Annotated in this window: 57 protein-coding genes and 1 tRNA gene (2 of these 58 running past the window's edge); 26 read left to right on the forward strand and 32 right to left on the reverse strand. The window is 69.7% G+C overall.

Features of this window, described 5'->3' with window-relative positions; genetic code table 11:
• On the reverse strand, positions 1–769 hold the 5' portion of the coding sequence (locus ACIRDU_RS21045; protein ID WP_403581588.1) for an MFS transporter. 773 nt of this gene lie to the left of the window's left edge; only the first 769 of its 1,542 coding nucleotides appear in the window; its start codon is at positions 767–769; its stop codon lies off the left edge, out of view.
• A gap of 123 nt (positions 770–892) precedes the next feature.
• A complete protein-coding gene (locus ACIRDU_RS21050; RefSeq protein ID WP_403581590.1) occupies positions 893–1,537 on the reverse strand; it encodes a TetR/AcrR family transcriptional regulator in 645 nt (214 codons plus the stop codon).
• A gap of 346 nt (positions 1,538–1,883) precedes the next feature.
• Between ACIRDU_RS21050 and ACIRDU_RS21055 the strand changes: the two genes are divergently transcribed.
• The 3 genes from ACIRDU_RS21055 to ACIRDU_RS21065 all read left to right on the forward strand — a co-directional run bounded on the left by ACIRDU_RS21055 (position 1,884) and on the right by ACIRDU_RS21065 (position 5,282).
• A complete protein-coding gene (locus tag ACIRDU_RS21055; RefSeq protein WP_403581759.1) occupies positions 1,884–3,161 on the forward strand; it encodes a M6 family metalloprotease domain-containing protein in 1,278 nt (425 codons plus the stop codon).
• 125 nt (positions 3,162–3,286) lie between these two features.
• Positions 3,287–5,047 (forward strand): IclR family transcriptional regulator C-terminal domain-containing protein, encoded by a 1,761-nt coding sequence (locus ACIRDU_RS21060; RefSeq protein ID WP_403581592.1) that lies wholly within the window; start codon positions 3,287–3,289, stop codon positions 5,045–5,047.
• 159 nt (positions 5,048–5,206) lie between these two features.
• A tRNA-Arg gene (locus tag ACIRDU_RS21065) sits at positions 5,207–5,282 on the forward strand.
• A 76-nt stretch (positions 5,283–5,358) separates the two neighbouring features.
• Here ACIRDU_RS21065 and ACIRDU_RS21070 read toward each other — a convergent pair.
• The 10 genes from ACIRDU_RS21070 to ACIRDU_RS21115 all read right to left on the reverse strand — a co-directional run bounded on the left by ACIRDU_RS21070 (position 5,359) and on the right by ACIRDU_RS21115 (position 11,486).
• Positions 5,359–6,510, reverse strand: a complete 1,152-nt coding sequence (locus tag ACIRDU_RS21070) for a tyrosine-type recombinase/integrase (RefSeq protein WP_403581594.1) — start codon at positions 6,508–6,510, stop codon at positions 5,359–5,361.
• Positions 6,510–6,692, reverse strand: a complete 183-nt coding sequence (locus ACIRDU_RS21075) for a helix-turn-helix domain-containing protein (protein WP_351415756.1) — start codon at positions 6,690–6,692, stop codon at positions 6,510–6,512. The genes ACIRDU_RS21070 and ACIRDU_RS21075 overlap by 1 nt, the downstream gene beginning before the upstream one ends.
• Entirely contained in the window at positions 6,685–7,986 is a 1,302-nt protein-coding gene (locus ACIRDU_RS21080; RefSeq protein WP_097223035.1) for a replication initiator, read from the reverse strand. The genes ACIRDU_RS21075 and ACIRDU_RS21080 overlap by 8 nt, the downstream gene beginning before the upstream one ends.
• A 137-nt stretch (positions 7,987–8,123) precedes the next feature.
• Positions 8,124–8,372, reverse strand: coding sequence for a SpdD protein (locus tag ACIRDU_RS21085; protein WP_403581595.1), 249 nt, complete (start codon positions 8,370–8,372; stop codon positions 8,124–8,126).
• Between the two features lie 24 nt (positions 8,373–8,396).
• Positions 8,397–8,591, reverse strand: coding sequence for a hypothetical protein (locus tag ACIRDU_RS21090; protein ID WP_097217161.1), 195 nt, complete (start codon positions 8,589–8,591; stop codon positions 8,397–8,399).
• Between the two features lie 15 nt (positions 8,592–8,606).
• Positions 8,607–8,798, reverse strand: coding sequence for a mobile element transfer protein (locus ACIRDU_RS21095; RefSeq protein WP_102910782.1), 192 nt, complete (start codon positions 8,796–8,798; stop codon positions 8,607–8,609).
• A gap of 2 nt (positions 8,799–8,800) precedes the next feature.
• A complete protein-coding gene (locus ACIRDU_RS21100; RefSeq protein ID WP_102910783.1) occupies positions 8,801–8,986 on the reverse strand; it encodes a hypothetical protein in 186 nt (61 codons plus the stop codon).
• Positions 8,987–9,002: 16 nt separating this feature from the next.
• Positions 9,003–9,665, reverse strand: coding sequence for a DUF2637 domain-containing protein (locus ACIRDU_RS21105; RefSeq protein WP_403581598.1), 663 nt, complete (start codon positions 9,663–9,665; stop codon positions 9,003–9,005).
• Positions 9,666–9,753: 88 nt separating this feature from the next.
• Positions 9,754–11,130 carry an FtsK/SpoIIIE domain-containing protein gene (locus tag ACIRDU_RS21110; RefSeq protein WP_403581599.1) on the reverse strand — a complete coding sequence of 459 codons (1,377 nt, stop codon included), beginning with the start codon at positions 11,128–11,130 and terminating at the stop codon, positions 9,754–9,756.
• A complete protein-coding gene (locus ACIRDU_RS21115; RefSeq protein WP_403581601.1) occupies positions 11,130–11,486 on the reverse strand; it encodes a hypothetical protein in 357 nt (118 codons plus the stop codon). Before ACIRDU_RS21115 ends, ACIRDU_RS21110 begins: the two co-directional genes overlap by 1 nt.
• 192 nt (positions 11,487–11,678) lie before the next feature.
• Here ACIRDU_RS21115 and ACIRDU_RS21120 point away from each other — a divergent pair, with 192 nt between their 5' ends.
• Positions 11,679–12,047 (forward strand): hypothetical protein, encoded by a 369-nt coding sequence (locus ACIRDU_RS21120; protein ID WP_403581602.1) that lies wholly within the window; start codon positions 11,679–11,681, stop codon positions 12,045–12,047.
• Positions 12,048–12,073: 26 nt separating this feature from the next.
• Here the strand turns inward: ACIRDU_RS21120 and ACIRDU_RS21125 are convergent, their stop codons facing one another.
• Positions 12,074–12,862 carry a GntR family transcriptional regulator gene (locus ACIRDU_RS21125; RefSeq protein WP_020274970.1) on the reverse strand — a complete coding sequence of 263 codons (789 nt, stop codon included), beginning with the start codon at positions 12,860–12,862 and terminating at the stop codon, positions 12,074–12,076.
• Positions 12,863–12,969: 107 nt separating this feature from the next.
• Between ACIRDU_RS21125 and ACIRDU_RS21130 the strand changes: the two genes are divergently transcribed.
• Genes ACIRDU_RS21130 through ACIRDU_RS21140 form a run of 3 tightly spaced genes read left to right on the forward strand, consistent with a single transcriptional unit; the run spans position 12,970 to position 14,229 of the window.
• Complete coding sequence (locus ACIRDU_RS21130) at positions 12,970–13,377, forward strand: NUDIX hydrolase (protein WP_030851880.1); 408 nt, start codon at positions 12,970–12,972, stop codon at positions 13,375–13,377.
• A 46-nt stretch (positions 13,378–13,423) separates the two neighbouring features.
• Positions 13,424–13,849: an ATP-binding protein gene (locus tag ACIRDU_RS21135; RefSeq protein WP_030851878.1), complete on the forward strand. Its 426-nt coding sequence runs from the start codon at positions 13,424–13,426 to the stop codon at positions 13,847–13,849.
• On the forward strand, positions 13,843–14,229 hold the full coding sequence (locus ACIRDU_RS21140; RefSeq protein WP_403581605.1) for a hypothetical protein: 387 nt from the start codon (positions 13,843–13,845) through the stop codon (positions 14,227–14,229). The genes ACIRDU_RS21135 and ACIRDU_RS21140 overlap by 7 nt, the downstream gene beginning before the upstream one ends.
• A gap of 341 nt (positions 14,230–14,570) precedes the next feature.
• Here the strand turns inward: ACIRDU_RS21140 and ACIRDU_RS21145 are convergent, their stop codons facing one another.
• From ACIRDU_RS21145 to ACIRDU_RS21155, 3 genes are all read right to left on the reverse strand, one after another.
• Positions 14,571–16,592: a hypothetical protein gene (locus ACIRDU_RS21145; protein ID WP_403581606.1), complete on the reverse strand. Its 2,022-nt coding sequence runs from the start codon at positions 16,590–16,592 to the stop codon at positions 14,571–14,573.
• 486 nt (positions 16,593–17,078) lie between these two features.
• The gene (locus ACIRDU_RS21150; RefSeq protein WP_403581607.1) at positions 17,079–17,801 is read right to left on the reverse strand and encodes a hypothetical protein; all 723 of its coding nucleotides are present in this window, start codon (positions 17,799–17,801) and stop codon (positions 17,079–17,081) included.
• A gap of 907 nt (positions 17,802–18,708) precedes the next feature.
• The gene (locus ACIRDU_RS21155; RefSeq protein ID WP_403581609.1) at positions 18,709–20,712 is read right to left on the reverse strand and encodes a YncE family protein; all 2,004 of its coding nucleotides are present in this window, start codon (positions 20,710–20,712) and stop codon (positions 18,709–18,711) included.
• Positions 20,713–21,635: 923 nt separating this feature from the next.
• Between ACIRDU_RS21155 and ACIRDU_RS21160 the strand changes: the two genes are divergently transcribed.
• Complete coding sequence (locus ACIRDU_RS21160; protein WP_403581611.1) at positions 21,636–22,091, forward strand: hypothetical protein; 456 nt, start codon at positions 21,636–21,638, stop codon at positions 22,089–22,091.
• Between the two features lie 400 nt (positions 22,092–22,491).
• On the opposite strand, the gene ACIRDU_RS21165 is transcribed toward ACIRDU_RS21160, so the two are convergent.
• Positions 22,492–22,956: a GNAT family N-acetyltransferase gene (locus ACIRDU_RS21165; RefSeq protein ID WP_403581612.1), complete on the reverse strand. Its 465-nt coding sequence runs from the start codon at positions 22,954–22,956 to the stop codon at positions 22,492–22,494.
• Between the two features lie 345 nt (positions 22,957–23,301).
• Here ACIRDU_RS21165 and ACIRDU_RS21170 point away from each other — a divergent pair, with 345 nt between their 5' ends.
• Positions 23,302–23,907, forward strand: a complete 606-nt coding sequence (locus tag ACIRDU_RS21170) for a hypothetical protein (RefSeq protein ID WP_403581614.1) — start codon at positions 23,302–23,304, stop codon at positions 23,905–23,907.
• Between the two features lie 252 nt (positions 23,908–24,159).
• Here the strand turns inward: ACIRDU_RS21170 and ACIRDU_RS21175 are convergent, their stop codons facing one another.
• Positions 24,160–24,627 (reverse strand): DUF5994 family protein, encoded by a 468-nt coding sequence (locus ACIRDU_RS21175; RefSeq protein ID WP_403581616.1) that lies wholly within the window; start codon positions 24,625–24,627, stop codon positions 24,160–24,162.
• A 174-nt stretch (positions 24,628–24,801) separates the two neighbouring features.
• Here ACIRDU_RS21175 and ACIRDU_RS21180 point away from each other — a divergent pair, with 174 nt between their 5' ends.
• From ACIRDU_RS21180 to ACIRDU_RS21190, 3 genes are all read left to right on the forward strand, one after another.
• On the forward strand, positions 24,802–25,053 hold the full coding sequence (locus tag ACIRDU_RS21180; RefSeq protein WP_403581618.1) for a hypothetical protein: 252 nt from the start codon (positions 24,802–24,804) through the stop codon (positions 25,051–25,053).
• Positions 25,054–25,411: 358 nt separating this feature from the next.
• The gene (locus ACIRDU_RS21185; protein WP_403581620.1) at positions 25,412–26,116 is read left to right on the forward strand and encodes a DUF5994 family protein; all 705 of its coding nucleotides are present in this window, start codon (positions 25,412–25,414) and stop codon (positions 26,114–26,116) included.
• 10 nt (positions 26,117–26,126) lie between these two features.
• The gene (locus ACIRDU_RS21190) at positions 26,127–26,399 is read left to right on the forward strand and encodes a hypothetical protein (RefSeq protein ID WP_403581622.1); all 273 of its coding nucleotides are present in this window, start codon (positions 26,127–26,129) and stop codon (positions 26,397–26,399) included.
• 207 nt (positions 26,400–26,606) lie between these two features.
• Here ACIRDU_RS21190 and ACIRDU_RS21195 read toward each other — a convergent pair whose 3' ends face one another.
• The 3 genes from ACIRDU_RS21195 to ACIRDU_RS21205 all read right to left on the reverse strand — a co-directional run bounded on the left by ACIRDU_RS21195 (position 26,607) and on the right by ACIRDU_RS21205 (position 27,740).
• Positions 26,607–26,777 (reverse strand): hypothetical protein, encoded by a 171-nt coding sequence (locus ACIRDU_RS21195; RefSeq protein WP_403581624.1) that lies wholly within the window; start codon positions 26,775–26,777, stop codon positions 26,607–26,609.
• Positions 26,778–27,045: 268 nt separating this feature from the next.
• Complete coding sequence (locus ACIRDU_RS21200; protein ID WP_403581626.1) at positions 27,046–27,270, reverse strand: hypothetical protein; 225 nt, start codon at positions 27,268–27,270, stop codon at positions 27,046–27,048.
• A 38-nt stretch (positions 27,271–27,308) separates the two neighbouring features.
• Entirely contained in the window at positions 27,309–27,740 is a 432-nt protein-coding gene (locus ACIRDU_RS21205) for an Asp23/Gls24 family envelope stress response protein (RefSeq protein WP_403581627.1), read from the reverse strand.
• Positions 27,741–28,417: 677 nt separating this feature from the next.
• Between ACIRDU_RS21205 and ACIRDU_RS21210 the strand changes: the two genes are divergently transcribed.
• Positions 28,418–28,693, forward strand: coding sequence for a hypothetical protein (locus ACIRDU_RS21210; protein ID WP_403581629.1), 276 nt, complete (start codon positions 28,418–28,420; stop codon positions 28,691–28,693).
• Positions 28,694–28,914: 221 nt separating this feature from the next.
• Entirely contained in the window at positions 28,915–32,046 is a 3,132-nt protein-coding gene (locus ACIRDU_RS21215; protein ID WP_403581630.1) for an ATP-binding protein, read from the forward strand.
• Here the strand turns inward: ACIRDU_RS21215 and ACIRDU_RS21220 are convergent.
• The 4 genes from ACIRDU_RS21220 to ACIRDU_RS21235 all read right to left on the reverse strand — a co-directional run bounded on the left by ACIRDU_RS21220 (position 32,027) and on the right by ACIRDU_RS21235 (position 35,663).
• Positions 32,027–32,845, reverse strand: a complete 819-nt coding sequence (locus ACIRDU_RS21220; RefSeq protein ID WP_403581632.1) for an ABC transporter permease — start codon at positions 32,843–32,845, stop codon at positions 32,027–32,029. The two genes, ACIRDU_RS21215 and ACIRDU_RS21220, sit on opposite strands and share 20 nt — an antisense overlap.
• Positions 32,842–33,810: an ATP-binding cassette domain-containing protein gene (locus ACIRDU_RS21225; RefSeq protein WP_403581634.1), complete on the reverse strand. Its 969-nt coding sequence runs from the start codon at positions 33,808–33,810 to the stop codon at positions 32,842–32,844. The genes ACIRDU_RS21220 and ACIRDU_RS21225 overlap by 4 nt, the downstream gene beginning before the upstream one ends.
• A 304-nt stretch (positions 33,811–34,114) precedes the next feature.
• Positions 34,115–34,447 carry a hypothetical protein gene (locus ACIRDU_RS21230; protein WP_403581635.1) on the reverse strand — a complete coding sequence of 111 codons (333 nt, stop codon included), beginning with the start codon at positions 34,445–34,447 and terminating at the stop codon, positions 34,115–34,117.
• A gap of 199 nt (positions 34,448–34,646) precedes the next feature.
• A complete protein-coding gene (locus ACIRDU_RS21235; protein ID WP_403581636.1) occupies positions 34,647–35,663 on the reverse strand; it encodes a DNA-directed RNA polymerase subunit alpha in 1,017 nt (338 codons plus the stop codon).
• Between the two features lie 376 nt (positions 35,664–36,039).
• Here ACIRDU_RS21235 and ACIRDU_RS21240 point away from each other — a divergent pair, with 376 nt between their 5' ends.
• The 4 genes from ACIRDU_RS21240 (at position 36,040) to ACIRDU_RS21255 (ending at position 38,996) form a co-directional block, all read left to right on the forward strand.
• Positions 36,040–36,525, forward strand: coding sequence for a hypothetical protein (locus ACIRDU_RS21240; protein ID WP_403581637.1), 486 nt, complete (start codon positions 36,040–36,042; stop codon positions 36,523–36,525).
• Positions 36,526–36,839: 314 nt separating this feature from the next.
• Complete coding sequence (locus tag ACIRDU_RS21245) at positions 36,840–37,640, forward strand: SAM-dependent methyltransferase (RefSeq protein ID WP_403581639.1); 801 nt, start codon at positions 36,840–36,842, stop codon at positions 37,638–37,640.
• A gap of 151 nt (positions 37,641–37,791) precedes the next feature.
• Complete coding sequence (locus ACIRDU_RS21250; protein WP_403581641.1) at positions 37,792–38,475, forward strand: hypothetical protein; 684 nt, start codon at positions 37,792–37,794, stop codon at positions 38,473–38,475.
• 44 nt (positions 38,476–38,519) lie between these two features.
• Entirely contained in the window at positions 38,520–38,996 is a 477-nt protein-coding gene (locus ACIRDU_RS21255; RefSeq protein WP_403581642.1) for a MarR family winged helix-turn-helix transcriptional regulator, read from the forward strand.
• A gap of 6 nt (positions 38,997–39,002) precedes the next feature.
• Here ACIRDU_RS21255 and ACIRDU_RS21260 read toward each other — a convergent pair whose 3' ends face one another.
• On the reverse strand, positions 39,003–40,181 hold the full coding sequence (locus tag ACIRDU_RS21260; RefSeq protein ID WP_403581643.1) for an MFS transporter: 1,179 nt from the start codon (positions 40,179–40,181) through the stop codon (positions 39,003–39,005).
• Between the two features lie 76 nt (positions 40,182–40,257).
• Here ACIRDU_RS21260 and ACIRDU_RS21265 point away from each other — a divergent pair, with 76 nt between their 5' ends.
• The 3 genes from ACIRDU_RS21265 (at position 40,258) to ACIRDU_RS21275 (ending at position 42,718) form a co-directional block, all read left to right on the forward strand.
• Positions 40,258–41,250, forward strand: coding sequence for an ArsR/SmtB family transcription factor (locus ACIRDU_RS21265; RefSeq protein ID WP_403581645.1), 993 nt, complete (start codon positions 40,258–40,260; stop codon positions 41,248–41,250).
• 9 nt (positions 41,251–41,259) lie between these two features.
• On the forward strand, positions 41,260–41,763 hold the full coding sequence (locus tag ACIRDU_RS21270; RefSeq protein WP_403581647.1) for a glutathione peroxidase: 504 nt from the start codon (positions 41,260–41,262) through the stop codon (positions 41,761–41,763).
• A 76-nt stretch (positions 41,764–41,839) separates the two neighbouring features.
• A complete protein-coding gene (locus tag ACIRDU_RS21275; RefSeq protein WP_403581649.1) occupies positions 41,840–42,718 on the forward strand; it encodes a MerR family transcriptional regulator in 879 nt (292 codons plus the stop codon).
• 108 nt (positions 42,719–42,826) lie between these two features.
• Here the strand turns inward: ACIRDU_RS21275 and ACIRDU_RS21280 are convergent, their stop codons facing one another.
• The 3 genes from ACIRDU_RS21280 to ACIRDU_RS21290 all read right to left on the reverse strand — a co-directional run bounded on the left by ACIRDU_RS21280 (position 42,827) and on the right by ACIRDU_RS21290 (position 45,082).
• The gene (locus ACIRDU_RS21280) at positions 42,827–43,018 is read right to left on the reverse strand and encodes a DUF397 domain-containing protein (RefSeq protein WP_102912542.1); all 192 of its coding nucleotides are present in this window, start codon (positions 43,016–43,018) and stop codon (positions 42,827–42,829) included.
• 197 nt (positions 43,019–43,215) lie between these two features.
• Positions 43,216–44,073: a helix-turn-helix transcriptional regulator gene (locus tag ACIRDU_RS21285; RefSeq protein WP_283972006.1), complete on the reverse strand. Its 858-nt coding sequence runs from the start codon at positions 44,071–44,073 to the stop codon at positions 43,216–43,218.
• A gap of 253 nt (positions 44,074–44,326) precedes the next feature.
• Entirely contained in the window at positions 44,327–45,082 is a 756-nt protein-coding gene (locus ACIRDU_RS21290; protein ID WP_403581652.1) for a GPP34 family phosphoprotein, read from the reverse strand.
• Positions 45,083–45,317: 235 nt separating this feature from the next.
• On the opposite strand from ACIRDU_RS21290, the gene ACIRDU_RS21295 reads away from it, so the two are divergent.
• The 3 genes from ACIRDU_RS21295 to ACIRDU_RS21305 all read left to right on the forward strand — a co-directional run bounded on the left by ACIRDU_RS21295 (position 45,318) and on the right by ACIRDU_RS21305 (position 51,107).
• Positions 45,318–47,837, forward strand: a complete 2,520-nt coding sequence (locus ACIRDU_RS21295) for a D-alanyl-D-alanine carboxypeptidase (RefSeq protein ID WP_403581654.1) — start codon at positions 45,318–45,320, stop codon at positions 47,835–47,837.
• A 163-nt stretch (positions 47,838–48,000) separates the two neighbouring features.
• Positions 48,001–49,896, forward strand: coding sequence for an MFS transporter (locus tag ACIRDU_RS21300; RefSeq protein WP_403581655.1), 1,896 nt, complete (start codon positions 48,001–48,003; stop codon positions 49,894–49,896).
• Between the two features lie 95 nt (positions 49,897–49,991).
• Positions 49,992–51,107, forward strand: a complete 1,116-nt coding sequence (locus ACIRDU_RS21305) for an ADP-ribosylglycohydrolase family protein (protein ID WP_403581657.1) — start codon at positions 49,992–49,994, stop codon at positions 51,105–51,107.
• 66 nt (positions 51,108–51,173) lie between these two features.
• Here the strand turns inward: ACIRDU_RS21305 and ACIRDU_RS21310 are convergent, their stop codons facing one another.
• Positions 51,174–52,742, reverse strand: coding sequence for a sodium:solute symporter family protein (locus ACIRDU_RS21310; RefSeq protein ID WP_403581659.1), 1,569 nt, complete (start codon positions 52,740–52,742; stop codon positions 51,174–51,176).
• A 126-nt stretch (positions 52,743–52,868) separates the two neighbouring features.
• Positions 52,869–53,654 (reverse strand): SDR family oxidoreductase, encoded by a 786-nt coding sequence (locus ACIRDU_RS21315; RefSeq protein ID WP_403581660.1) that lies wholly within the window; start codon positions 53,652–53,654, stop codon positions 52,869–52,871.
• A gap of 84 nt (positions 53,655–53,738) precedes the next feature.
• Between ACIRDU_RS21315 and ACIRDU_RS21320 the strand changes: the two genes are divergently transcribed.
• Together ACIRDU_RS21320 and ACIRDU_RS21325 are read left to right on the forward strand one after the other, a co-directional pair.
• On the forward strand, positions 53,739–54,578 hold the full coding sequence (locus ACIRDU_RS21320) for a hypothetical protein (RefSeq protein WP_403581662.1): 840 nt from the start codon (positions 53,739–53,741) through the stop codon (positions 54,576–54,578).
• Positions 54,579–54,614: 36 nt separating this feature from the next.
• Entirely contained in the window at positions 54,615–55,046 is a 432-nt protein-coding gene (locus tag ACIRDU_RS21325) for a glutaredoxin domain-containing protein (RefSeq protein ID WP_403581664.1), read from the forward strand.
• Here ACIRDU_RS21325 and ACIRDU_RS21330 read toward each other — a convergent pair.
• Positions 55,036–55,206 carry the final stretch of an amidohydrolase family protein gene (locus ACIRDU_RS21330; RefSeq protein ID WP_403581666.1) on the reverse strand. Its footprint extends 726 nt past the window's final position, so the window shows 171 of its 897 coding nt (coding positions 727–897); its start codon lies beyond the right edge, outside the window; it ends in the stop codon at positions 55,036–55,038. The two genes, ACIRDU_RS21325 and ACIRDU_RS21330, sit on opposite strands and share 11 nt — an antisense overlap.

Here is a 55,206-nt window from a genome sequence, read left to right on the forward strand (position 1 = left end):
CGAAGGACGCCAGCAGCACGACCGACGCGACGAACATGCCGACGGTCACGGAGTCGCTCCAGCCCTCGGACTCGGCGCGGGTGAAGCCGTAGACGAGGGCGACCAGACCGAGGGTGGACAGGATCACGCCGGGGATGTCGAGCGGGGAGCGGTTGCGGCCGCCCTCCGGCTCACGGATGACGAAGTACGCACCGGCCGCGGCGACGATGGCGAACGGGATGTTCACGAAGAACGTCCAGCGCCAGTCCAGGTACTCGGTGAGGAAGCCGCCCAGGATCAGACCGACGGCACCGCCGCCACCGGCGATCGCGCCGTAGATGCCGAACGCCTTGGCGCGCTCCTTGGCGTCGGTGAACATCACCGCGAGCAGGGAGAGCGCGGCGGGCGCGAGCAGGGCGCCGAAGACACCCTGGAGGGCGCGGGCGCCGAACATCATCGCCTCGTTGGTGGCCGCACCGCCGAGCGCGGAAGCCGCGGCGAAACCGGCCAGGCCGACGACGAAGGCCTTCTTGCGGCCCCACAGGTCGGCTATCCGGCCGCCGAACAGCAGCAGGCCGCCGAAGGCGAGGGCGTAGGCCGTGACGACCCACTGCCGGTTGCCGTCGGAGATGCCGAGGTCCTGCTGGGCGGAGGGCAGGGCGATGTTCACGATGGTGGCGTCCAGGACGACCATCAGCTGGGCGAGCGCGATGAAGACGAGCGCTTTCCAGCGGCCGGCGTCCGGTTCTCTGGCCGGTGAGCCGAGGGTCTTCGAGGCTGTTTCAGACATGGGGATACCCACTTCGGGACTTCGTGACGGAAAAAGGTGACGAAAGGTGACGGCTCGCCTGCGGGGACGGCCGTAGGGACTGTCGTCCGTGTTCAGACGGACGGGTGGGGCTTAACTGATCGGTCAGGGCCGGCGCAAATCCTCCAGAGTCACGGCCGTGCCCGGGAGAGCCGAGCGAGCGGGAGCCCGCAGCCCGTCCAGGAACAGCTGAAGATGGCGGTGGACGAAGCGGTCGGCCTGGAAGCAGTCCGTGCCGGCCGGGGGCCGGCTGAGCTGGGCCACGGCGATCATGACGTCTCCGACATCGACGTCGGAACGGAGCTGCCCGGCCGTCGTAGCGCGGTCCATGACCTCCGCGATCAGCCGCTCGACCCGTTCGCGCGCGGCCTCCAGATCCGGGTGGTGCTGGTCGAACGTGCTGGAGACCATCGGGCACAGCGCGCTGATGCGCTCGTCGGCGGCGGCGTGCACGAAGCGCTCCAGCGCCTCGAACGCGTCACCGGTCTCGGTGAGAGCGGCCTCGGCCGCGGCGGCCGTGCGGTCCATGACGGAGCAGACGACCTCGCGGACGAGCGCGTCCCGGTCCGGGAAGTTGCGGTACACCGTGGCGTTGCCGACGCCGGCCCGGCGGGCGATCTCGTCGAGCGGCACCTCGGGGCCGTGTTCGACGAACATCTCCCGGGCGGCGGTGACGATCCGCTCCCGGTTGCGCAGGGCGTCGGCGCGGGGCCGGGGCACCTTGCGCGCTTCGGGGCTGGCGGTCTGCACGGCGTACTCCTGGTGTGTGAGGCGATCCGGGGAGCAGGTCCCCGTTTCGGTCGGACACATGGCTAAACGGGGAGTGGGTCCCCGGTATTTCCCGCTCTCAGGAAAATGTTTGTGACCTGGCTCACATTTCCTCGGGCCGCTACCCACGGGAAACCCACGATCGGTCTCCTCCAACGCGCGTCCCCCCACCCCGCGACGCAGGGTGATCGCAAGGGTGCAGCCGGAGACCGGAGGCTGCCGTGGCGCGGGAGGTCCCTTGCAGGTCCCTTGCAGGCAGCCGCAGCCCCGGCGGCGCCCCTGCCCGCGTGGCACGGCGCCGCCCGGCCACCGGATACCCAGGCGCCGTCTGGCCGCCCTGGCCTGTGTGACCGCCCTGACCTTCACGGTCAGCACCTCGGCCGGCACGGGCCGTCTCACCCCGGGCGCCAGTACGGCGGGAGCGGGCCCGGTCACCCTCTCCCACACCCCCGCGCACGGCCCCTGCATGATCCGCGGCGCCCGCGAGGTCCAGATGTCCGAGGGCATCCCGACCGCCACCGGCTACACCCGCTCCACCGGCACCGTCCACGCCCTCACCCTGATGATCGACTTCTCCGACGTCCCCGGCGAGGGCGAGGCCCGGGACCGCTTCCGCGAGTTCTTCCCGCAGACCCGTGAGTGGTTCCGCACCAGCTCCTACGGCCGCCTCGACTACCGCCCCGAGACCCCGATCCCGGGGTGGCTGCGCATGCCGAAGTCCTTCCGGGAGTACGGCATAGAGCGCGGCGCCCCGTTCGAGCCCGGCTACCGCACGCTGGTCCAGGACCTCGTGGCCGCGGCCGACCCGAAGGTGGACTTCCGCGCGTACGACCTGCTGAACGTCCTGGTCACGCCGAACGCCGGCCCCTCCGCCCTGGACACGGTCCTGTCCGTCACCTTCGCCGGCAACCCGGACGCCCCCACCGCCGACGGCATACCCGTGGCCAACGCCTCCTTCGTCTACTCCCGCCAGGACGACGGCTCCGGCTCCTACAGCCGCACCGGCTACCGCGTCCTCCCCCACGAGAACGGCCACGTCTTCGGCCTGCCCGACCTGTACACCGCGGAGGGCGGGGGCGCGGTCGGCCACTGGGACATCATGAGCGAGGACTGGGGCGCCAACAACGACTTCCTCGGCTGGCACAAATGGAAGCTGGGCTGGCTGGACGCCGCCCAGGTCCACTGCGTGACGTCCCCCGGCACCACGGAGTACACCCTGACGCCCCTGGCCGAGCCCGGCGGCCCCAAGCTGATCTTCGTCCCCCTGGACAGCAGATCCGGTTACGCCGTCGAACTGCGCACCCGCGCCGGCAACGACGAGACCGTGTGCCGCCCGGGCGTCCTGATCTACAAGGTCGACGCGGAGGTGGACACGGGCATGGGCCCGGTCACCGTCCACGACTCCCGTCGCGACAGCGGCGGCTGCACGCGCACACCGAACGTCCACGCGGAGCTGTCGGACGCACCGCTCACACCCGGGGAGACGTTCCAGGACGCGGGGAGGGGGATCACGATCGAGGTGGCGGGGGCGGGAGGGGGAGCGGCAGAGGCGCGGGCGGGTGCGGGGGCGGAGGGGTGGCATCGGGTGCGGGTGACGAGGGAGTAGGGGGCAGGGGCCAGACGGCGGGGAGCAGTACGTGCGATGCGCGGAGCCCCTCCCCGCTCCGGGCCACGGATTCCGGATTACGGTGGGCCTGCCGCGACCGTCGCGAGCGCCGTACCGGAGAGCCGATGCCAGCGAAGCCCATGCCCGAGACCCCGGAGGGGTCCGCCCCGCCGGCCGACGAGAAGGGGCCGCCGGTCGAGGAGACGACCGCGCTGGCCGCTCGGAGGGGCGTCCAGGCCGCTCGCACGGCCGGCTCGACCGCTCGTACGACGACCGCTGCTGCTGCTTCTGCTGCGAGAGGGGTCCCCGCCGAGGCGGTCACTCCCCTCATCCGCGGCATCACGGTGTTGCGGGAGCTGACGGAGGCGGACGGCACGCTGAGCCTGAGCGGCCTGGAACGGGCCACCGGCCTGGCCCGCTCCACGGTCGACCGCATCACGGCCACACTCGCCCGCATGGGCTACGTCCGCTTCGACGGCCGGGACGTGCACCTGTCCCCTCGCCTGATGGAGCTGGGCAACGCCTACATGTCGGCCCTGCGCCTGCCCGCGCTCCTCTCCCCGCACGCGGACGCCCTCGCCGACGAACTGGACGAGTCGGTCTCCCTGGCGGTCGCCGACCGCGACGGCATCCGCTTCATCCACCAGGCGACCCGCCGCCGTGCGATGTCCCTCAGCTTCCGCATCGGCGACCTGCTCCCCGCCGAACGCACCGCACCCGGCCCGCTGTTCGCGACGGAGTGGACGGCCACGGACTGGCAACGCTGGCGGGACCGCAGGGCGGCGGACCCGAGGGACCTGTCCTTCACGGCCGTACCACCGCGCACGCACGGAGCGGGCGCGAGGGACGCCGAGACGTTCGCGAGCCGCACGGCAGAGGCGTCGGCGAACGGCTGGTCCCTGGACGACCAGTTGATCGAACCGGGCCTGGTGGCGATCGCGGTACCGGTCCGCACCCCTGGCCCGGACCGGCGGATCGCGAGTGTGGCGAGCGTGGTCAGCCACACGAGCCGGCACACCGCACACGACCTGCGGACGACGCTGCTGCCGAGGCTGCGGTCCGCGGTGCAGGACATGGAACACGAACTCCGCCGCACCCCACCCCCCGAACTCGGCCCGCCCCCCTCGGACTTGGCGCTCTGGACGGGCGCGTCCAAGCAGCAGTTGGGCCGCGAATTCATCGAATCCCTGGCCCGAGGCCTGACGGTCCTCACGGCCTTCGGCGAGGGCAGGCCGGAGCTGACCCTCACGGAGGTGGCCCGGGCGACGGGCCTGGCCCGGGCGACGGCCCGCCGCGCCCTGATCACCTACGAGCACCTGGACCTGGTGGCCCCGGCCGGCCGCACCTTCACCCTGACCCCCCGGGTCCTCTCCCTCGGCTTCCCACCCCTGTCCCGCACGTCCCTCCCCGCGATCGCCCAGCCCCACCTCGCCGACCTGACGTCCCGCATCCACGAGTCGACGTCGCTGGCGGTGTTGTCGGACTCCGGCGAGGAGATCCAGTACACGGCCCGGGTGGCCACGGCCCGGGTGATGAGCGTCAACATCACGGTGGGCACGCGTCTGCCGGCATACGCGACGGCACTGGGCCGGGTCCTGCTGGCGGACGCGCCGGGGGACACCCTCGATGAGGTCCTGACCTCGGTACGCGCCCAGGGCTACGCCCTGGTGGACGAGGAACTGGAAGAGGGCCTCCGCTCGATCGCGGTCCCGATCCGCGACCGGTCGGGCCGGGTGGTGGCGGCTCTGAACACAGCGATGCACGCCAGCCGCCACACCCCGGGGGAGTGCGTGACGGACCTCCTCCCGGAACTGACCGCGACGGCCACCCGCATCCAGACCGACCTCCACACGGCAGCCCGCTTCACCCACGTTCCCGTGACCTGACCCCACACCGGTCCGACCCGCGGCCCTGACGTGCCCCACGCCGCCTACCGCCCCATATCCCTGACGTGACCCCCACACCCGCCCGACCCGCATCCGGTACGCTGACGCCTGTGGTCCTCCCAGACCACGGGCACGCCGCTGCTTGCGTCCGCTGCCACTGCCTTCGTAGCTCAGGGGATAGAGCACCGCTCTCCTAAAGCGGGTGTCGCAGGTTCGAATCCTGCCGGGGGCACCAGCTCAGAAGGGCCTCACCTCCGAAATTTCGGAGGTGAGGCCCTTCTGACATCCACATCTGACATCAACGCGGGCGGTCACGCGCGGATGGGGCGTCTCCTGAGCAGGCGATCCATGTGGCTCATGGCTTCGCGCTGCGTGTCCTGGACGACGTGGGTGTAGACGTCCATGGTGATGCTGATCTGAGAGTGCCCGAGGATCTCCATCACAACGCGGGGCGCGACTCCGGCCGCCGTGAGGAGGGTGGCCGTGCCGTGCCGGGCATCGTGCAGCCGGATGACGCGAAGGCCGGCGGACCGGGTGACGCGCGTGAACGAGCGGTAGACGTTGCGCGGCTCGACCGGACGGCCGGTCCGGGTGGTGAAGACATAGGCCGACTCCTGCCACCTCTCCCCCGCCTTGGCTCGGGCAGCGGCCTGCCGCATCCGGTGCCAGCGGAGGGGCGCTATGCAGAGGGCGGGCAGAGATACGGCACGACGGCGGCGGCTCTTGGGGTCGTCGTCATACAGGACCCCACGACGCCGCTGTGTCTGCTGACGCACGTAGAGGACGCGGTTGTCGAGGTCGACGTCCGACCACCGGAGACCGACGATCTCTCCCCGTCGGAGGCCCATGGCGATGGCGAGGACGAAGGCCGCGTAGAGCGGGTCCTTCCGTGAGGCGGCGAGGAAGTCGAGCGTCTCGTCGAGGGTCCATGGCGTCAGCTCGCGGTTGTCCGTGCGAGGCGGCTCGACGAGCTTGGCGACGTTCCGTGTGATCAGCTCCTCGCGGCAGGCCGAGGACAGCGCCGAGCGCAGAACTCGGTGCGATTCCTTGGCCGTTGCGGCAGTGGTCTCCTTCTCTAGCCGGACGAGGAAGCGGCGAACGTCGGTGACGCCGAGGGATTCGAGCCGCTTGGCGCCGAGCAGGGGCACCAGGTAGAGACGGACGTGCGCCTCGTACTTGTCGAAGGTGCTGAGCTTCCGCCGGGGCTTGATGACGTTGTCCAGCCAGTACGGCAGCCATTCGGCGAGCTTGGCGGACTTGGTGGGTACAGGCACGCCCTGGTCGACCTTGGCGAGCAGCTCGCGGCGCTTGGTGTCGCACTCGGCCCAGGTCTTGCCGTAGGCGAACTTGCGGGCGCGGGTGCCGTCCGGCTGGAGGACGTAGACCGCGCACTGGTAGCGGCCGTCCTTGCGCTTGGTGATGGTGCCGGCGCCGTTGGGGTTCCGCTTGCGTTGCTGGGCCATCAGGCGGCCGCCTCCAGTTCGTGGGTGATGTACTCGCGGACAGCCCGCGCCGGAATGCGACGGCACCGGCCGATGGTGATCGAGGGCAGACGACGGGAGCGGATGAGGTCGTAGACCGTGGAGCGGCCGAGCTTGAGCCGCTCCATCACGTCAGGCACCGTCAGCAGTTCGTCGTCACGCATGGGTGGGCTCTCCTTCCGTTCCGGGGGCGGGTTCAAGGGATGCGGCAAGCCAGGCTTCGGTGTCCGAGAGGCCGGTTCCGGCGAAGACCCAGTGCGCGAGGACGTACGTCGTCTCGGGCTCAGGGCCGTTGGCTGCTGCGGCTTGGGCTCGGCGCCATTCGGCGCGAGCGTCGCGGAGGGCACCGAGGGTGGTGGAGTAGCGACGGGACTTGGTGGAGAAGTGGCCGCGGAAGCCGAGCATGTGAGCCCAGGCGCGCAGGCGGAGGTGTTCGAGGTCCTTGCGGGCGCCGAGGAACCATGCGGTACGGATCATGCGTCGGGCGTGGTCGCTGATGTCGAACTGGGCGAGTTCGGCGGCGAACATGAGCGGCCGGTCCAGAGCTCCCGTCGCGGTCTCCGCCCCCTTGGTGGCGTACTTGGCGATGTAGGCGGCGACGGCCCGTTCGGTCAATTCCTGGCCGTCGTTGAAGTCAGCCGAGCGGATAGTGCGGACGTCGAGTTGGCGGCCGAAGGTGAAGGTGTGGGTGCGGCCGTCGATGACCGGGCCTTCCACGCGAACCTTGGCAGCGGCAGCCCGGATGGCGTCCGTGAGCAGCTCGGCGGTTGCCCATACCGGGGGCGAGGTGTCGCCGCCGCTGGGGCCGTCGATGCGGATGACAGCGTGGAAGTGGACCGCGCCGCGCTTCTGGTACTCGGCGACCTTGGCGAAGGACACGCGGGCGTGCTCGCGGAAGCGCCGCTGGGACAGGCCGGCGCGCTTGGCGACCTCTCGGCGCAGGTAGGTGGAGAAGCGCCGCCAGAGCGGCCCGGCGTGGGCGTTCCAGAGCACGGCGGCTTCGTAGTCGTAGGTGTCCGGGTCGAGCGGGGAGCCGAGTGCGTCGTCGTCCTGGTCGTGGTGGGTGCCGCAGCGGCAGGGGCGTCCGCTGGATGGGCGGTTGTGGACCGGGCCGAAGCTCGGCGCGGTGAAGGTGGCGAACACGCGCGGGTGAGCGGCGACGCGTTCGGGGACGCCCTTGCCACCGCGCAGGCCGGAGGTGATCAGGTGGAAGGTGTCCCGACGGTAGACCTCCGCACAGGCAGCGCAGCGGGTCGTACGGCGGTTGTTGCAGCGGACGAGAAGCTGCCCGGCCGGGAGGCTGGACGAGTCGAGGCGATGAAGGACGTTGCCGATCTCGCCGGTCCGGGTGTCTACGTCGTACTCGGTGCGGTGGCCGTCGAGGCGGACCGGGTTGGTGCAGCCGCCGAGTCCGGAGAGCTGGCGGAGGATACCCGGCAGCGTGCCCTGCGAGGCCAGGTTCACGAGTTCCGGAAGTGGGGCCGGAGTGGTGCGGGTGAGGATGGCGATTCCCTTCTGACTGGCTCGGTTGGGAGGAAGGCGCCGGGGCGGCGAAATGCTTGGTCGTGTGCCGCCGCCCCGGAGGCCGACGCAGTTCAGCGGCGGTGGTGGTCGCGGAGCATGGAGCGCAGGACGACGGCGGCCACGGCAACGGAGATGGCCGTGACGGCGACGGCGGCCAGGAGCGCGGTGAGGACGACTCCGCCGACGACCAAGGCGACGACGGTCTTCTGATCGATGGAGACCGACGGGAGCGAGCGCCGTACAGGCGCCGGCGAGTCAGTCGGGGTGTGGGTGTGCGCGGGCGGCGGGGTCGGGCTGTCGGGGTACTTCGGGAGGAACACGGGCCGATCTCCTTATCTACTCGTCTAGGTGTGTGAGCCGTTTATGACGCTCACGCCAGAGCGCGTGCCGGACTCGATGGCGGGTGCGAGGAAGGTGCGGGAGAGCCAGAAGCCGAAGAGGGCCACCAGGACGACGATCCAGACGCGGACGCCGAGGAACCGGACTGCTCCCCAGGCGAAGAAGCCGAGGACGACGACAAGCGGCAGGCTGACGGTCACGAGGTGCAGGTCCTTTCAGCGAACGGGGCAGCGGTGGGTGCGGGCGGCCAGCTCGGCGGCCGCGCGGCTGTCGTAGTCGGCGGAGAAGCCGCAGCGCGGGGCGGTGCAGGCGGCGGTGTGCTTCTCCCGGCCCCGGCCGTCGTAAGAGGTGCCGACCTGGACGGGGCCGATGCGGCTGACGTGGCGGAAGCGCTTCGGTGCGGGCATGGTCAGTCCTCCTGTCGCGGGCTGGGGCGGGGGAAGTCGCGCAGGATCCGGGCGGCTTCTTCCGGATCGGGCGTGCGGTCGGCGGCTTCCTCGGCGAGGAGCCGGGCGAGAGCCGACCGGCCACTGACGGCCATCTCGCGGGCCGCTGAGAGGTAGTCGGCGGCCGTGTTGAAGCAGAAGAGCGGCATGATCTCCCTTTGCTGGTCAGGTGAGTTGGGCGGCGATGGCTTCGGCCATGGGCGGCGGGACACCGAGGCGGGCGCGCAGGGTCGGGGTGTCGATGGCCGTTCCAGTGCGGGTGCGGTGGTCGGCGGCGACTTTGCGGGCGTGCTCGACCAGGGCGGCCGGGACAGCGACCGGAGGCGGGGCCAACGGTGGGGCCGGTGCCGGATCGGCCGCCGGTGGCGTCGGGGGGTCTGGCGCCGGATCGGGCGCGTTCTCCTGGTCCTCGATGTCGTCAGGATCCTGTTGGTCTGCGGCGTCAGTGGTCTCGTCGTGCGCTGTCGGCGGCGAGTGGACCAGAAGTGTTCCGCCGAGGAAGGCGACCGCGGGCCAGCCCGCGACGAGGATGCGGAGCCAGGCCGGTACGTGATCCAGGTCAAGCAGGCCGGCGGTGGCGACGTTCGCCCCCAGGGACGCGGCGAGTGCGATCAGGAACCAGCACCACCCGGCCGCTTTCGCCTCTCCGGAGCGCAGTCGGCGCCAGGCGGCGACGAGCAGCAGGTCAACGCTGATCGGGTAGGCCCACGCCTTCCACCCGTCCTGTCCGGCCGCCGAGGCGACATCGTGCAGGTGGGCGAAGGACAGCGCGGCGGCGATGACCGCCTGAACGAGCACCGCATCGACGCGGGCCAGGTGGGCGCGCATGCTGCGGCTCCTTCCGAATTCGGGCATGGGAGGGGTAGGGACGTGGCGTGAGGCGGTCACGCCGACCGGGGTTGAGTGGGGACGCGGGTCAGTCGGCCACGGGCCGGGGCCGCACGGCCGGGGCCGGTATCTCGACGGGCCGTACGGGCACGTCGGGCCGGAAGAGCTTGAGCGCGGGCAGGTCGGGGACCAGGTGGGCCGACTCGCGGCAGGTCTCGGCAGCGTCGCCCAGCGACAGGTACGGCGTGCGGATGCGAGACCAGCCGCCGGAGGTGTCACCGGCCACGGCGAGGCCGGGCCGTTCGGGGGCAATGGCGCAGGCGGCCATGACCGCTTCGGGCGCGATGTCGCCGAGCGCCATCTTCGCGGAGGCTTCGTCGTTCACGCGGTGGCAGACGCGGCCGGTCAACTGGGCCCGCAGCATGGTCGCGCCCTTGCCCAGCTCGGCACCGAAACGCTGACCGCAGACCTCCAAGTAGATGCCGGCCGCGCGGCCGAGCTGGGCAAGGCGAATGAGCTGCGTGACCATCTCGTCCCGGCGTTCCTCGTCCTTTCTAGTGGCGACGAGGAAGAGTTCAGCCACCTCGTCCACGAACAGCACGATCGGGACCGGGCGTTCGGACTCGGGCAGTCCCCAGACGTCCGAGGTGATTTCCTCGGCCGGAGTGTTCGGGGCGATGCCTTGCCGGGCCTTGATCAGGTCGTATCGGTCCTCCATCTCCTTCACGAGCACGGGCAGCAACTCGGCAGCCTGCTCCGGATCGGTCGCCAGCGCGGAGAGGCGGGAGGCGAACGGCGCGAGCTCCACACCGCGCTTGCAGTCGATGCCGACCAGGGCGACCGGCTGAGGGGCGAGTCCGGCGATCAGGTGCCGCAGGTACATGGACTTGCCCGACAGCGTGGCGCCGAGGGTGAGTTGGTGGGGCACGGCGCGGTAGTCGCGCACGAAGGGCATGGCGTCTTCCCGTAGCGCCACCGGCACTTGAAGGAACTCGGCGTCGACCTTGCGCGGCATCCGCACCTGCCGCAGCACGTCGAAGCCGACCAGGCGCAGTTCGACCACACCGGGCTTGACCGTGGTCACGTACACGGCGTGGACGCCCCAAGCGTGCCGCAACCGTTCCGCCGCGGCGGCGACGTCGGCGGGTTCCTGCCCCGGAGCGATCCGGAGCCGGAGCCGCAGCCCGGTCGAGGTGGGGCGGACGATGCCCCGACGCGGCGGCACGGGACGAACTTCACGGCGAGTGGTGGCCTTGACCGCCAGCATCCGCAGCCGGGACGGAGCCACAGTCAGGCCGCAGGCCTCCATGACCGAGCCGTACGAGCTGAGGAGCCGGGCGGTGGATATCGGCAGGCCGACCGTGGACCAGTACACCCCGGGGTGGTTGGCCCGGGCGTAGGCAGCCCCGCCGCCGAGTGCGGCGACAGGACCACCCACTTCCAGGAGTGTCATCAGGTCGGTCATCAGGCAGCAGCCCCGGCTGAGGCCGGGAACGCGGCCGGTGTCACGGCGGCGGCGCGGTAGGCGATGCCGTGACGCTGCTGCCCGTTGAAGACGCTCTCCCACGGCCGGGCCACCAGACCCGGCAGCGAGACCGGAGCCCCGAGCGTGAGCCCCTCGGACACTCCGCTCTCCGGAACGGTGACCTTGATCAGCGACGACTCACCGTCCTCCAGGTGGACGACGCCGATCGTCATCAGGGCCTCGCCGCTCATCGCGTCCTTGGCGATCTCGCCCGTCTGCCGGTCGCGGACCTTGGGCTCGGGCGCCTCGGTCAGCAGGATCGTCGCGGCGGAGGTCTCTACACGGATGGTGCGCAAGACTTCTTCCCGTCTACTCGTCTATACAAGATGCAGCGTTCGAACCCGATTTCCGGGAACGGCAACCACCTTGCCACACAACTTGCCCACTCGTCTATACGAGTAAGCCTGTTGAGGTGTACGAGTTGAAGAAGGAGCCATGCACCACCGCTTCAAGTCTCCGCTGTCAGAGCCATGGGGCAGGATCCGAGCATGCTGATTGCGACGGACGCCCGCGGGCACAGGATGAGACGCCCCTCGAAGCCGGCGATAGGCCGCATGCCGGCGAACCTGGGGCGCGGCAACGAGCACATGGTCGTTGAACGACAGGACGCGGACGTCGTTGGCGACTGGTACATCCAGGTCCTGTTGCGCGAGAACAACACGTACCAGCTTGAGTACCGGGACGGCGTTGCTACGAAGCACTACCAGACTCAGACCGTCTCGCAGGAGAAGGCGCTTCGAGCGCTGCTCGGTTGGGCGACTGGCACATCGGAATGGCGCGAGGACTTCATGTGGAACGACATCAGCTCGATGTTCGAGCCGCCCTCCACCGAGGGCACCGCAGCGATCACCGCATAGCGCCGATCCCGCTCCTTTCCGCGCGCTCACGTCGCTGGCAGCTGGTACGACAGGACGTAAGCGTCCGCTGCCATGACCGTGTCACAGACCTCCACTGCCCGTCCCTCCTGGTCGAACGCGGTCCGGATCAGATGAATGACCGGCACACCGGAGGCCAGTCGCAGCGTGCGCACCTCATCGGGCGAGGGCATCCGGGCGCGGATCTCTTCTTCGAAGTGGTCGAGGCGGTGCCCCAGCTCCTCAAGCCGGGCGTAGATGCCACCGGGCCCGGGGTTGGGCTCGGCGATCGGTGTGCCCCGTGCGATGTCGAGCGGCAGATACGAGGTGGCGAACTCCACCGGCCGCCCATCCAGCAGATACCGGCGACGCCGTGCGAGCACTCGCCGCACGGACCCGAGCCGGGTGGAGACGTCCTGGCTTGCCTTCTCCTCCTTGACCTCCAGGCTGTCCACCTGCGGGTGACTGCCGGCGGCGTCGGCCTCCACGATGAACGCGGACTTCCCCTGCTCCCGGTGGCGCCGGGCGAACCGGTCGGAGGCAAGCCGCCTCACAGGAGGCCGTGGTCGCACGAAGACGCCCTTGCCGTGCTCGGCGTGCACCAGGCCCTCGCCTTGGAGGACGGAGAAGGAGTTTCGAACCGTCATACGGGAAACCCCGTAATGCTCGACGAGTTCGGCCTCGGAGGGCAGCTTTTCGCCCTCCTTGAATCGCCCACGGTCGATGGCCTCGCGCAGCTGGTCGGCGATCTGCCGGAAGACCGCACGATCGCTCGTGGGGTCGAGATCGCCGAGGAGGCCGGAGGAAAGAGAGGGCACGTGTACTCCTTTAGGTATCTAGACGAGTGGGCGAGCTTTGTTGCTACGGTGGAGAGCCTAGCCATCCGAGAGGGCAGAGGAACGTGAGCACCGACCGTCCGCACTCCGTGAGCGTCGCCGGAGTCATCGTCGACGACCAGGACCGCGCCCTCTTGATCAAACGCCGCGACAACGGCCACTGGGAACCCCCGGGCGGAGTCCTCGAACGCGAGGAAACCATCCCCGAGGCCCTCCAGCGCGAAGTTCTCGAAGAGACCGGCATCAAAATCGCGCTTCCCGCGACCCTGACCGGGATCTACAAGAACATGAAGGGCTTGATCGTCTCCATGGTCTTCCGCTGTGAGGCCGCCGACGGCACGCCCACCACCGGGGACGAGACCCGCGCACTGCGCTGGGCCACTCGCGAAGAGGTCATCGAACTCGCCGACGAGGCATACGCGATCCGCGTCCTGGACGCACTCGACGCGGTATCCCCGCCGGCCATACGCGCCCACGACGGCGTGAAACTCGTCTAGCCCGAACCCGCTGCACATGGCGGCCTACCAGCACGAAGGAACTTGTATGCACGAGTATACGAGCACCGCCCGGGTCTGGGGACTCACTTGCCCAGGATTTCCGGAAGAGGTCAGCCGGGCCCGCCGCTGGACACGGGACATCCTGCGCGGATCTCCCCTAGCCGACGACGCCGAACTGATCGTGAGCGAGCTGAGCGCGAACGCGATCCTCCACACGGCGAGCGGCGGACTCGGCAGCTTCCACCTGGCCCTTGCGGTCTCCCCCAAGGTGGTCGCCCTGTCGGTCACCGACGAGGGAGGGACCGGAACCGCACCGAAGGTCGAGCAGCCGAGCGAGGACGCGGTACACGGCCGCGGCTTGGGCATGGTCAGCGTCATCGCGCACCGGGTCGTCGTCCACGGCAGCCACAGCGGCTACACCGTCACCGCGGAACTCTTCACGGACACCCAGCCGGGAGGGCACCCATGCTGATGGACAAGCCCCAGCGGGGCTTCTGGTGCGAGTGCTGGACGCAGGACGTCAACGACGAGACAGGGTGGCCGGCACTCCGGGCATCCTTCGACGCCTACTCGGCACCACAGGCGGACAGATGGGTAGCGGTCGCCCTGCGCACCATCTCACCGGCCCTCGACCCGGACGCCTCCGATGAGGCCTGGGCCTGGCTCTACGACGGCCGCGTTGATACGCGACGAGCCCTCTTACGCATGGATCCCTGCACGGTCTCCGTGACCCACGCCAGCACCCGCATCACATGGACGATCCGGCCAGTGGTCTTCCTGCCGTTGGCGCACCGCCAAGGTGTCGATCTCCCAGCCTGCGCATACGACTTCACGCCCCGCGCCCCAGACTGAGTTACAACTTTCTCTACTGGTTCAAGGCGGCTCGCTCCGCTCACCGCGCGCGGCCCGGCCCCCGGCCGGGCATGCGCTCCTGTCTCCGCCCCGCTCCAGCCCGGCCGGCGCCCGTACCGCGCGCACAGCAATCAGCCACTTGATGCCAGAGGAGGGCTACCTCGTGGCTGGGGCGGTCGGCTCCACGGCTTTAGGCAGCCACTTTGGCGCAAGCCTCGAAGATCATGGCCCCCACGTCGTGCTTTACCGGGCAGGTCCACAGACTGCCCGACGCGCCGGAAGCTTACGGGGCCATGATCACTCGCGCCAAAGCAGCGCCACCCCAAAGCCGCTCCGCCGACCTAATGGATAGGCCTGAGCAGCTTAGTACCGGGGGCACTTGAGATGAGATGATGGGGCCTTCCTTGCAGCATTCCCGCAAGAGCTTCGGCCTCCTCACTCGTCGCGAAGATGATTTGCGCCTCCCGACCGTTGACGTGCGAGGCTCGGTCAAGAAGCGCCGAGAAGCTCAATCTATTCGTCTCCTGCTGACGCGGCTCATCAAAGATTAGCAAACGGGCATGATTAGCTGAGAAGTTGAGACCAGCTTCAAGAAATGCCAGCAGGTAGGCCCAAATTACCCGGATCATATCGCTGGCCGACAGGTCGAACCCCAAGTCAAACCCCTCATGGATGGGGCGATACGTATCGGGCGAGATCTCAATACTCTCGGGATCCAGCGAGTTGAAATGATAGCTCCTCAACTGCTGACGCAAAGAATTTTGCAGGAACGAAATTTTGGCAGCATCCCGAGGAGATCGACCTTGTTCAGCAAGAGCACGCAAAGCGGCCCGGTTACTTTCCCACGCTACAGCCCTGGCACGAAGGTCCCCACTAGCGGTGAAGATCTCAGACTGCACTGCTTGCAGCACTTCGACCCGATCTTGTAGGCGAATCCTCTCTGCGACAGCCGCAACAGAAGGCGTAGCAGAGGGAGAGGTGAGCGACTGCTTAATGGCCCTGATATTCCTTCGGACCTGAGACATTCTGTCGCGTAGGCCCGCCACTTTAGCTTGCTGATTTTCGATTACCCGCTGCATGTCCGAATACATCGCCCGGAATGTTCGCAGTTCCTGGTCAATGTATGAAATGCTTTCATCTGGCGACATAGGGTTTAAGGTCACGTCGAACCCATCGGGCAATGCTTGCTGACATGTAGGGCACGTAGATTCGCCACCAATGACAGCAGCATGCTCCGAACCGAGCCGACGGAGAAGAGCTGCATCCTTGTGACGCTGCAGGTCCTCTTCCAAGGCCTCTACCCGAAACTCAAGACCATCGCGGCGCGAGATAGATTCAGCAAGCAAATCGACCTCTTCGCGCAGCTGTGCAGTGATGACGGTCAAGCTCTCCTGAGCAGCAGATAGATCGCGATCAAGCTGCTGCGAGCCCTCCTCAACTGTTGGAACCTCTACGCGATCCAACTCGTCCAAGCGGGTTTGCAGCAAGCGAATCTCATCATCGATTGAAATCCATTCGCGCTCTGAAGCGATGACTCCCGCGATCGCTACTGCAGCAGTGTCTGAGACAGGCTTCGCCGGCACGCCGCGCAGCACAACGGCTGCACCTTTAGTGGCACCAACAAGCCGATCAACCACTTGTCGCCACTCTGTATCCATTTGGGAGCCGGCGGCCTCAAGCCGCTGTCGCCGCAGCACAGTGGCATATTCATCCAAATTCAGAATGAACTCGGCGGCTCTACGACTAACATCACGGATCATGAAATGGGTCGGAATGCGAGCTTGAATTCCCGACCAGCCGTGTTTTTGTTCGACAAAGAAATAGGGAAAAAGGCATTCAAGATACAGCGGACCCTCACTGCCATCTAGACGCGAAACCTGAGGGAGCTCCCATCCGAGGAATTCTGCCAAGTGATGGTGGAACCCCCTGTCCCTGATCGCAGCGCCAGGACGGCGAACAAAATAGTCAGTCCCCCTCTCCATCGGCAATCCTGCGCTCAAGCACGGACCCTCGAACTCTTCAACCAGTGTCATGTGTTTGGTAGTGCTCTTCACATGACGCCGAACGGTGATAACGCGCCCAGACGAGTTTTCCATCTCCAGCGCTACCCATGACTCAAGCACACGGAGATCCCGCCCATCCACCTCAATGGAATCCGTCATGGCGTGCGGTAGTGGAATATCGCGCCGAGCGCTCAGCATGCCTTCCAGGCCTAGCGAATAGATGACAGCCTGCATGCATGTGGACTTGCCGCTGGAGTTATCTGCTCTCAAAATATTGAGGCCACTCGTGAATTCAAGATCGGCACCGCATAGGGGACCTTCAGTTACCACGCGCAGCTGTAGGTGGCGGAGCTTGAGCATGCTAATTCCAGTCCATGAGTTGACGGATAGACTTCTGCGAGATTTTCCCAGGAAACGCCCCTAGGAAGTCCTTTTCCTCCGCCATCACCTCGCTATTTGACCAAACGCTACGTGCCAGCGACTTTCCGTTTGGAGTTAGAGAAATTGCTTGACTAGGCTTGCGATATACCAGCCCGCACGAGATGGCGATTGCGATCGTCCTACTCAGTACCGGATCATACCGCACTGCAAATTCATCAGGTGCCTTTTCTCCATCCATCCAAGACCGCACCATTTCTCGTGTGGCTTTTGACCGGATGGCCCACACCAGCAAGTGAATCTGTTCAACGTTGGCCGAACTCGCGTGGCACCGGTCCAAAACCAGTACGAGTGCAGCCAGCCTCCACCCATGCCTCAGGTCACCCGGAATCGGATCGGGGCGCCTTGAGAAGACCAAGGGGGTATGGGTATCGGAGAAGAGGTCTGAGAGTTCTTCAGTGGTAAGCGTCATGAGGCCACCGATGGGAAGTCAAGAGGACAGCGCATAATCCAGTCAGCAATCGACGCCCAAGCAATAGCGCTTCGAAGTCGATTATCTAGTGCTGGAACGTCTTCGTTGAGCTCATTTTCAATTTCCTTAGCGATCTTGGCAAGGCTATTGAATCCGATATCGGTCGACGGGTATTCAAAGATGAGGAGCTGCTCTTTATGGTTCCTGTATCGAGTGGTCCTCTCCCAATTGTCGGGGAACTTTCGCCGCATGTCTGCAAGAGCATTTTCCCCCTTTATGTACTGCATGATGAGGCCCTCGATAGCCTGCAACCTTCGCGGATCGTCTTGAATTAGCCCTTGCAGCTTCCTCTCGGCGGTGGTGACCGCCTGCGCATTCGCCCTAATCCAGGCAGCTACCTCGTCCTGTGTGTGCTCCTGCACTTCAACTAGCGGACGTGGTCTAGGAAGGACCTGCTCTCGAGTATCCGCATAGGCGTCTTCATCTACAACGACAATCTGAAAGCCTGGGTCCAAGTGGGGGAGATTCTTTGCGCGATATTCAGCCGCCTTGGTGGAGGCGTGCTGAACAAGCTCATGAGAATCGAAGAAGGGAACCATGAACATGTAACGCCTGATTTTCACGTTCCCTAGAAGGGCTACGAATTTCTCCTGGCGGTCTGCAAGCTTGGCCAGATCCGTAGTGAGCTTGTCTCGCTGTTTCTCGTACCGATCTTTCACAGGGATAGGTTCTTGTGCGGCATAACATTGGAACGCACAACCGTCGTATGTAAAGGCTTCGATCCCGAGATCCCCTCGATGCCTAGCCGGAACCACCTGTACTTGATCAGCCCCGTACCGTCTCCGAATGAGGAGAATGCACCACTCCTCCCATTCATCCCCATCCCAGTTTGTGACCGAGCGCAAGCGGGTCCTCCACTCCAGCGGTGCCGTCAAGGCCACATCCTGGGTGAGCGTGTCCCCCCACCGGCCTCTTGATCCAGGGTATCGACGATCGAGCCGGATGGTAGTGGCTGTGGAACACTGAGTAACAGAAGCGCGCAGAGACGAACTTGCCTGCGCCCTGCGCCCTGCGCCCCTGCGCCCCTGCGCCCCTGCGCCCCTGCGCCCCTGCGGAGACGGACATCCGGCGCCGCGATTCCGACACGGTGATGGCTAAGGGGACGGACGGAGTCTTCGAGGCGTCCTGCGGTCCGCTCAACCTCGGGGAAGTGCTGCGCCTGTTCCGCGACTGGCCTAACTCAGTGGGCAATGAGCCCCAGCCAACGGGTGATCGCGACTGGGTCTGGCCGTCTCAGTTTCCGTCTCATTCACCGTCGTCCACTGCCGTTCAGACCGGACCTGGGAGCGCTGCCCCGAGGGTGGCCGATCACCCACGAACGCAGGTGAACGCCCCCGCACACAGCCCAACCCCCCACCAACACAGTTGGAAAGAGTGTTGGCACCGCTGCCCATCGGGGCTGAGGAGACGAGCCGACCTTGAACCGAGGATTCAGCGCGGCCCGCTCCGAGGAGTGGCTGGCGAGCGCCATCGCGTCTTGAGCGTGACACCGGCTCTATCGCATCCCCTGAGGAAGATGCATCCCAAGGCCCAGCGCGTCATCGGATGCGCCGGGCCTTGGGGGCCTCAGCTGGTGAAGGTGAAGTACTTCCAGGAGCCGTGCGTGGTCGAGTTCACGGTGTCGTTCGAGGAGTTGTTGATGTAGGACGACCGAACGCGCATCGAGTAGCCGGTCTGGTGCGTGCCGCCCAGTTCCACCACCGACTTGCCCGTGGAGTCGAGCTTAAAGTATTCGTATCCCGCCGACCGCCAGGCGCCGTTGGAGTAGATCTGGAACTCCAGCTTCTGCGCGCGGCCGGGGTAGGCCGTCATCGTGGTCGTGAGAAGCGGGTTGGTCGTCTTCCGGAAGTAGTACTTGGTGTACCCGTTGACCGTGGCCGTCTTGTAGTAGCGGCTCGGGCTCAGCGACACCTTGACCTTCGCGCCCACCCAGCTCGTGGCCGTCTTCGGGGCGATCCGCGCGTCGCCGGAGAAGGACGCGCTCACCGTGGTGTCGCGCTTCAGGGTCAAGGTGACCGACAGGTTGCCCTCGCTGTTGACCGTGCCAGTCTTGACCAGGTACTTGCCCTTGCCGTCGCCCGCGGTATCCGCGTAGAGCGAGAGCGTCCGGTTCTTGTACGTCGTGCCGAGGTGGGCGGTGAACGTCACGTTACTGGCGTAGTTGTAGACGTTGCCGTTCTTGTTCACTGTCAGGGTCGGCGAGTTCCGGGACACCTCGACCGTGTCGGAGGCGGAGGCAGGCGTGCGATCGGCGTCGCCGGCATAGGAGACCTTGTACGTGACCTTGCCGCCGGCGGGCGGGGTGTCGGTGAAGGAGAAGGTCCCGTCCGCCTTCACCGTCGCGGCCGGGAGCGCCTTGCCGTTCGGGTACTCCAGGTCCGTTCGGGTGACCGCGACGGTGGTCCCCGCGGGCAGGCCGAGCGTGTTCGTGACCTGGCCAGAGACGGTCAGCGACTTGGCTCGGTCGGCGGTCGTCGGGGCGTTCACCGTGATGGTGGTGACGGCCTTGCCGGGGTCGGTGACGATGCGCAGGCTGTACTTGTTGGAGAGACCGTGTGTGACCGCGAAGAGCCGGCTGCTGTCGGGTGCGAAGGCGAGGTCGCCGTGGTCGAGGAGGGCCTCTTGGGAGACTCCACCCTGTTCGTCGGTGAAATTGGCGGTCCGCCGCGGGACCGTGCTGCCCGGCTTGTAGATGGACACATGGGGCTTGAAGGAGGCGTAGGTGTCGGTGCCCACCGCGACGAGGCCGTCGGGCGCGACATCCACCGACCGTTGTTCCCAGTAGGTGCTCGGATACCTGATGGTCTCCGACAGGTCCGAGGTACGAAAGACCTGCTGGAAGTCGCCTGCCGTGGTGGCCACCACGAGCTCCGTGCCGTCCGGAGTGAGTGCCAGGTCCTCCGCGGTGTTGCCGATGGCGGCGTCCTGCCCGCCGAGGAACGCGGTCCGGTCGGCCGTGCCGGACGACACGTCGTAGATGCCGAGAGTGAAGTAGTACTGACGCGAGCCGGCCGCCAGGGTGTCGGGAGCGCCGGGTGCCGAGTCCAGCAGGGGAGCGTCCTTCCACGTCCCCTCGGCCTCCTGGGCGAGGGAAACCTGCGGCTGCCCGCCGGACAGGTCGAGAGAGCCGATGTTGCCGTGGCCGACACTGCCATAGCCGAACCAGAGTTTGCCGCCGGCGAGCGCCAGGTGCTGCGGATCTGTGCCGTCACCCGTCGCATACCGCCCGGCCTCTGTGAGCGTCGCCGTGTCGATGGCCACGATCTCATCGGCTCCCGGCACGGCGACGTAGACCGTTGCCGAGTCGGCGGAGAGCTCCAGGCCGACAGCCTGCGGCAGCGAGGTGATCGTCCCGATGACGGTGCCGTAGTAGTCGGTGGCGACGACCTTGCCTCCCGACGGGTCACTGATGAAGACCCGCTGGTGAACGCCGTCCACGATGATGTCGCCGCTGGACGTGATGGGCAGCGCGGCACTGCTGTCGGCGACGGCAGCGCCCGCCGCCGCCCCCACCAGGGCGATGGAACTGAGAGTGACCGCGAGCGCTGTTGCGGCCGAAATGCTGCGCACACGCACAGTGATGCAACCCCCACTAGGAAAACAGGATGCCCACAAGACTCCTGGAGCCCCTTCAGGGTTGTACGGCACACCTGCGCAAGTTTCCGCAGGTCCCACTGGATGCCGCCCAGAAGCCGGGCACCTTTTATGGCAGGCGCGCACTGGGGTCGCTGCGATCGAGGTCGAGCGGGTCATGGATCGCGGCCGGCCGTGGATGTCTGAAAACAGTCGTCAGACATGCGGCCGACGATGTCCAGGGACGGCACTCAACGGCTGTTGAATTACAGCAGCGCCCAGCAGTACGGCAGGAGAGTGCCCCGGGCCCCGACCGCAGTACAGCAGGGCTGTACAGCAACACCACGACGGCAGCCGACCGTCGATGTTTCCAAACACCCACGTGATCTGCCGAGCGGACCTCAACGACCGTCCCGCCCATGGTTCGGGACGAAGAGGTCGTGCCAGACGCGTGCCAGATCGTACGGGGAACCGCGGGGAACACCGGGGAATCGAGGAACCCGTCACCTGGCGTCGACGTCCTTCCGCCCCAGGTCAGTCCTCCAGCAAGCCCCAGATCACCGCAGCTTCCCAAGCTGATGGCTCAAGCAGCGTCGTTACGGGACGGCCGTCGCGACTTGCTCTGGTCGACGGCAGCGGCAGCGTGGTGGAGGCCGGTGGGGGTATGGGGAGGCACACGCGCGCCTGGTCGGTCGGCGCACCCGCCATCGTGGCTGTCTGTCGTCGGCTGAGGTACCTGCCACTACCGTGCCAAATGCGGTTGTCAGCCACGGTCAACAAGATTGGGAACGGTTGAGTTGTCGGGGTGTGGCGGCGGGTGGGGTGATGGTCATCGTGGCTCCGTGGTGCTGGTGGGCCGGCGCGGTGGATTCACCAGACGGGCCTTCTGAAGCTGGGGGGCATGGGCGTGCATCTTCGTCATGCCGCTGATCGACGACTCACTGAAGTGGGCGAACTCCGGAACGGGGTGGTGGCTCCTTGGTGTCGGGGGTCGTTTGCGAGGCATGAACCAACCCGATGAGAAGCTGACGACCTCGCAGGCAGCGAAACTGCTCGGCGTGCGTACGGACACCGTTCACGTGATGAAGGCCGAGGGCCACCTGACTGTGGTGGGCAAGGGCCACCACGGGACGAACCTCTTCGCGCTTGCCGACGTAGAACGCCTTAAGGTTCAGCGGCTCAAGGCCCAGCGCCCCATCCCTGCGCAGCAGGCCGAATTGCCGAGCGAGGAAGAACTTGCGTGCGATGGGTGCCGGGCCCTGCGCGCGCAGTTGCTGATTGAGCGGGAGGGCCGGCTTGCGGCCGAGGCTCAAGTCCAGGCGGAGAGAGACCGCGCCACCCGCGCGCTTACGGGACTGAACGCCGTTATTGGGTAGGCCGCAACCCGCCACGGATGCGGTCCGTCGTCCCAGGCCGGCAAGTGCCAGCAATCATGCGGCAACTTAGCCGAGCACTTTGACAACAAAGCCGTCGTCCGCTGGGGTACGAGCATGTAACGGGTCCGCTCCTGAGCAGGGTAGAGCGTCGAGCGCCCCAGCCAGTGAGTGTCTAACTGCGTGACAACGCCGACGCACAGCGGTGGACGAACGCGGACGTCTGCGGACCGTCGGAGCAGGTCAGAGACACGACAGCCAAAGGCAGAAGCTCCGCCCAAGTTGCTTCGGGACGAAGAGGTCCGGGGTTCAAGTCCCGCATCAGTGGACCAGATCAGAAGGCCCGCAAGTCCACCTGCGGGTCTTCTGCGTGCTGCCCTCCGGGCGGCACGGATCGCGTGGCTCAGCGAGGCGCGTACGCGACGCGCTCGAAGGGCCAGTCGCGGGCCAGCCAGTCGCTGACGACGAGATAGACCTCGGCATCGAGCGAAGCATGGTCCGCCCGGACCCAGGAGCGGACGTCCGTCACACCAGGCTCCTGACGTGAGCCGTATACGTAGACACAGCCGATGACTTCATCCCCCGGGACCGACAGGACGGTGTAGGTGAAGCCGACGCGCCGGTCGAAGTCCTCCGCGTGCTGACGCAGGTCGTCGAGGTTGGCCTCCAGGGTCATGCCCTCTGGCGGCGGCCAGGAGCGGCCGGCGAAGTCGGGATTGGCCCGGATGTGGGCGATGCTGGAGGTCCAGGCGGCGTGGTCGGCAGCATTGTGCTGAGGGCCGAGGGGCTCCAGGCGGAAGCGGTCAGTGGCAGGCGGGTCTGGCAGGGCGAAATCGGGGGCCACGAGGAGCTGATCGGGTGAGGTCATCGCGGGAGGGTATCTCGGACCCCTACTGATCTATCGCAATTTTTGGAAGGCAGCACCGACAGCCGTCGTAACGACCCCTGACATCCAAGCCTGACATCAACGTCTCCGGACAAGCGTGGACCTACGCACGCTGAAACGGTCGTCGCGACAACGGTCTACGGCACCAGGACTGGCCTCCGATCGAACTCCTAAAGCGAGTGTCGCAGGTTCGAATCCTGCCGGGGGCACAGCCAGAAGGGCCAGCTCAGGAGGGGTCCCCTCCAAGGCTGGCCCTTGGCGTGTCCTGGGTCGTCCCACACGCGTGCCTCCACAGTCCACGCCTCACCGACCTGCCAGACTGCGGCTATGAAGCAGTCTGCCCCTCCACCTTTAAGCCCGCGCCCCATGCCTCCGCTCCGCGGCGACGAGTCGATCGTCGGCGTCCCGGACGCAACCGTGGTCGACTTCTGGCGGTTCGCCATGCCGGACCTCCGTATGAACAACACACGTGGTCTCTTCGCCGAATTCCTGGTCCACCAGGCGGTCGGCTCCTGCGTGCCCCGGGTGGAATGGGCAAGCCACGATGTCGAGACCGACGACGGACTGCGCATCGAGGTCAAGGCCGGTGCCTATCTGCAAGCCTGGGGGCAGCGCACGCCCTCTCAAATCCGCTTCAGTGGGCTGCGCGCTTGCACGTGGTCATCCGATAGCGGCTACTCGGAGGCAAAGTCATACAACGCCGACGTCTACGTTTTCGCCGTCCAGACCTCACGTGAACACGCTGTCTACAACCCACTCGACACGGCCCAGTGGGAGTTCTATGTACTCCCCCGCCCAGCAGTCGCTGCCCTAGACGCGGACAGCGTCAGCCTGAGCACCGTTCGCGCGGCGGCCGGTCCACCAGTGTCCTTTGCCGCCCTCAACGACTGCATCCGATCGGCCGATCCCCGCCCCGGCACGGACGGCTGCTGACGAGCGAAGTCCGTGCCACAGCCGTGCCAGATACAGGGGCCAGCCACGGTCAACACCGGTGTCCCGCGGTCGAGTACTCGCCTGCTGCCTCGGCCGGCGAAGCGGCAGCTCAGCCGCAAGATCCGCCAGCCTCTGCCCTGAAGCGGTGGTCGGCGGCGCGGCGGGAGCCGAGGCCAGACGGCCGCGGCCGTGGCAGACGCATGCCAGATCGTGCCGGGAGCCACGGGGAACACCGGGCAATCGGTCCGCCGCTCACCAGGCGCCGGTGTCGATGAGGATCTGTTCGGCTTGCGTGGCGTTGCCGGCGCGGACGGCCTCGGCCATCGCGGCGCGCGCAGCGTCGGGCGTCGCGTGCGGCGGGACCACGAGCAGGGAGAAGAGATCCTGTTCGCCACGGGTGATGAGGACGGTGTCGTCGCCGACCGGGAACGAGTCGATGTGCACGACTCGGTCATCGATGACCAGCCTCGTCGGCAGTCCTTCCCAGGCACCGGCGTCCAGGCCGACGCGCATGACCGGCCCGAGGCACTCGGCCAGGGCTGCGATCAGGGCGGGGAGCTCCGCGGCGATGTCCCGAGACCGCGGCCACCACGCTCCGTCGAGAACACTCCGGCGGTCGTGCGTCGTCTCCAGCCGTACGACAGCCGTCCCGGGTTTCAGGGCCTGGTGGACGGCGTCCGGCAGGAGCCTGGTCACACGCGGGGAGCCGGAGTCGGACATCGCACTCGCCTGCCTGCCTGCCTGTAAGGAAAACGGAGTGACTTCCTTGCTTCACGGTACTCCGCGGCCCACGCCGGCCCGGAAGGTCGCCGGTCACACCCGAGGACCACGGGGCATGCCGGAGTAGAGTGAACGATCCGGTCCGCTGATCTGTGCCCGAACAACGAGGTCGCCATGCAGCCCACGGAAACACCCCCGGACGGGCACGCCGAGGTCCGCATCGTCGCGGCCTCCCCCGAAGCCGCTCGTCGCGTCGCTGAGGCGCTCCGCCAGTGCTTCGCCGCCAACGAGCAGCGCAGCTATCCCGCGGACGGCATGGGAGGGACCCGCCTCCAGCTCACCGTGGACACCACCCGCCCGGCAGAACCGGCGCGGTCCTGGCTGGAGACCAGCCGCTCCTCGGAGGACGACCGCCGACGGAAGTGAGCCGACGTCCAGGAGCGGTCCGTTCGGCCTCTTCGGGGAATGGCGTGAACTCGTCGGGACCACTTCGCACACCGGCTCGGATGCCGGTTTCCGGAGACGGGTTCCGCGATGTCCGCAACCACCTCTCATCCCCCGCTACGGGCCGTTCCCTTCAGGTTCACGTGACCTGACACGCGAACTCTCCCTCCCGCTCGAGCTCTTCGGCGTCTCCTGCGCGGGTGGGAGGACCAAGCCCCCGGAACACAGTCCGACGAACTCCGGCACGTGCTGAGGCAGTACCGGGAGATCACCCAGAGGCTGCTCCGGCTCCAGAACCAGGCGGCCGTACCCTCCGCGCTGCGGCGGAACGCGGAGTAGTGTGGACAGTACCGAGGGCATTTCGCACACCGGCTTCCACGCCGGGTCGTTCTCGGCGAAATATGAAACCTGGGTCGCCGCAGAGGCGGCCCGGAGACGGGTCCGCATCATGTCGGCGACCTTGTACCCAACCCTGCCGCACCCCGAGCCCGTCGCAGCCCCGGCCGCGCGTCTCGCGCTGAAGACCGACGGCTCCTCCCGCGGACTCCTGGACGGTGCCTGGTGGCCCCGCTCCCGGGACCTGCTGAGCGAACTGCCGGAACTCACCGACGTGTTGGACCCCTTGTGGGGCCGCATCACTCGCATCGCCGTAAACCCGAAGCACTGGCCGGTCATCCCCCGCAGGGTTCTCGTGGACGGCCACATCGTCAAGGTCGGCTGGTTCACCCCGGAGATCGACCCGCACAAGCTGCTGCTGCTCTCCTACGGCACCAGCCGCTGGGATCTCCTGGTCATCCCGCCCGAGACCGGGGCGGAATCGGCGGCCCGGCTGATGGCCGCGGCGTCCGACAACGACGGCCCGCCAATGACCGCGAGCGCGCTCATCGCCGCGGACGAGGCCCGCCACGACGTCTCCGCGGCCGACCAGCCGCTGGATCCGGACGAGGTATGGGAGTACGAGGGCGGCGCCTCAGCGGTGTCCGCAGCCGTTCCCCAACAGGCCGGTTCGCCCGGCCGGGCCAGCCAACTGATCACCGGCTTGTGAGGTGGCCGCCATGAACGCCTTCCTGACAGCCGCCGCCCTCGTGGTCCTCATCGCAGTGGCGGCGTACGTGATCCACCGGCTCAACCTCCAGCACGCCGACAGAATCGCCGCGTACCGGTACAGCGCCCCCCTGCCCGGCCGCCGCGGCCGCGGCACGCCGCAGGCCCCGGTGGAACCGGACCGGTCCGAGTCGCCGACCGCCGGCGAACGGCGGGATCACCGCGACGAAGGCCGCGGCCGCTTCCCGCCGCGCCGCCGCAGCCGTACCACTCACGACAGGTGACCAGCCGGTTTCCCCCCGGCCGCGCCCACGGACCGTCGACCCGGCTTGTACCGGCGCGTGTGCCCGGGCGCATACACCCGGGCCGTGGACCGCGCGAGGAGCGGCCGGGACCCCTGAACCCAGGCATCTGGACCGAGGCGTCGTGAGATCGACCCGGCCACCAGGTCGCTGTCACCTGTCGGCTGTCGCCAGGTGTTCGCGCTCATCTCACCCTCTCCTGGTCCGTGCGCGCGTATGCGCCGAGTGGAGCCTCTCGACCGCCACCGCAAGGTCGGACACCTCCATGCCGGCCCACGTCCTGAGCCGTTCGGTGACCTCCCGGCGCCCGGCGGCGCACTGCGCCCCGATGTCGGACGGATAGCCGAGCTCGACGGTCATGCGCATCCGCGCCTCGCCGAGCACCGCCTGCCGTCCCGCGGCGGACCCGGCGTCCTGTCCTGCGGTATCCCGCTCCGGTGCCCGCCGCACGGCTGTGGTCGCGCGTGACGTTCGACGGCCTGGCGGTACGTGGCCGGCCGACCCGCTGAACCGGCTCAGCGCCTCGCGCGCCACGTGGGAAGCGATCTTCGCAACGACCCGGTCCGCGACGGCGATCGCACCGCGCTCCCCACGGGTCTGCCCGGGCGCAGCTCGACTTCACCGGTCACTACCGCCAGTCTCCTCGTACCCGTCGACGGTCGTCACGGATCCGGTCCTGCCGGTCCCGGCGGCGGACGAAGTCGCCCGGTTCGAGGTCGCCTTCCACCAACCGCCCGACCACGAGTCCGACGACGCCCAGCCCCAGCACCAGCAGGAACGCCCAGAAGTCACCGAAATACGCGGCGAAACCCAGCGCCATCCCTGCCATCAAGCCCACCACGGCCCTGCTCATCACGCACTCCCTCACTCACGCGGGCTGCTCCGCCCCGGCTACTGGATCCGCTGCCGCTCTTCCCCTTCGTCCTCCTCGTCGGGGAGCTTCACATCGCTGACCAGGATGTTGACTTCCACGACGTCCCGACCCGCCATCCGCTCCACCGCGGAGATCACGTTCTCCCGCACCTCACCGGCCACGTCCGTGATGGAGACGCCATAGTGGACGACGATCTCCAGATCGATGGCCGCCTGCTTCTCTCCGACCTCGACACTCACCCCCCGCGTGGCGGACTTGCCACTGCCGGCACCGGGCATCCGCTCCCGCACGGATCCCATCGAGCGCGCGAAGCCACTGCCCAGGGCATAGACACCGCGCACGTCCCGTGCCGCCATTCCAGCGATCTTCTCCACCACCACGTCGGCGATGGTCGTCCGGCCGCGAGACCCGGGCGCACCGCCATACCTTGTGCCGGTGTTCTCAGTCATCAGGGCATTCCTCCCTCCAGAAGACCCTCTGGCACCCCTTGCGCAGATTATATTCTTATTAGTAGTTGTGCCTATAATGCACCATTTGAGGCTTGATGATCCAAAACGAGTGGCCCGAACTGCGGCAGGAAGAGGAGCGGCCATGGAAGAAAGAGGGTGAGAGGCCGGTGAAAACCGAGGCGCGGACGCAGGCAGTACGGCAACAGCTCGACCTGGGGCGGCTACTCCCGCTCGGTGGGTCCGACGACGGGACATGGATCACCGAGCAAGCGGCCGTCAGGGCCCTCGGGCGCGCTGCCGCTGAGATTCCCGGTGTCCAGCTGGAGTCTCTGCGCATCGGGACGGCACCGCTCGCGCCCGTGTACGAGCCGGCCGTCCGTCCGCCGGCCAGCGCACTACCGCCTGGCCCGCTCAGGATCGAAGCGGCCTTCACAGCGTCCCTCGGGCAGCCGCTGCCTGAGACCGCCGCACAGGTGAGGAACGCGCTGCTCAGCGCAGCCGCTGAACGGCTCGGCCTGGCCGCCGTGACAGCCGACCTGACCGTCACGGATCTCCATGACGGTCCGGAGACGGGCGTGAAGTCGCGGACCGCAGCAAGAGCCATGAGGCCCGCGCCGGCAACCGCAGCCGCAGCCGCAGCCGCCCGAAGCTCACCCACGATGACGGGAACAGGATCCATGCGGGAACCCGTCCGGGAACTGGCGGACGTCGTGACGGGCGTTCCGGGCGTCGCCCGCCTCACCGCCGTACTGGGAAGCCGCCCGGTCAAGGTGGAGGACCATGACGATCCACCCGGCCGCCACATCAAGGTCCAGCTCGCGGTCGCCCGCGGCCACCATCCGCTGGAAGTCGCCCGCGCCGTCCGGGCCGCCGTAGCCGACGCAGCCACCACCGACACATCCGGCCCGGTCACCGCCGCCGTCCTCATCACGGAGACCGCAGCCCAGGTCTGAAACTGACGGACGTTGTTGACAGGTGGGGTCTCCCCTCCCCAGGAGACCCCGATGACTGAACGCGAGCTCGCAAGACGCGCCCGCCATCGGCTCGCACCGTCTGTGAGCAGCTCGGGACCTTCGCGGTCGATGCGGCTGATCGTGCGGCTCCCACCCCGTCCAGCCGGTCCCCGGCTCTGAGCAGCCGCCCAAGCATCATCCGCTGTCGATAACCTGACCGAGTGAAGACCGAGTTGACCCTCCTGTCGCGTGTGGCCTACCGCGGTCGGGAGATCACCGCTCCCCGGTTGCGCGGGCTGCTCGCGCTGCTGGCGGGCGAGTTGCGCTCCGGTTGCAGCACTGCACGGCTGGTCGACGGGCTGTGGCGGGACGAGCTGCCGGCCAACCCGGCCAACGCGCTGCGGATCCTGGTCTCCCGGGCCCGTTCCCAGCTCGGGGCCGACGTCGTCGTCAGCACCGCGACCGGCTATCGGCTGGCGCTGGGTGAGGAGCAGGTCGACAGTTCGGCGGTGGTGCGGTGTGCTGAGGCGAGCGCCCGGCACGCCCGGGCCGGGGATCATGCCGCCGCCCTGGCGAGTGCGGAGGAAGGTCTCGCCTTCTGGGACGCGGCCCCGGTCGCCGCCGCCGCGCCGGGCGACCCGGTGGCGGAGCTGCGGGCCGAGCGGGCGCCGCTCCACGACTCCCTCGTACGCTCCCGCGCGCTCGCGCTCGGCCGGCTGGGGCGGCGGGCCGAGGCCGTGACGCCGCTGACCGAGGTCTTCGCCGGGGCGCCGCGCGACGAGGAGGTGCTGGCCGAGCTGCTGCGCGCCGAGGCGGCCACGGCCGGGCCGTCGGCGGCGCTCGCCCGCTACGAGGCGTACCGGCGCGAGCTTCGCGACGACCTCGGCACCGACCCGGGCGCCGGGCTGAAGGCCGTGCATCAGGAGTTGCTGCGGGTCGAGGCCCCGGTGGCCCGGTACGGGGTGCTGCATGATCCGAATCCGCTGCTGGGGCGGGACGAGGATCTCGCGGCGGTGGCCGGGCTGCTGCATTCCTCGCGGCTGGTCTCGATCGTGGGTCCCGGCGGTCTGGGCAAGACGCGGCTCGCGTATGCGGTCAGCCGCCGGGCGGAGCAGCGGGTGGTGCACTTCGTCTCACTGGCCGGAGTCGGCACGGACGAGGACGTGGCCGGCGAGGTGGCGTCGGCCCTCGGCGGCGGGGCGGCGCCACGCGGTGGTGTCGGGGCGTACGGCGGCGGGGCGGATGTGCCCGCCCGCATCGTCGCGGCCCTCGGCGCCGGTCCCGCGCTGCTGGTGCTGGACAACTGCGAGCAGGTCGTCCGGGGCGCCGCCGGTCTGGTACGGGAGCTGGTGGCGCTGTCCGAGGACCTGCGGGTGCTGGTCACCAGCAGGGCACCGCTGGGGCTGAGTTCGGAAGCGGTGTACCAGCTGCCGCAGCTGAGCCTGGCGACCTCGACCGAGCTGTTCGCGCAGCGGGCCCGGGCCGCGCGGCCCGGTGTCGAGCTGCCGTCCGACGCGGTGGCGCAGCTGTGCCGGCATCTGGACGGGCTGCCGCTCGCCGTGGAGTTGGCGGCGGCGCGGGTGCGCGTGCTGTCCGTGCCCGAGATCGCCCGCCGCCTCGGTGACCGGTTCGCGCTGCTGCGCGGCGGGACCTGGGACGCACCCGAGCGGCACCGCACCCTGCACGCGGTCGTGGAGTGGAGCTGGAATCTGCTGGAGGAGGACGCGCGGGCGGCGCTGCGGGCGCTGTCGGTCTTCCCCGGCGGCTTCACCGGAGAAGCGGCGGAACAGCTGCTGGGTGACGGCGGCGACACGCTGTACCTGCTGGAGCAGCTGGTGGACCAGTCGCTGCTGAAGGCCGGCGACACCGCGGCCGGGATCCGCTTCCACATGCTGGAGACGGTGCGGGAGTTCAGCGCCGCGAGGCGGGCCGCGGCCGGGGAGGAGACGGTGGTCACCGACCGGTTCCTGGGCTGGGCACGGGACTTCGGGCTGGCCAACCACGACGTGCTGTTCGGCGCGGAACCGCTGCGGCATTGGCCGCGACTGCGCGCGGAGCAGGACAACCTGGTGCTCGCCCTGCGGTTCGCCCTGGCCCGTGAGGACCACGCCACCACCGCGGCGGCCGGCGCTGTGCTGGCCGGCGTCTGGCTCACCGACTCGACAAGCTTCCACCGGGTCTTCGCCCTGGCCGCCGACACCGCGGCGCCGCTGTCGCACTACCGCCCGGACGCCCGGCACACCGAGGTCACCCGCGCCCTGTGCGCCGCCTGCGTCACCGCCCCGTTCGTGGGGTACGGCCCGCTCCGGACGCGTCATCTCGTCACCCTGCGCCGACTGCCGCCCGCGGAGCCGGACACGCTGCTGCGGGCGCTCGCCGTCGTGCTGTGCGCCGTTCCGGACATGCGTCCGCCCGGCTACGAGGCGCTGAAGGAACTGTGTGCGAGCGAGGCGCCCTTGCTGGCGGGCGTCGCCGAGGCCGTGGCCAGCTACCTCTGGGAGCACGAGCAGGAGCACGGGCGTGCGCTGTCGTCCGCCCGCCGGCTGCTCGCCGCGGTCGAGGCCGTGCCCAACCCGTCGCTCGAGCTGCTCGCCCATTCCCGTTGCAGCGAGCTGTGCGGGGACGCCGGTCTCGGTGAGGAGGCGTACCGGCATCTGCTGGCGGCGCTGGACGTCTTGGAGCACCTGAGTGACCAGTCGCCCACGACGGGCCTGCGCCGGGGGCTGGTGCTGGCCTGCCTGCAACGCGGTGAGCCGGACGAGGCCGAGGAGTGGCTGCGGCGGGTGGAGCGGAGCAAGCCGCCGGAGCAGACGTCGGCCTTCGCGACCGATCTGGCGGCCTGGGCCGAGATCGCGCTGGCCCGCGGGCTGACCGAGCTGGGGCTGAAGCGGTGGCGGACGGCCGTGGAGCGGGTGCGCGCGAGTGACTCGCCGCACGCCGAACCCGCCATGGATGCGTGGGCGCGGGCGATCGAGGCCTACGCGGTGGTCGCGCACGCGTACGCCGGGCGGTTGGAGCCGGTCGCAGGGCTGGTGGCCGCGTTGGAGGGCCGGCTGCGTGCGCTGTTCGCCGGCTCCCGCCCGGCCGGTGAGATCCCGGTGTCCGGCAGCGACGTGCTGGCCCTCGGCCTGGTCCGGCTCGCCGCGGGCGATACCTCGGCGGTGCGGCTGCTGGCGCTGGCGGAGCGGATGCATGTGCCGCAGACGTTCCCCACGATGTCCGTCGACCGTGTCCGGCGGGTCGCCGAGGAGGCCGACGGGGCGGCGTACGCCGACGCGGTGTCGGAGTACGCCGCCCTGGATCGCGGCAGGCTGCGAGAGGCTGCCCGCGTACTCATTCCGGGTCGCGGTTGAACTGCGCCGTCGACCAGCGGTAGCCGAGCGCGGTCAGGCCGAGGCACCAGGCGAGGGCGAGCCATCCGTTGTGACCGATCTCGGTGCCGAGCAGCAGACCGCGCAGGGTCTCGATGGCCGGGGTGAACGGCTGGTACTCGGCGATCGGCTGGAACCAGCCCGGCATCGTGTCGGCCGGGATGAAGGCGCTGGAGATGAGCGGCAGCAGGATCAGCGGCATGGCCATGTTGCCGGCCGCCTCGGGGTTCGGGCTGGCCATGCCCATCCCGACCGCGATCCAGGTGAGCGCAAGGGCGAACAGCGTGATCAGCCCGAACGCCGCCAGCCACTCCAGGGCGGTGGCGTCCGTGGACCGGAAGCCGATGGCGACGCCGACGGCCCCGACGAGGACCACGCTGGCGACCGACTGCAGCACGCTGCCGATGACGTGCCCGACGAGCACCGAACCGCGGTAGACCGCCATCGTGCGGAAGCGGGCGATGAGGCCCTCGGTCATGTCCATGGAGACGTGGACGGCAGCCCCGATCACGGTGCTGCCGATGGTCATCAGCAGGATGCCCGGGACGATATAGGCGATGTACTCGGAGCGGTCCGCGCCGCCGCCACCGATGCCCGCGCTCATCACGTCGCCGAAGATGTAGACGAAGAGCAGCAGCATCATGATGGGCGTGAGCAGCAGGTTCAGGGTTCCGGACGGGTAGCGCCACGCGTGCAGGAGGTTGCGGCGCAGCATCGTGTTCGAGTCGCGTAGGGCGAGGGAGACCTGGGTCGGGCGGGCGGGTGCCAGGGGGGTGCTCATCGGGCGGTCTCCTTGCGTCGGTTGAGCTGGTCGGTGCCGCCGGTCAGGGCGAAGAACACGTCGTCGAGATCGGGGGTGTGCACGGTCAGCTCGTCCGCCTCGATGCCGGCGGAGTCCAGCCAGTCGAGGATGGAGCGCAGCTCGCGCTGGCTGCCGCCGCTGGGGATCTGCAGCGCCAGTGCCTCGTCGTCCCGGGTGACCTCGCGCAGCTCGGCGGCGGCGCGCTGGTAGGCGGCGGGGTCGGTGAAGCGGAGCCGGACGTGCCCGCCGGGGATCAGCCGCTTCAGCTCCTCGGCGCTGCCCTCGGCGGCGATGGTGCCGTCGTGGAGCACGGCGATACGGTCGGCGAGCTGGTCGGCCTCCTCCAGGTACTGGGTGGTGAGGAAGACGGTGACGCCGTCGGTGACGAGTTCGCGGATGATTCCCCACATGTTGTGGCGGGCGCGGGGGTCGAGGCCGGTGGTCGGCTCGTCGAGGAAGATGATCCGCGGGCTGCCGACCAGCGTCATGGCGATGTCGAGGCGGCGCTTCATGCCGCCGGAGTAGGTGGAGGCGGGCTCCTTCGCGGCCTCGGTGAGGTCGAAGCGTTCCAGCAGCCCGGCGGCCACCCGCCGCCCCTCACGCCTGGACAGGTGGTTCAGGTCCGCCATGAGGAGCATGTTCTCCTCGCCGGTGATCAGACCGTCGACGGCGGAGAACTGACCGGTGACGCCGATCGCGGCGCGTACCGCCTGCGGGTCCGCGGCGAGGTCGTGGCCGCCGACCCGGATCTCGCCGGCGTCGGCGGTGATGAGGGTGGAGAGGATCTTCACGGCGGTGGTCTTGCCGGCCCCGTTCGGGCCGAGCAGGGAGAAGATCGTGCCCGTGGGCACGTGCAGGTCGACGCCGTCGAGGACCTGCTTGTCCCCGAAGGACTTCCGCAGCCCCGTGGCTGCGATGGCGGATGCGGGGGTCGTTGTCGTCATGCCCCGGAGTCTGCGGGGCGTCGCGTTCAGCGGCCTTTCAGTACGGTTTCACTCACCGGCGCTGACCGGCACTCGCGTGAAAGGGGCTGCTCAGCGCGCTGTCTGCGTCAGGCGAGGTCGCGAGCCCCCGGGCGCACGCCGAGGGCGATCGCGGACCAGGGGCTGCACCGTGCCGGTCTGCGGCCGGGAGGTGTCGCGGAGTTCGCCGGCCGGCGCGTCCAGCCGGTTCGCGCCTTGATCGGGCTCCAGCAGCGCCGCCCGCTCCACCTGGGGCGGGGCGTCGCGGTGCTCTCCCCGACGGGCGTCACGCCGCCGCGTCGTACGCGGCCCGCGTTTGGACGCCGCCGCCGGTCCGCGGCCGCGGGGCGCGCTCCGCGAACACGGACAGACGCAGCACGAGATAGCGGCCGATCCCGACGAGCGCGGTGGCCGACGGGTACACCGTCTGCTGCGTGAGGAGTCCGGCGCCGGGGCGGAGCACGGCCAGCGCGCCGACCGCGGCAGTGGTGACCAGCCAGCCGACGGCCATGGTGGCCGCACTCTTCAGGTGGCCTGTCAGGCCGGGCCGTCCGTGGCCGAACGAGACGCGGGCATGCGGCTCGGTGGCGGTCACGGTGGTCAGCACGTTCGCCGCCATCCATGGGATCCACTGCGAAAGCAGCACCAGGACCGCGGGGTCGTCGTCGTCATGCCGCAGAGCGTGGCCGACCCGCGTTCATCGCCGTTTCAGAGGGGTTTGAGGGGTGCCGGCGGCGCCCGTTCGCCGCCGGGCATGGCACAGCCCCCTCGGACATCCTTCCGAGGGGGCTGTCGGTCACCGGGCGCGTGCGCAGGGGTCAGTACTGCTCGGTCTCCACGAAACCCGCATCCCCGTTGTCGTCCGCGTCGAAGGCGGCGGCGGTCGGGTCGAATCCGGGCGGGCTGTCCTTCAGGCCCAGACCCATGCCGGCCAGCTTCGCCTTGACCTCGTCGATCGACTTCGCACCGAAGTTGCGGATGTCGAGCAGATCCGCCTCGGAGCGTGCCAGGAGCTCACCCACCGAGTGGACGCCCTCACGCTTGAGGCAGTTGTAGGAGCGGACCGTGAGCTCCAGCTCCTCGATCGGCAGCGCCAGATCGGCGGCGAGGGCGGCATCCGTCGGGGACGGGCCCATGTCGATGCCCTCGGCGTCGATGTTGAGCTCGCGGGCCAGACCGAACAGCTCGACCAGGGTCTTACCGGCGGACGCCATGGCGTCACGCGGGCGCATGGCCTGCTTGGTCTCGACATCGACGATCAGCTTGTCGAAGTCGGTGCGCTGCTCGACACGCGTGGCCTCGACCTTGTACGTGACCTTCAGCACCGGCGAGTAGATCGAGTCGACCGGGATCCGGCCGATCTCCTGGCCGACCTGCTTGTTCTGCACGGCGGAGACGTAACCGCGGCCACGCTCGACCGTCAGCTCCATCTCCAGCTTGCCCTTGCCGTTGAGCGTGGCGAGGACCAGGTCGGGGTTGTGCACCTCGACACCGGCCGGGGGCGCGATGTCGGCGGCGGTGACCAGACCCGGACCCTGCTTGCGCAGGTACATCACGACCGGCTCGTCCTGCTCCGAGGAGACGACCAGCTGCTTGATGTTGAGGATCAGGTCGGTGACGTCCTCCTTGACGCCCGGCACGGTGGTGAACTCGTGCAGCACGCCGTCGATACGGACGCTGGTGACAGCCGCTCCGGGAATCGAGGAGAGGAGCGTACGACGTAGGGAGTTGCCGAGGGTGTAGCCGAAGCCCGGCTCCAGCGGCTCGATCACGAACCGGGAGCGGAACTCGTCGACGACCTCTTCGGTCAGGGACGGACGCTGAGCGATCAGCACGAGGTATTGCCTCCAGTGTGTGGCGCCCGCTATGTGACGCCGTAGACACCAAGAAGGGTACGGGCGGGGCGGCCTCCCGCGGGACCGACCCGCCCGACCCCGCCCAGGCACCGCCTCGGCCCGCCGCCTCTTCAGCAGTGATCCGCTGATGGGACAGCCTTGGTCACGCGTGCTGCAGCAGCCGAGCGGACGCGCTGTGCGGTCGGCCGCGGACGGGACGTTCACCGGCTTGAGGCACGCCTCGCCGCCCGGTTTCGAAGGACAGCAACGTGCTTGTTCGCCTCGGTCTCGGGCGGCGTGAAACGCAGGTAGTCGATCTGCTCGCATGAGTACGCGTGCTCATGACGATCCCGCGCCGCCCCTCGATCCTGGACGTATGACGAATCGGGGAATGATGGCGGCCGGGGCCGCGCTCGTCGGTGGTGTTCCCGTGGCCGCTTGGGGACTGATGGGGCAGCAGAACCACGACGGGCTGCCGGCCAGTGAGCTCGACTACGCGTTCCAGCCGTGGGACATCGGGGACGGCGTGGCCGCGGTCGCCGGGGGACTCGCGCTGGTGCTGGCGGCAGCCGGTGCGGCGGTGCTCGTGCGGGGCTCGCTGCGCGGGGCGATGGACCAGCGGTGGTGGGGGGTGCTCGGGCCGCTGGTGGCGCTCGGGCTCATGGCCGGTGTCGGATGGCGGATTCTGACCGCGGGGGGCGTCGGAGCCAACATCGGAGCCGGGCTGCTGGTCATCTTCGGTACGCCGATCGCCGCCGGGCTGCTGCTGTGGTCACTGGCGTGGGCGTTCTGGCTGGTCACCCAGCGCCATGGGCACGAGGGAGGCTCAGACGTGGGCGGTTTCGCCTCCCGCGGGGTCTAGGGGGTGTCCGCAAAGTCCCGCCTGCCCCGCGACGCCCGGCACGCACTCTCGCCGCACCGGGCGAACACCCGAGTACAACCAGTACGCGGGTGCCCGCCCGGCACGCCGCGAGCACGCACCGAACGCCGCGGGGCCCGCCCTCCGGGCGAACGACGCGACTTTGCGGACACCCCCTAGCGCCGAGCCTCCACGGCCCCGTGGCCGAAACCCCACGGCAGGTCGGCCGCGGGAGAGACAACGCCCGTACGCCGACGACGAGTTCGCCTAGGTTGGTGGGCCGGTCCCCCTTTTCCCGCCCCCCAGGAGGCCCTGCCGTGTCCGATGACAGGCCGCGCGACCGTATCGACACCTCCAAGCCGCACTCGGCCCGCTTCTGGAACTACTTCGTCGGCGGCAAGGACAACTACGAGGTCGACCGCGAGATCGGCGACCAGATCAAGTCGATCTTCCCGGGGCTCGTCGACGTGGCGGTCACGAGCCGCCGGTTCCTGGGGCGGGCCGTCGAGTACCTGGCCGGTGAGCAGGGTGTGCGGCAGTTCCTGGACGTCGGCACCGGACTGCCCACCGCCGACAACACGCACGAAGTCGCCCAGCGCGTCGCCCCCGACGCCCGGATCGTCTACGTCGACAACGACCCCATCGTGCTGGCGCACGCCAACGCCCTGCTCACCAGCACGCCCGAGGGAAGGACCGCGTATCTGGACGCGGACCTGTACGACCCCGAGGCGGTCCTGGAGGCCGCCGCCGGCACGCTCGACCTCTCCCGGCCGGTCGGCCTGATGATCCTCAACACCCTCGGTCACGTCGCCGACCACGAGCGGGCGCGCGAGCTGGTGCGGCGGCTCATGGCCGGGTTGCCGGCCGGCAGCCACCTGGTGATCAGCGACAGCACCGCGACCAGCGAGGGCATGATCGCCGCGTCGGAGGCGTACAACGCGAGTGGGGCGGTGCCGTATCACGTCCGTGGGGTTGCCGAGATCGCCGCGTTCTTCGACGGGCTGGAGCTGGTGGAGCCCGGCGTGGTGAGGGTTCCCGAGTGGCGACCGGAGGCTTCCGGCGACGCCGGTTCCGGTGCCGCCGTGGACGCGTACTGCGGTGTGGGGCGCAAGCCGTAGGCACGTGGGCGCGGTGCCGCGTCGTGGGGGCTTGCCGCACAGTTCCCCGCGCTCCCGAGACGGCACCCCGGCCGGCCCCCTCTGTCACCCGTTGTCACCCGTCCGGGCCGGTCATCTCAGCCCTCCACCTCGCTCACGCGATAATCAGGGCATGCCCGCCCCTCCCCCCGTCCCCGAGCCCGCCGGCCGGCTTCTCGGTGATCTGCTGGCGGTGGGTGAGGCCTACTCCCTCGTCCTCGCCGGCGGGTACGCCGTGCTGGCGCACGGGCTCGTGGAGCGGGCCGGGCAGGACGTGGACGTGGCCACCGAGCACCCGGCCGCGATGGACGCCGTCGCCGCCACCGTCCGGGCCGGGCTGGTGGGTCGCGGCTGGCTCGTGCAGACCCTGGAGACCGAGCCGCTGTCCGCCCAGTTCCTCGTGACCGACGCGGCGAGCGGCGCGGAGTGCCAGGTCGGTGTCCACAAGGAGATGCTGTGGCGTCCGCCCGTGGAGACGGAGCTCGGGCCGGCGCTCTCCCTCGACGACCTGGTCGGCACCCGGGTGCGGGACCTGGCCGACCGCGGGCTCGCACGCGACCTGGTCGACGTGCACGCCGCCTCGGCCCGCTGGAGCCACCCCGAACTCGAGGAACTCGGCCGCCGCCACGCCCCCGACACCTTCGACCTCACCGACCTCCAGGCCCGGCTGACCGGCACGGACTGGCTCGACGACAGGGCGTTCACCGTCCACGGCCTCGACGCCGCGTCCGTCCCCGGACTGCGCCGCTGGGCCCAGGAGTGGGCCGACGACATCGCGGAACGCCTCATCGAGGGCGAGGCCCCGGACGAGGAGTGACCGCACCCGCCGCACATGGACTGACCGGTCGGTACCCTGAGCCGATGGGGAACGGGGCAGCCGGGCAGGTGGGGGTCGTCGCCGCGCTGGTGCGCGCGGCGTTCCTGGTCGACGGTGTGTACGCGGAGGCCGGCCGGGTGTACGGACTGACGCCGCAGCAGGGGCAGTTGCTGTGCGTGCTGATGCCCCAGCCCTACGGGATGAGCGAACTCGGCGAGACGCTCGGGCTGGCGAAGTCGAGCCTGACCGGGCTGGTGGACCGGACGGTCCGGCGAGGACTGGTACGGCGGGAGGCCGACCCGCGCGACGGTCGGGCCGTGCGGGTGGGGCTGACGGACGAAGGGGCCGCGCTCGCCCGGAAGTTCTACGCCGAGACCTGCCGCCGGATGGAGGCCCTGCCGTCCGGACTGAGCGGCGCCGAGCGGGACCGGCTGGCCGTACTGCTGTCACGGGTGGTGGCGGACAACGAGGTGCCCGAGGTGTTCGTGGAGGCCGGGAGCGTCTCCGGCCCGCCGTCCTGAGCCCCCTCAGCAGCTCACCGTCCTGAGTTCCTCCCGCTTCGCCGCGCCCCTCAGCAGCAATGTCACTCCCGCCGACGCCACGGCCATCGCCGTCATCGCCACGGCCGGGGACGTCAGTTGGGCCACCGATCCCGCCAGTGCCGCCGCCACCCCCTGCATCGTGAGCATCCCCGCCGAGTGCAGTCCCAGGGCATGACCCGTGAGGCCGTCAGGGGTCAGGGCCACCAGGCGTTCCTGCTGCACGAGGCTCGCGCCGAACCCCACGGAGGCCAGCGTGACCGCGGCCGCCGCGAGCGGAAGCGCCGGGTGCAGGAGGAACGGTACGTACGGCACGGCCAGGAGCAGCAGGAGCGGGAAGCCCAGGCGGGGGCGCAGGCCCGGTGGGAGCACGCGGCCGACCAGCACGTCCCCGGCCAGCATGCCCAGTGCGGCGCAGGCGAAGAGGGTGCCGGCGGATCCGGGGGCGTAGGAGACGTAGAGGGATTCGCAGCCGACGACCAGGCCGTTGGGGATCCACAGCGCCAGATAGACCTGGCGGCGGGGCGGGGAGGACCAGAGCAGCGCGTTGGCGCGCCAGGTCGCCGACACCGAGGGGCGGCCCGTCGTACGGGGCGGGCGGCGGGTCAGTCCGAGCCGGACGACCACGGCCGCCGTGACGTACAGGGCGGCCGCCGCCAGCAGGGACAGCCGGGGGGACAGCAGGGCCACGAGCGCGCCGCCGGTCGCGTAGCCGGTGATCTGCATGAGGCCGCTCATCATGTTGAACGCCGAGCGGCCGAGCAGATAGCCGTCCTTGGAGAGGATCTCGTTCAGCAGGCCCCAGCGCACTCCCCCGCCCACCGACTCCACCAGGCCCTTGACGAGGACGAGCGCGAAGAGCCCCGAGACGGGCAGGCCTGGCAGGGCCAGGGCGGCGGTGGCCGCCGCGAACAGCAGGGGCAGGGCCGTCAGGGCCGCGCGCGGGGGCAGCCGGTCGGCCGCGGAGAGCAGGAAGGTCGCGCCCAGCACCTGCACCAGCGACGAGCCGAACATGCTCACCGCGGACAGCAGCGGTGACCCGGTCGCCCGGTACACCAGGGTGCCCAGGGCCAGTCCGCCCATGGTCTGGGCGACGGTCTGCGCCGACGCGGCCACGAAGAACGGGGTGAACTCGGGTGTGCGGAACAGTTCGCGGTAACTGCGCATGGGCGGAGTCTTCGGCGCCCCCGGGCGCGTGGTTATTGTTTCGCGCGGACGCGAAACCTCGCGGAGGGGGTGGCTCATGGGCTGGTGGCAGATCAACGCAGACACCCTGGCCGGGAGCCGGTTCGTGATCTCGCCGTTCGCCGAGGCCTTCGCGAGTCTGCGGCTGCTGCACGCGGCCGAGGCGGCGCATCCCGGCGAGCGGCGGTGGCTCGACGCCCATCTGCCGGCCTACCGGCGGCGGCTGGCGCGGGACCCGGTGACCGCGCGACTGATCAGCGCCGGGATCGGGCGGGAGTGGACGGCCGACTTCCTCACCCCCAGCCCGCGCGACGGGGAGACCTTCGAGCAGGGGGTCGCACGGGTGCGGGCGGCCGACCCGGACGCGGCCCGCGCCGACCTCACCGTCTCGCTGCGCGGCCCGGTCCCGGCCCCGCTGCACCGGGACGACCTGCCGGAGCGCGCCGCGGACCTTCTCACGTACGTCTGGACGACGGCGGTACGGCCGTACTGGCCCCAGCGCCGGCGCGTCCTCGAAGCGGATGTGGTCGCGCGGACCGCGCAGGTCAGCAGGGGCGGCTGGGCGTCCGCGCTGGACACACTGCGGCCGGGGACGCAGTGGCTCGGGGAGAACCGGCTCCAGGTCAACGCGCACGAGTACCCGCCGCGCGAGCTGTCCGGCGCCGAGCTGGTGTTCGTGCCCATCACGACGCAGCGCATCGGCTGGGTGGCGTGGGAGGGCACGGACCGGTACGCGCTCGTCTACCCGTGCGCCGGGGCACTGGCCGACCCCGGCGGCAGGCCTGTGCCCGCGAGCCTCGGCGCGCTGCTCGGCACGGCCCGCGCCGGTGTCCTGGTCCGGCTCGGCTCGCCCCTGAGCACCAGCCAGCTGGTCGCCGTGACCGGGCAGGGGCTCGGCTCGGTCGGGCGGCATCTGCGGGTGCTGCTGGACGCCGGTCTGGTGGGGCGGCGGAGGGCGGGCAGGTCGGTGCTGTACTCGCGGACGGCGGCGGGGCAGGTGCTGGTGGAGGCCACCGAGGCCCGGGACCGGCCCGACACCCGGCGGAGCTAGGGTCTGCTCATGACGACTACCAACGGTTCCTCTCCCCTCGACGTCGAGATCGGTGCGCTGCAGGGCGGTTCCGCCGACCTGTCCCAGTACGCGGGCAAGGCGGTGCTCGTGGTGAACGTCGCCTCCAAGTGCGGCCTGACCCCGCAGTACACGGGCCTTGAGAAGCTCCACGAGCAGTACGCCGCGCGCGGCTTCACCGTCCTGGGTGTGCCCTGCAACCAGTTCCTCGGGCAGGAGCCCGGCAGCGCCGACGAGATCGCCGAGTTCTGCTCGGCGACGTACGGCGTGACCTTCCCGATGACCGAGAAGGTCGAGGTCAACGGCGAGGGGCGGCACCCGCTGTACGACCGCCTGACCGGCTTCGCCGACGCCGAGGGGCACAGCGGGGACATCCGTTGGAACTTCGAGAAGTTCCTCGTCGGCCGGGACGGCCAGGTCGTGGCACGCTTCTCGCCGCAGACCGAGCCGGACGCGGCGGAGGTCGTGGCGGCCATCGAGGCCCAGCTGGCCTGAAGGCGGCCGACGGGGCGTTGACCTTGCCCCTGGGACAGGCCCGAGCGTCCTCGTCATCGGGCGGAAGTGCCGCCCGATGACGGAGGATGCCGTGGTGGACGGACCGGACCAGGAGCTGCTCACCATCGGGGCGTTCGCCGCGCGCGCCCGCCTGTCGGCGAAGGCCCTGCGGCTGTACGACCGGCTGGGCCTGCTGGCCCCGGCGCACGTCGACGAGGCCAGCGGCTACCGCTACTACCGCGCCGGCCAGGTCGAACGGGCCCGGCTGGTGGCCATGCTGCGGCAGCTGGACATGCCGCTCGCCCGGATCGCCGAGGTGGTGGCGGCGGGTGACGGGCCCACGGCGGCCGAGTTGCTCGGCACGTACTGGGCGGATGTCGAGGCGCGGGTGGCGGGGCAGCGGACGCTCGCCGCGTACCTCCGTGGACGGCTGTCGGGGAGGAGCTCCGAGATGTACGGGAAGTTCACGGTCGAGACGGTGGAGGTGCCCGCCCAGGTGGTGATCTGCGAGAAGCGGCACACGCTGGCGGACGAGCTGCCGGCGTGGATCGGGGCGGCGCTGGGCCGGCTGGAGGAGGCGGCCGGGGAGTGCGGGGGCGTGGCCGGAGTGCCGTACGTCGCCTATCACGCGGAGGTGTCGATGGAGAGCGACGGCCCGGCGGAGGCGTGCATGCCGGTCGCCGACGAGACGGCGGCCCGGGCTTGGGCGGAGCAGCGAGGCCGGGCGTGGGAGACGGCGGTGCGGGTGGAGCCGGCCCGGCGGCTGGCGTACACCAGGATCACCAAGGCGCAGGTGGCGCACCCGCAGATCCTGGCCGCGTTCGAGGCGGTGGAGGAGTGGATGGCGGCGGAGGGGCTGACGGCGACCGGCCCCTGCCGGGAGCTCTACTTCGCGGACTGGGCGGCGACGGGCCCCGGGGACCCGGTGTGTGACGTGGCGTTCCCCGTGAGCTGATCTCCTTCTCGGGGATCTCCGGGCACAAGCGGAGCCCTCTCGGCAAGGACGGCGATGCTGGTCGAGAGGGCTCTGTCGGTGGTGCTTGTGGTGCTGTCGGTCGCGGGGTCAGGCCTTGACCGAGGCCACGAAGGCGCTCCACGCGTCGGCGGGGAACGCCAGCTTGGGGCCCTCGGGGATCTTGGTGTCCCCGAGCTCCAGGGCCTCGTCGACGGTCGACCTGACCATCACGCAGGCGCCGTTGTTGTTGGTGTAGGAGGACGTCGTCCACGTTTCCGTGGCGCCCAGACGAATTGCCATGTTCGCTCCGTTGCCAGTTGCGTTTACGCCAACCCGTGCTGGTGGTTGGCGTGATCGACGCTACTCGCCAACATCGCCGGTCGGAGCAGTCATTCACTCGACCGGATGGCATATTCCAGGGGAGACTTCCAGTCAGGCGTGTCCGGGGTGTAGCATCCCGCGCTTTTGCCCCCGGCGGGTCCGCGACCGACGTCAGGTCAGCGCGCGTACTCCTTCGCCACGCGCTCGATGAGCTGCCGCGACTGGTCCACGTTCAGCGACTGGGCGCGCAAGTGCTCGTACATCACCGTGTACTTCTGCACGTCGAGCGGCTTCTCCAGATACAGGTCGCTGGTGACGCCCTCGATGTAGACCACGCTCGAGTCGGCCGCGTCGGCGAACTCCAGGATCGAGTACTGGCCGTTGATGCCCGCGTGCGCGCCGACCTCGAACGGCAGGACCTGCACGGTGATGTGGGGCAGCTGCGACATCTCGATGAGGTGCTCCAGCTGCTCGCGCATCACCGGCCGGCTGCCGACGATCCGGTGCAGGGACGCCTCGTCCAGGACCACCCACAGCCGCAGCGGGTCCGTGTCGGCGGTGATACGGCCCTGCCGGCGCAGCCGGACCTCGACGCGCTTGTCGTTGTCCGCCTCCGACGCCTCGGGCGAACCGCCGCGGATGATGGCCTCGGCGTACGCGCGGGTCTGCAACAGGCCGGTGATGATCTGCGGTTCGTACACTCTGAGCGACTCGGCGTCGGTCTCCAGGCCGATGTAGACGCTGTAGGGGATGTCCCCGAAGGCGTGCCACCAGCCCTGCTGCCGGGAGTCCTTGGCCATCTGCATCAGCGAGTCGACGATGCGCTGGTCCTCGACCTCGTAGACCCCGCACAGGTCGCGGACGTCGCGCTGGCTGATGCTGCGCCGTCCGTTCTCCAGCCGGCTGATCTTCGACTGCGACACCAGCAGCCGCTCGGCCACCTCTTCGGCCGTCATGCCCTTGAGCTCACGGAGCCTGCGGAGCTCCTGGCCCAGCCGGCGCCGCCTGACGGTGGGATTGACATTGGACGCCACGGGACGTGCACCTCCGGCTGCGTGCCTCTACTTTGCGTATCTGCTGCTGAGCAGACTGCCACCAAGGTGCTTACTACCGCTGGGAAACGGTGGATATGCGACGGGTACACGCCAGTTCGGGCACGGCACGCCGAGCGGGGCGAAGAGAGTGTGCGCTCTCTCCGCCCCGCTCGGACAGCGGCTCCCGTGACCGGGTTCGTGGGCCGTGCTGCGTGTGCCGGCCGTAGGCCTTGCCGGTGCGGTGCGGCGCGGCTCAGTGGGCCGCGACGCGCGCCATGCTTCCGTGGCGCGGTTGCATCGGAACGCCTCGGGCGGGTTCCGCTGCGGGCCCTGCTCCGCCGGCGGCCTGACGGCCGGACGGTGCCGGGCTGCGGCGCGGCTGGGCCGCGACGCCGTTCTGGACGTCCATCACCGCGTGCGCGACGAGGCCGCCCATGGGGTCGTGCCTGATCAGGTCCCGCAGCCGGGACCGAGAGGAACGCCCCTCGTTGCCCGGGTACAGGTGCTTGCCGAGGCCGACCGCGTGAGCGAGGGCGGCGAGTGCCGCGGTCCGCGGGTCCGGCGGTACGCCGGTGCGGATCGCGGAGTCCAGCCGGGCCCTGATCTCCCGGCTGATCTCGGTGTCCGTCGCCTGGTAGCGAGTCGTCGGCAGCACTCCGCACATCTGGCCGGCCACGGCATGCACCATGCCGCACCGCTCCAGATGCGAGAGGTAGGTCTGGCGCAGCCCGAGACGCGGCCCGCCGATCCAGTGGACGGCACGCACGGGGGCGCCACGCCTTCGCAGCAACTCCAATGCGCAGTCCAGTGTTGGATCTCCAGTCGGCCGTGGTGCCACCACGGCGATACGATCCCCGTCTGGGGCTATCCGTCCGGCCAGCGCCAGCTCCACTAGCTGTGCTCCGGCCAGACCGAGGTCGAGCGACTGCGGCTGTGCGGTGGTACCCGTGGTCGGGTCCAACGCCAGCAGCAGAAGCTCCTCCGGAAGTGTTCTGCGGCTCCTGCCCATCCATGCCTCCCCGCGTGGATGAAAGACAGGGTGACCCCTCTCACATTGGTCTGTCGAGGGTGCGTGACCGGTTCGTAGTGGAACCAGTAGGTATGTCGTTCTCGTCTACCGGATGGGTTTGGCCCGCACACAGGACACTGGTACATGGTTCGGACAGCGCCGGAGCGGTGTCACGGGCGGCGGTTCACGGTTCGGTACGCGTACGCGGGGAGTGCGGCGCGAGGAGGAGGCATCGGTGGCGGGCGAGTCCCCCGACAGGTCGAAGCAGCGCGAGTCGTCGGCACGAAAGACGTCGGGGAGCGCGAGTCCGGTTCCGGAGGCCAGGAGCGAAGCCGCCGACCCGCGGCTCGCGGTGTCCCGGGACCCGGAGAGGTCCTCGGCGCGGGGTGGCGCCGACACGGCGACCCGCGTGCTGTCCACTCGGACGGCAGAGGACTCGAAGAGCACCGAGCCCGCTGCGAGCGACTCGGACACCGAGGACGACGCCGAGCGCTCTGCGAGTGACTCGGGCGCCGAGGACGCGGCGGCTGCCGCCGAGCGCGACGCGGAGGCGGCCGACACCGAGGAGGCCGAGACCGACTCGGGCGCCGAGGACGCGGCGGCTGAGGGCGAGCAGGGTGGTTCCGGCTCCTCCGAGGATTCCGAGGGGCCCGGGGCCGGGGAGTCCGACGCCGAGGGCAGTGACGGGCGGCTGCGGGACGCCGTGGCCGCCTGGGTCGCGTCGGCGGACGGGGGCGAGGAGCCTGCCGCTGCCGAGGCGGACGGCAAGGGCTCCGACGAGGGCCGCGGAGAGGCCGCCGAGCGTACGGACGAGCCCACCGACGAGCCCACCAAGGGCGACAGCGACGACGACACCGACGGCGGCGGCCCCGACGGCCAGGAGGCCGGTACGGACGCCGAGGACGAGCCTGCCGGGAGCGACACGGACGGCACGGGCCCCCGTGAGGCCGAGCGTGACGAGGCGGCTCAGGACGCCGTGGGCGAGGCCGACGAGCCCGAGGCGGACCGTTCCGCCACGGCCGACGAGCAGACCGGTGACGAGGCCTCCGAGCCCGCGGACCCGCGGGTCTCCGGCGATGCCGAGGCCGCGCCGAAGGCCTCCGACGCCAAGGACGCGCCCAAGGCCGCCGTCGTCGACGACGCCGCCGAGGACGACGCCGCCGAGGACAAGGCCCGGACCGACGGCACCCCCGAGTCGGACGACGACACCGACGGCGCCCCCGCCGAACCGCCCGTCGACCAGCCCACCGCCGTCTTCAAGGCCGTGCGGCCGCCGGTCGATCAGCCCACCACCATGCTGAAGCTCGGGGGCGGGACCAAGGACGCTCCCGAGAAGGACGCCGAGCGGACCAGCAAGTTCGTCGCGCTCAAGCCCCTGGACGACCCGGCGGCCAAGAAGCCGGCCCCGCCGGCCGAGGCCACCGCGCCCGTCCCCACCGTCGGCCCCGAGCGGACCACGCAGCAGCCGCTGCCGCCGAAGCCGCCGCTGGATCTGCTGGCCGAGCTGACGAACACTCCGCCGCCCCCGGACACCCCGCTGCGGACGGCCGCCCGCAGGGTGAAGATCTGGACGCCGCTGGTGCTGCTGCTGGTGGTCGTCTTCGCGGTCGTACAGAGCGTGCGCCCGCTGCCCGCACCCACCCTCGAACTCACCGCCGAGGACAGCTACACCTTCGAGGGGGGCAAGGTCGACATCCCCTGGCCCACCAAGGGCCAGGCCGCGCTGGACGTCCAGGGGATCGGCACGTTCGGGTCCTCCGGCGAGCAGAAGCCCGTCCCGATCGCGAGTGTCGCCAAGGTCATGACCGCCTACGTCATCCTGCGCGATCACCCGCTCAAGAGCGGCGAGGACGGCCCGAAGATCCCGATCGACCAGGCCGCGCAGGACCAGTCGGACGCCGGCCAGGAGTCCACCGTCGACGTCACCAAGGGCGACAAGATCACCGAGCGGGAGGCTCTGGAGAGCATCCTGATCGCGTCCGCGAACAACGTGGCGCGGCTGCTGGCCCGCTGGGACGCGGGGTCCGAGAAGGCGTTCGTGGAGAAGATGAACGCCGCCGCCAAGGACCTCGGCATGAAGAACACGACGTACACCGACCCGTCGGGCCTGAACAACACCACCGTCTCCACGGCCGTGGACCAGGTGAAGCTCGCCAAGGCCGCCATGCAGCAGCCCGTCTTCCGCGAGGTCGCGACGATGATGTCGTACGTCGACTACAAGGGGACCAAGCACGACAACTGGAACCGCCTGGTCGGCTACAACAACGTCACCGGCATCAAGACCGGCACCACCACCTCGGCGCTCGGCAACCTCGTCTTCGCGGCCAAGAAGGACGTGAACGGCGAGACCCGCCGGATCATCGGCGCGGTCGTGCGCCAGCCCGCCGGCGGCCCGGACAACACGATCCTGGGCGCCGCGCTCCACGAGGGCGACAAGCTGATCCGGGCCGCGCAGGGGGCGCTGGAGTCGGCGACGATCCTGAAGAAGGGCGACATCGTCGGATACGCCGACGACGGTCTCGGCGGCCGTACGCCGGTCGCCGTCACCGAGGACGTCACGGCCGTCGGCTGGGCGGGCCTGTCCGTCAAGCTCACGTTCGCCGCGGACGACCTGCCGCACACGGCCGAGGCCGGCAAGAAGGTGGGCACGCTCACCGTCGGCGACGGCACCACCAGCGCCGTGAAGGTCCCGGTCGCCCTCCAGAAGGACCTGGTGGAGCCGGGCTTCGCGGCCAAGCTCACGCGACTCGGCTGACCCGGGGAGCGAGCCCGCACCACCGCACCCCGCCGGTAACGGCCCGTCCGGGCGCCGCCCGGCGGGGTGCGTGCTAGCGTCCCGAATCGGGACAGGTCGCCGTTCGCGGCGGCGCGGCGGCGGAAGCCGAGAACAGAAGACGGGACACGGGGAGTGCCTTCGAGTGGCCACTGCGGAGCCGACACGCGCAGACGACGCCGATCCGGGCTCGGTATCAGGCCCGCGAATACGGCTGCCCGAAGCGCCGCAAGCCGGCGCGCCTGAGGACAGCGCGCCTGAGGACAGCGCGTCCGGGGACGGCGCGTCCCGGGACAGCGGGGCGCGGTTCGAGTGGCCGGCCCCGGTACTGGCGCTGCGTGAGCGCATGCTGCGGCACCCTGTGCTGTCCATCACGGGCCTCGCCGCGGCGCTGCACATCCTCTGGTTCTTCACGTTCGCGAACAGCGGTGGCGATCTGGCCGCGCAGGACGCGTGGGCCGAGTTCGTCGGCCGGCACCCGGACTCGGCGTACAACCTCGCCTGGTACGGCGGGATGCACCCGGTGTCGTACAGCATGGTGTCGCCGTATCTGATGTCCGTGCTGGGCGTGCGGACGACGATGATGATCGCGGGGACGGTCTCGGCCGGGCTGCTGACCCTGCTCCTGCTGCGCAGCCGCTCCGTCCGCAATCCGCTGTGGGCGTCGCTGGCGGGCGTGTTCGGGCTGTTCTGCAACGCGGTGTCCGGGCGGGTGACGTTCGGGCTGGGCATGATGTTCGCGCTCGGCGCGGTCGCCGTCGTGTTCTGCTGGCCGTACCGGTGGCGGTACAAGCGCTGGGCGAAGGCCCTGTGCGCGGCGCCGCTGGCCGCGCTGGCCACCATGTCGTCGCCGGTCGCGGGCCTGTTCGTGGGTCTGGTGGCGGTGGCGCTGTTCCTTCAGAAGCGGCGGCCGGGCGCGTGGGCGCTGGGCCTGGCGCCGACCGCGGTGGTGGCGGTGTCGGCGTGGCTGTTCCCGTTCTCGGGCACGCAGCCGATGATGATCGGCTCGGTGCTGCTGCCGCTCGCGTTCTCGGTCCTCGCCTACGTGCTGGTGCCGCAGGAGTGGAAGACGGTCCGGCTGACGGCCGCCGTGTACGGCCTGGGGGTCGTGCTGGTGTGGCTGATCAGCTCCCAGATCGGTTCGAACATCACACGGCTGGCGATGCTGTTCGCCGGGGTCGCGCTGGTCGCCGCGCTGCCGTTCACGGTGCCGCGCAGCCGCAAGTGGTACGCGGCCGTCGTGGCGCTCTGCGGTTTCGGCGTGTGGATCGGCTTCAAGACGGTCGACGACATCGTGCACACGGCCCCGGCGGCGTCCTGGTCGCGCGAGCTCGCGCCGCTCGTCAACGAGTTGCAGCAGGTCGGCGCCGAGAAGGGCCGGGTCGAGGTCGTGCCCGCCCGCTCCCACCGCGAGGCCTCCGCGCTCGCCCCGTATGTCAACCTGGCCCGCGGCTGGAACCGCCAGGCCGACATGGAGCGCAACCCCCTCTTCTACGACGACACGCTCAACTCGGCGAACTACCACGAGTGGCTGAAGCGCTGGGCCGTGCACTACGTCGTGCTGCCGAAGGGCGAGCCGGACGGTGACGGGGGGCAGCGGGAGCGGGCGCTGGTGCGGCGCGGGCTGCCGTATCTGACCCAGATCTGGGGCGACGCCAACTGGCAGCTGTTCCGGGTGAGCGCCCCGACCCCGCTGGCCGAGCCGAACGCCGTGGTCGACCGGGCCGAGCAGGGCGAGATGATCCTCCAGGTGAAGAAGGCGGGCCGGATCCTGGTCCGCATCCCGTACTCGCCGTGGCTGAGCATCGTCGACGCGGAGGGCAAGAGCCTGAAGCCGCCGCAGGAGACGGAGGAGTCCAGGAACCGTCCCGAGGGCGAGCCGAAGACGTACGTGAACGTCAACGGCTGCCTGGCGGAGACGGAGGAGGACGCACAGGGCGACAAGTGGACGGAGTTGCTGGCCCCGAAGGCCGGGACGTACCGTCTGGCGGCGCCGTACCAGCTCCCCCGGGGCACGCCGTGCCCGGAGGAGCTGCGCTGACCGGCCCGCCTCGTTGCACCCCCTGAACCCGCCGTTCCCGTTCGATTACAGTGCTGAGCTGTCGTACGTATGGACGGTGCCCTGGGGAGGTCTAGGTGGGTGCGACTGCCGGCGCCGTCTGGGGCCGTACGGAGCAGCAGGACTTCCGCAGCCGGGTGCGGGGGACCATCCTCGGCGTGGCCGTGGGGGACGCGCTGGGGACGCCGGTCGACGGGCTGACCCTCGAGGGGATCCGGGAGGCGCACGGGGCGGAGGGCCTGGTGGACCTGGCCCCCGCCTACGGCAGACGCGGCGCCGTCACGCACCTCACCCAGCTCACCCTGTTCTCCGTCGACGGGCTGATCCGGGCCCAGGTCAGGCGGGACACCGGTGCCTGGCATCCGCCGACCGATCTGCACCGGGCGTATCTGCGCTGGGCCGCCACGCAGCGCGACTGGGGGCCCGACGAGCGGCGCAAGGAGGACGGGTGGCTGGCGCGGGAGGAGTGGCTGTACGCGCGGCGGGAGCCGAGCCGCGCGCTGCTGCTGGGGCTGGGCGACGAGACCATGGGGACGCCGGAGGCACCCAAGAACCCCGGTGAGGCCGGGCCCGAGGCCGCCGCCCGATCGGCCCCCTTCGGGCTGCTCGTGGGCTGGGAGCCGCAGCTGGTCGCCCAGCTCGCCGTCGAGTGCGCGGCGCAGACCCACGGCCATCCCACGGCCTCTCTCGCGGCGGGCGCGTACGCCGTGATCGTGCATGCGCTGGCGCTGGGCGAGAGCCTCGACGGTGCCGTGCAGCGGGCCTTCGGGCTGCTGGTCGCGCGGCCGGGGCACCAGCCGGTGTCGGACGCGTTGCAGCATGCGCTGGGCGCGGTACGGCAGGGCATGCCCGGCCCGGAGCGCGTGGCCGAGCTGAGCGGTGCGGGTACGGCGGAGGGGCTCGTGGCCGCCGCGGTGTACTGCGCGCTGGTCGCGGCCGATGTCCGGCACGGGCTGTGTCTCGCCGTGAACCACGACGGCGCCTCCGCCGCGACCGGCGCGCTGACCGGCGGCCTGCTCGGCGCCCTGCACGGCGAGACCGCCCTCCCGCCGGCCTGGCTGGCCGAACTGGAGGGCCGCCCCACCATCCTGGAACTGGCCGACGACTTCGCCATGGAAATGACCCAGGGGCCGGCCCTGCACGGCCCAGCAGGCTCCTCCCCCGGCTGGCTCGCCCGCTACCCGAGGGCCTGAGACGGCACGCCGCGGCACGACACGTCGCCGGGCGGCAACCATCGGTCGGGTCGGTCGGTGGTGGGGTCAGTCCCTGGCGGTTCGGACCACCTTGTCCGTGGGGTCGGTCGGTGTGGGGAGTGGGGCCGTGGCCGCTCCGTCGCCGTCGGTGTTGATGCGTTCGATGATCGCCAGCCGCTCCGGTGTGTCCTCCGGCCTGATGTAGCCGACGAGGATGTACAGGACCAGTGACACCGCCAGCGGGATCGACACCTGGTACTGGAGCGGGACGCCGCCCTCGACGTTCCAGTTGATCGGGTAGTTCACCAGCCAGAAGGCGAGCAGGCCCGTCGACCAGCTGACCAGGGCCGCCGTGGGGCCGGAGCGGCGGAACGCGCGCAGCAGGCCCAGCATCATCGGGATCGCCATCGGGCCCATCAGACCGGCCACCCACTTGATGACGACCGTGATGATGTCCTCGAACGCGGGCGAGTTGACCTGCGTCGCCGCCGCCATGGACAGGCCGAGGAACACGACCGTGGCGATGCGGGCGACCCGCAGGCCCTGGCTCTGGCTCCAGGACCGGGCCCGCGCCCAGATCACCGGCGCGCAGTCCCGGGTGAACACCGCCGCGATGGCGTTGGCGTCGGAGGAGCACATGGCCATGGTGTGCGAGAAGAACCCGACGATGACCAGGCCCAACAGGCCGTGCGGCAACAGCTGTTCGGTCATCAGGGCGTAGGAGTCCGAGCCGTCCGGCTTCTGCGACTCGACCAGCAGCGGCGACATCCACATGGGGAAGAACAGCACCAGCGGCCAGACCAGCCAGAGGATCGCCGAGAGGCGGGCCGAGCGCTCGGCCTCCTTGGCGTCGGGCGTGGCCATGTAGCGCTGGGCCTGGTTGAGCATGCCGCCGTTGTACTCGAAGAGCTTGATGAAGAGGAACGCGAGCAGGAACACCGTGCCGTACGGCCCGACCAGCGGTTTCTCGTGGCCCTGGAGCTCGGGCGAGTCCCAGACGCCGAAGAAGCCGCCGTGGTCGTCGAGGCGGACGAACACCGCCACGAACATCGCGATGCCGGCCAGCAACTGGATGATGAACTGGCCGAGTTCGGTCAGCGCGTCCGCCCACAGGCCGCCGATCGTGCAGTAGATCGCCGTGATGCTGCCGGTGATGAGGATGCCCTGGTTGAGGGAGATCCCCGTGAAGACGGACAGCAGCGTGGCGATCGCCGCCCACTTCGCGCCCACGTCCACGATCTTCAGCAGCATCCCGGACCAGGCCAGCGCCTGCTGCGTCTTCAGGTCGTAGCGGTTCTTCAGGTACTCCAGCGGGGAGGCCACATGGAGCCGGGAGCGCAGCCGGTTGATGCGCGGGGCGAACAGTTTCGAGCCGATGGCGATGCCGAGGGCGATGGGGAAGGACCAGGTGACGAAGGACGTGACGCCGTAGGTGTAGGCGATGCCCGCGTACCCGGTGAACATCACCGCGCTGTAGCCCGACATGTGGTGCGAGATGCCGGAGAGCCACCACGGCATCTTGCCGCCGGCGGTGAAGAAGTCGCTGACGTTGTCGACGCGTTTGTGCGACCAGACGCCGATCGCGACCATCACGGCGAAATAGCCGATGAGCACGGCCCAGTCGAGACCGTTCATGTGCGCCCTCCCAGGGATCAGCCCGGCGCTCATCGTGGGCGCTGCCGCGTGAACACGACAAGTGATCGTAAGGTCAAAGGGAGGTAAAAATGTTCGACGTGATGGTCGCTGTTCATGATTATGAACTCAGCGCATCAGCTCCCCAGCGTTGACCAGCAACGACTGCCCGGTGATCGCCCGCGCCCTGTCCGACGCCAGGAACACCACCGCGTCGGCCACATCCGTGTCCGCGGCCAGATCCGGCAGCGCCATCCGCCCGGTCAGCCGCTCCAGGACGGTCGCCTCCGACACGCCCTCCGACTTTGCCGCGAACTGCACGTACGCCTGCACGGGCGGCCCCCACATCCAGCCGGGCAGCACGGTGTTGACCCGGATGCGATACGGCCCGAGCTCTCGCGCGAGCGAGTACATCGCACTGGTCAGCGCCCCCTTGGACGCCGCGTAGGCCGCCTGCCGCACCTGCGAGGGGGCGGCCACCGCCGACTGCGTCCCGACGAACACGACGGATCCACCGCCCTGTTTGAGCGACGGCAGACAGGCCCGCGTCATCCGCAGCGTCCCCAGCAGGTTCACGTCCAGCACGGTCCGCCAGGACTCGAAGTCGGCGTCCTCCAGCCCGCCGAAGTAGCTGTCCAGCGCGGCCACGTGCACGACGGCGTCGATCCCGCCGAACCGCTCCAGCGCCACCTGAGCCAGCGCCTCGCACCGCGCCTCGTCGGAGATGTCCGTGGCGCGGTACGCGGTGCACGCCCCGCCGGGGTCGACCTCGGCGGCCGTCTTCGCCAGGCTCGCCTCCGTGCGGGCCCCGAGCACGGCACGCCCGCCGTCCCGTACGACCGCCGCCGCGACCTGCCGCCCGAGCCCGGCCCCGACCCCCGACACGACGACCGTCTTCCCCGCGAGCAGTGACATGGCAGGACCTCCCCGGACCGGACCCTGGCGTTCTATCTGACGGAGCGTCAGAGTATGAGCGAGCCGCCGACGAAGGGGAAGGGCATGAGCGAGGACACCCGCAGCGAGCTGTACGCCGAACTGGCCGCCGTCGGCCCCTACGGCACCCACCCCGGGCACGCCCTCATCACCATGGTCGAGCCGCATCCGGGCCACGAGTACGCGTACAACCGCTGGTACGAGGACGACCACTACTACGCCGGTGCGATGGCCATGCCCTGGATGTTCGCGGGCCGCCGCTGGGTGGCGACCCGGGACCTCCAGCTCCTGCGCTACCCCGAGAAGTCGGCGATCGCCCAGCCGGTCACCGCCGGCTGTTACCTCTCCACGTACTGGATCACCGCCGGCCGCTACGACGACCACATGCGCTGGACGGTCGCCATCAACAAGCGCCTCAACCGGGACGCCCGCGTCCACCACGACCGCACGCACGTCCTCACGGCGTTCCAGAACCACGAGGCGACGGTGTACCGCGACGGAGCGGCCGGACCCCGCGACGTACACGCCCTCGACCATCCCTACGCGGGCCTGGTCCTCCAGGTCGTCGAGTCGGACACCCCGGAGCAACGCGCCCCTCTGCTGGAGTGGCTGCGCACCCGCCACCTCCCCCAGCGCCTGGCGGGCTCCCCGGCCGCGTTGGTGACGGTCTTCAGTCCGACGCCCCTCCCCGGCGACCGCATGACGTATGTCAAACAGGTCGAGGGCGTCGACACCCGCCTGACGCTCCTGTGGTTCCTCCAGACGGACCCGAGGGAGTGCTGGGACCCCTACTTCACGGACCTCGACGCGGCGGTGACGGAGTCGGGCCTGGGCAGGGCGGAGCTGGTGGCCCCGTTCATCCCGACGGTGCCGGGCACGGACACGTACGTGGACCGGCTGCGCTGAGCCCGGCCCACCGCACGGCGGCTACGCTTCGCTGACATGAAGCGCGCCTGGACCCTGCCGGTAGTGCTGGTGCTCTGCGGCTCGGCCGGGGCGGCGGGGCTGATTCTCCGGGGGAGCACGGGTGCGGCCGCGGTCCTGCTCCTGGTGTTCCTCTTCCTCGCCTTCACCCACTCGCCGCTGATCTTCCCCCGGCCGGTCGGCGCGCTGGAGGCGGAGCGGCTCAGTGCGGCCGACGGCCGGCCGGTCGTCTACTGGCGGCCGGGCTGCCAGTACTGCCTGCGGCTGCGCGTCCGCCTGGGCCGGGATGCCCGCCGGGTGCACTGGGTCGACATCTGGCGGGACCCGGCCGGAGCCGCGGCGGTGCGCGCGGCCAACCAGGGCGACGAGACCGTGCCGACCGTCGTCGTGGGGGGCCGGACGCACACCAACCCCGACCCGGCGTGGGTGCGCGAGCAGCTCACAGGGTGAACAGTCCGGCCGCGTTGTCGTGGCAGACGGCCCGGAGCCACGCGTCGCCGAGGTCCAGGCGTTCCAGGGCCTGGAGCTGGTGCAGGTACGGGTAGGGGATGTTGGGGAAGTCGGAGCCGAGCAGGATGCGGTCGCCGAGGGCGGCGAAGCGGGGCAGGGC

The sequence above is a fragment of the Streptomyces sp. NPDC093598 genome, assembly GCF_044764825.1.
Lineage (GTDB): Bacteria > Actinomycetota > Actinomycetes > Streptomycetales > Streptomycetaceae > Streptomyces.

Coding starts and splice junctions, on each gene's coding strand:
- ACIRDU_RS21205 (WP_403581627.1), bottom strand. CDS start 27,740: ATGACTGAGAACACCGGCACAAGGTATGGCGGTGCGCCCGGGTCTCGC.
- ACIRDU_RS21270 (WP_403581647.1), top strand. CDS start 41,260: ATGACGACTACCAACGGTTCCTCTCCCCTCGACGTCGAGATCGGTGCG.
- ACIRDU_RS21070 (WP_403581594.1), bottom strand. CDS start 6,510: ATGGCCCAGCAACGCAAGCGGAACCCCAACGGCGCCGGCACCATCACC.
- ACIRDU_RS21060 (WP_403581592.1), top strand. CDS start 3,287: ATGCCAGCGAAGCCCATGCCCGAGACCCCGGAGGGGTCCGCCCCGCCG.
- ACIRDU_RS21105 (WP_403581598.1), bottom strand. CDS start 9,665: ATGCGCGCCCACCTGGCCCGCGTCGATGCGGTGCTCGTTCAGGCGGTC.
- ACIRDU_RS21250 (WP_403581641.1), top strand. CDS start 37,792: ATGCCCGCCCCTCCCCCCGTCCCCGAGCCCGCCGGCCGGCTTCTCGGT.
- ACIRDU_RS21145 (WP_403581606.1), bottom strand. CDS start 16,592: ATGCTCAAGCTCCGCCACCTACAGCTGCGCGTGGTAACTGAAGGTCCC.
- ACIRDU_RS21170 (WP_403581614.1), top strand. CDS start 23,302: ATGAAGCAGTCTGCCCCTCCACCTTTAAGCCCGCGCCCCATGCCTCCG.
- ACIRDU_RS21135 (WP_030851878.1), top strand. CDS start 13,424: ATGCACGAGTATACGAGCACCGCCCGGGTCTGGGGACTCACTTGCCCA.
- ACIRDU_RS21200 (WP_403581626.1), bottom strand. CDS start 27,270: ATGAGCAGGGCCGTGGTGGGCTTGATGGCAGGGATGGCGCTGGGTTTC.
- ACIRDU_RS21110 (WP_403581599.1), bottom strand. CDS start 11,130: ATGACCGACCTGATGACACTCCTGGAAGTGGGTGGTCCTGTCGCCGCA.
- ACIRDU_RS21230 (WP_403581635.1), bottom strand. CDS start 34,447: ATGGCGGCGAACGTGCTGACCACCGTGACCGCCACCGAGCCGCATGCC.
- ACIRDU_RS21315 (WP_403581660.1), bottom strand. CDS start 53,654: ATGTCACTGCTCGCGGGGAAGACGGTCGTCGTGTCGGGGGTCGGGGCC.
- ACIRDU_RS21275 (WP_403581649.1), top strand. CDS start 41,840: ATGACGGAGGATGCCGTGGTGGACGGACCGGACCAGGAGCTGCTCACC.
- ACIRDU_RS21265 (WP_403581645.1), top strand. CDS start 40,258: ATGGGCTGGTGGCAGATCAACGCAGACACCCTGGCCGGGAGCCGGTTC.
- ACIRDU_RS21190 (WP_403581622.1), top strand. CDS start 26,127: ATGAACGCCTTCCTGACAGCCGCCGCCCTCGTGGTCCTCATCGCAGTG.
- ACIRDU_RS21175 (WP_403581616.1), bottom strand. CDS start 24,627: ATGTCCGACTCCGGCTCCCCGCGTGTGACCAGGCTCCTGCCGGACGCC.
- ACIRDU_RS21280 (WP_102912542.1), bottom strand. CDS start 43,018: ATGGCAATTCGTCTGGGCGCCACGGAAACGTGGACGACGTCCTCCTAC.
- ACIRDU_RS21220 (WP_403581632.1), bottom strand. CDS start 32,845: ATGAGCACCCCCCTGGCACCCGCCCGCCCGACCCAGGTCTCCCTCGCC.
- ACIRDU_RS21225 (WP_403581634.1), bottom strand. CDS start 33,810: ATGACGACAACGACCCCCGCATCCGCCATCGCAGCCACGGGGCTGCGG.
- ACIRDU_RS21160 (WP_403581611.1), top strand. CDS start 21,636: ATGCCGCTGATCGACGACTCACTGAAGTGGGCGAACTCCGGAACGGGG.
- ACIRDU_RS21325 (WP_403581664.1), top strand. CDS start 54,615: ATGAAGCGCGCCTGGACCCTGCCGGTAGTGCTGGTGCTCTGCGGCTCG.
- ACIRDU_RS21310 (WP_403581659.1), bottom strand. CDS start 52,742: ATGAACGGTCTCGACTGGGCCGTGCTCATCGGCTATTTCGCCGTGATG.
- ACIRDU_RS21290 (WP_403581652.1), bottom strand. CDS start 45,082: ATGGGCAGGAGCCGCAGAACACTTCCGGAGGAGCTTCTGCTGCTGGCG.
- ACIRDU_RS21120 (WP_403581602.1), top strand. CDS start 11,679: ATGCTGATTGCGACGGACGCCCGCGGGCACAGGATGAGACGCCCCTCG.
- ACIRDU_RS21140 (WP_403581605.1), top strand. CDS start 13,843: ATGCTGATGGACAAGCCCCAGCGGGGCTTCTGGTGCGAGTGCTGGACG.
- ACIRDU_RS21180 (WP_403581618.1), top strand. CDS start 24,802: ATGCAGCCCACGGAAACACCCCCGGACGGGCACGCCGAGGTCCGCATC.
- ACIRDU_RS21240 (WP_403581637.1), top strand. CDS start 36,040: ATGACGAATCGGGGAATGATGGCGGCCGGGGCCGCGCTCGTCGGTGGT.
- ACIRDU_RS21210 (WP_403581629.1), top strand. CDS start 28,418: ATGCGGGAACCCGTCCGGGAACTGGCGGACGTCGTGACGGGCGTTCCG.
- ACIRDU_RS21075 (WP_351415756.1), bottom strand. CDS start 6,692: ATGCGTGACGACGAACTGCTGACGGTGCCTGACGTGATGGAGCGGCTC.
- ACIRDU_RS21165 (WP_403581612.1), bottom strand. CDS start 22,956: ATGACCTCACCCGATCAGCTCCTCGTGGCCCCCGATTTCGCCCTGCCA.
- ACIRDU_RS21100 (WP_102910783.1), bottom strand. CDS start 8,986: ATGCCGCTCTTCTGCTTCAACACGGCCGCCGACTACCTCTCAGCGGCC.
- ACIRDU_RS21320 (WP_403581662.1), top strand. CDS start 53,739: ATGAGCGAGGACACCCGCAGCGAGCTGTACGCCGAACTGGCCGCCGTC.
- ACIRDU_RS21095 (WP_102910782.1), bottom strand. CDS start 8,798: ATGCCCGCACCGAAGCGCTTCCGCCACGTCAGCCGCATCGGCCCCGTC.
- ACIRDU_RS21255 (WP_403581642.1), top strand. CDS start 38,520: ATGGGGAACGGGGCAGCCGGGCAGGTGGGGGTCGTCGCCGCGCTGGTG.
- ACIRDU_RS21260 (WP_403581643.1), bottom strand. CDS start 40,181: ATGCGCAGTTACCGCGAACTGTTCCGCACACCCGAGTTCACCCCGTTC.
- ACIRDU_RS21195 (WP_403581624.1), bottom strand. CDS start 26,777: ATGACCGTCGAGCTCGGCTATCCGTCCGACATCGGGGCGCAGTGCGCC.